The organism is Terrabacter sp. 01T434 (genome assembly GCF_056398545.1).
The window spans coordinates 55190-112860 of the sequence record NZ_JBFTPP010000001.1; the positions used below are offsets into that span (position 1 = coordinate 55190).

The window sequence follows — 57671 nt, forward strand, 5'->3', positions numbered from 1 at the left end:
TGCGCGACCACGACGTGTTCTCGTCGAGCAGCGCCGCGAAGAGCTCGCGGTGGAGGTCGTCCATCGCGTCGTCGTCCTTCTCGAGCGCGATGGCCGCGGCGACGTCCTTGCTCGCGATGATCGACCCGCACTTGGCGACGATCGCCTCGGCGACCTGGCCCATCTGGAGGATGTGGGAGCGCAGCTCCGGCGGCACCGCGGACTCGGGCGTGCGCAGCCGGGCCACCTTGGCGACGTGCCGGGCGAGGTCGCCCATCCGCTCCAGGTCCGAGCTCATGTGCATCGCCGTGACGACGATGCGCAGGTCGGTCGCGACAGGCTGCTGGCGCGCGAGCAGGTCGATCGACAGCTCGTCGAGCTCGATGCGGATGTCGTCGAGCTTGCGGTCGGCCTCGATGACCGACTCCGCGAGATGGACGTCGGCGTCGAGCAGAGCGGTCGTGGCGCGGGAGATGGCCGATCCTGCCAGCCGGGTCAGCTCGACGAGCTGGTCCGAGATCGTGTCGAGGTCCTCGTGGAACTGGTCGCGCATGGTCTTCCTGTCAGTTGCCGGTCGTGCGTCGTCGTCCGTGCTCGTGCCGCCTCGCCGCGTGCCGCCCGTGTCACGGTCGATGGCACGAGGGCCAGCCTGCCACTCCGCGACGCGCGCGGAACGGCATACGAGCGGGGTGTCACGTCCCCGCTGGTGCAGAGGCTCGCAGGGCTGCGTGAATGCGTGGGTACGCCGAGGTGAACAGTGGGTTCGCGATCCGCGTGACCGGAGCGCGTGTGGTCAGAGCCTCGCGGACGGATGCGTACGCTGAGTGTCGTGGATCCGACAACCGCGGCAACGCTCGGTGGCATCGCCGGCCTCGCCCTCGGCGGCGTGGCGATGGTCGCCGTGCGACTGTCGGACCGATCGACGGCGGCGGAGCAGGCCGTTCCCGCCGACCCGCCGCTGCCCCCCGGCGTCGGCGAGGTCATTGCGGTCCTGCGCTCGAGCGGCATCCTCGTCGACTCCTCGGACCGGGTCGTCAACAACTCACCCGCGGCCGTCGCGCAGGGACTCGTGCGCGGCCAGGAGCTCGTGCACCCCGAGCTGCTCCACCTGGCCCGTGCCGTGCGCCGCGACGGGATCATCCGCGAGGCCGAGCTGACCCTGCAGAAGGGCCTCGGGGACGGCCGCCTCGTCGTGGCCGCCCGCGTCGCGCCCCTCGGCGCCGACCACGTGCTGCTGCTCGTCGAGGACCGATCCAAGGCGGCCCGCGTCGAGGAGATCCGGCGTGACTTCCTCGCCAACGTCAGCCACGAGCTGAAGACCCCCGTCGGCGGCATCTCGCTGCTCGCCGAGGCCGTGCTCGACGCGCACGACGACCCCGAGGCGGTCGCGCGCTTCGCCAAGCGGATCAGCGTCGAGTCCGACCGGCTGACCCGTCTGGTCAAGGAGATCGTCGAGCTGTCCCGCCTCCAGGGCGCCGACGTCGTCAAGGACCCGACGCTCATCGACGTCGGCGCGTGCGCCCGCGACGCCGCCGACCGCAGCCGCCTCATCGCCGACGAGCACCGCATCGAGCTCGTCACGGCGATCGACGAGGGCTGCGAGTTGTGGGGCGACGCCGACCTCGTGACGACCGCCATCAGCAACCTCATCGGCAATGCCATCGCCTACTCCGACAGCGGCACGCGCGTCGGCGTCATGGTGCGCCGCGGCCGCGCCGGCGTCATCGACGTCTCCGTCACCGACCAGGGTCTCGGCATCGCGCCCGACGAGCAGCAACGCATCTTCGAGCGCTTCTACCGCGTCGACACGGCGCGCTCGCGTGCGACCGGTGGCACCGGCCTCGGCCTCGCGATCGTCAAGCACGTGGCCGACAACCACGGTGGCAACGTGTCGGTCTGGTCCGAGCCCGGGCGCGGGTCGACCTTCACCATCGAGCTGCCCGCCGCCCACGCCCCCAGAGCGATCGAGCCCGCCGAGCCCCACGTGCCGAGCACGTATGCCGCCCTGCCGCGCGACGCCGGCGCCGCCCCCTCCGTGAGCGCCTGAGCGCCTGAGCCCGACCGACCCCAGCTGAGCAACCCGCCAGCCCCACGCTGGCCGACCCCGAGAGGCCCCGTCTTGAGCCGCATTCTCATCGTCGAGGACGAGGTGTCGTTCTCCGACCCGCTGTCCTACCTGCTGAAGAAGGAGGGCTACGACGTCGCCGTGGCCGAGACCGGGCCGGACGGTCTGGCCGAGTTCGACAAGAACGGCGCCGACCTCGTCCTGCTCGACCTCATGCTGCCGGGTCTCTCCGGCATCGACGTGTGCCGCGCGCTGCGTCAGCGCTCGTCGGTGCCGGTCATCATGCTGACCGCCAAGGACAGTGAGATCGACAAGGTCGTCGGCCTCGAGATCGGCGCCGACGACTACGTCACCAAGCCCTACTCGAGCCGCGAGCTGCTCGCTCGCGTCAAGGCCGTGCTGCGCCGTCTCGCCGAGCCGGAGGACCTGCTCCCGTCGACGCTCGAGTCGGGACCGGTGCGGATGGATGTCGAGCGCCACACCGTCAGCGTGCAGGGCCGGTCGGTGTCCCTGCCGCTCAAGGAGTTCGAGCTGCTCGAGATACTGCTCCGCAACTCCGGTCGCGTCCTGACCCGCATGCAGCTCATCGACCGCGTGTGGGGCAGCGACTACGTGGGGGACACGAAGACGCTCGACGTCCACGTCAAACGCCTTCGAGCCAAGATCGAACCCGACCCGGCGAACCCGGTCCACATCGCCACCGTGCGCGGCCTCGGCTACAAGTTCGAGGCCAGCTGAGCCGAACGGCCTCGACGCCGACGACGTGGGGCGCGCTCACGGCATACGTCATCGGCGGCCACCACACCCACGAACGAACGATGACCGGCCCTCCCCGCGGGGTGGACCGGTCATCGTGGCGTCGCGGGTCAGCTGCCGGTGGGCGCCGGGGTGACCGTGGAGTAGTAGTTCTGCGGGGTCAGCACCGGAGCCTTGACGACGGCAGTACCGCCGGTGCTCGACGTGACGACCAGCGGCTGGAGACCCCCGGGCTTGGTCGTGACGGCGCTCAGCTGCAGGCCCTTCGTGGCGAGGTTGACCTGCTCGTGCGGACGCAGCTGCACCTCGGAACCGGAGGGTGGCGTCGTCGCGTTGGGGTCGGGCTGCGCGGCGATCTGGACCGTCATGTCCTGCTCGCCGAGGTTGGTCGCCGACCCGGAGACGACGACGGTGCCGGTGCCGTCACCGACGAGCACGAGGTCACGCAGCGCGAGGTGGCCCACGTCGGCCTGGACGCCGTCGGCGGGGAGGTAGGCGACGTTCGTCTGGACGGGGGAGTTGACCTGGCACCCGGTCGTGGCGAGGGCGAGGGCCACTCCGGCGAGAACCGTCGACACTCTGCGGGTGGACGGGCGACGCGCGGGGGCCGGGGCGTGGATTCGACGGTTCACGGGCGACAGCCTACCGGCGGGCGCGCCGAGGGGCCGGGGTACCCGCCGCGGCGGCGTGGACGGCGTTGTGGCGGGCTCCGGTCGGGCTCGGACGAGGCTGCTGTCACGCCGACCGGTGCGGCTGCTGATGCATGCCAGTACGGGTTCTGTCAAGACGTCAACTGTCGGCTTCTGCTCCTCGACTATGGCTCTGACCTGCGACGATGCGGGTTCCTGAGATCGCGATGTGCCTTGATGCGTGATATTCTGGAGGTCGCGAAAGGGGAAAACAGCAGATGGTTTTCAAGGTCGGCGAGACGGTCGTGTACCCCCACCACGGGGCTGCACTGATCGAAGAGATCAACACACGAACGATCAAGGGAGAGGACAAGCTCTACCTGAAGCTCAAGGTCGCTCAGGGTGACCTGACGATCGAGGTCCCCGCCGAGAACTGCGACCTCGTGGGTGTCCGCGACGTCGTGGGCCAGGAGGGTCTGGACCGGGTGTTCGAGGTCCTGCGCACCCCGCACACCGAGGAGCCGACCAACTGGTCGCGCCGCTACAAGGCGAACCTCGAGAAGCTCGCGTCGGGCGACGTCATCAAGGTCGCCGAGGTCGTTCGTGACCTGTGGCGTCGTGATCAGGACCGTGGTCTGTCGGCCGGCGAGAAGCGCATGCTCGCCAAGGCCCGCCAGATCCTCGTCTCCGAGCTCGCGCTCGCGGAGAAGACCAACGAGGAGAAGGCTGAGACCATCCTCGACGAGGTCCTCGCTTCCTGATTCGAGCGAGATCCTGAACAACGAGACCGGAGCCGGTCGCGTCGGCGTCATCGTCGTCGCGGGCGGCTCCGGTTCGCGTCTGGGGGCCGGTGTCCCCAAGGCGTTCGTGCCCCTCGCCGGGGTGCCCCTGCTGGGGCACGCCCTGCGGGGGGTTCTCTCGTGCGCCGCAGTGTCCGAGGTCGTCGTCGTGGCTCCCGCCGCCCACCGGGGTGACGCCGAGGCCCTGGCCGAGGGCGTATGCCGTGAGCTCAAGTCGGCCGCGCCCGTGACCGTCGTCGTGGGCGGGGCCGAGCGAGGCGACTCCGTCGCAGCCGGTCTCGGCGTGCTCGGCGACGACGTCGAGATCGTCCTCGTCCACGACGCGGCCCGGTGCCTGACGCCCGTCGACGTCTTCGACCGCGTCGTGGCTGCCGTGGCGGCCGGAGCCGTGGCGGTCGTGCCGGGCGCTGCCGTCGTCGACACCATCAAGCAGGTCGACGAGGACGGCTTCGTCGTGAGCACGCCCGAGCGTGCGGCCCTGCGCGCGGTGCAGACGCCCCAGGGCTTCCGGCGCGACGTGCTGGAGCGGGCGCACGCCGTCTCGAGCGAGGCGACCGACGACGCGGGTCTCGTCGAGCGTCTCGGCGAGCGGGTCCTCGTCGTCGAGGGCGATCCGCGGGCCCTCAAGGTGACCACCCCGGACGACCTCGACGCCGCCGCCCGTCTCCTCACCGCCACCTGACCCACACCGCACCCTCGCCCCCACCCCCGTTCGATGTATTCGCGCGGGCTCTGGACCGCGCGAATACATCGAACCGGCAGCGCCTATTGTCGGCAGCGTGACCGATGCGACGACCCCCGCCCAGTCCCGACCCCTGGCCCTGATCACCGGTGGCGGCACCGGCATCGGGGCGGCCATCGCGAGGCGCCTGGCGCGCGACGGGTTCGACGTGGTCGTCGCCGGTCGCCGCCGCGAGAAGCTCGACGAGGTCGTCGCCGACATCGAGGAGTCCGGCGGCTCGGCCCGGGCGCTCGTCATGGACGTCACCGACCCGGAGTCGGTGCGGACGGGCGTCGGTTCACTGGCGCGGTGCGACGTCGTCGTCAACAACGCGGGTGGCGCAATCGGCGTGACGCGGGTCGAGGACGGGGACCCTGCGGAGTGGGAGCGGATGTACGCGACGAACGTCGTCGGCACGCTGCGGGTCACACAGGCCGCGCTGCCGCTGCTGCGTCGGTCGGCGCGCGCGACGATCGTCGACATCAGCTCCATCGCCGGTGAGCGGGTCTACGAGGGCGGCGGCGGCTACGTCGCGGCCAAGCACGGCACGTCCGTCGTCTCCGAGACCCTGCGGCTCGAGCTCAACGGCGAGAACATCCGGGTCGTCGACATCCGGCCCGGCATGGTGCACACCGAAGAGTTCTCGCTGACGCGACTGCACGGCGACCGGGCCGCCGCCGACAAGGTCTACGACGGGGTCGACCGTCCGCTCGTGGCCGACGACGTCGCGGAGTGCGTCGGCTTCGTCGTCGGTCTGCCGCAGCACGTCAACATCGACACCATGGTCATCAAGCCCGTGGCCCAGGCCGCCCCGCACAAGCTCCACCGGGGCCCGATCGACTGGAGGGACGCCCGGTGACGGCCTTCCCCCTGGTCGGCGTCGGGGTGGACGTCCACGCCTACGCAGCGGACGGGTCGGACCGCGAGCTCTGGGTGGCGGGGCTGTTCTGGCCGGGGGAGCGCGGTCTCGACGGGCACTCCGACGCGGACGTCGCCGCCCACGCCGCCTGCGACGCGATCTTCTCGGCCGCGGGCATCGGTGACCTCGGTGCGCACTTCGGCACGTCGCGTCCCGAGCTCGAGGGAGCCTCGGGAGTCACGCTGCTCGCCGAGGCGGCTCGGCTCGTGCGCGAGGCCGGCTTCGAGATCGGCAACATCGCCGTCCAGGTGATCGGCAACCGACCGAAGGTCGGCACGCGACGCGCCGAGGCCGAGGCTGCCCTGTCCGAGGCCGCGGGCGCCCCGGTGTCGGTGAGCGGCACGACGACGGACGGCCTCGGACTGACCGGTCGTGGTGAGGGCGTCGCCGCCATCGCGACGTCGCTCGTCTTCCCCGCCGGGAGCTGATGACCACCCGGAAGTCGAGTGCTCAGTTTCCTGCCGTCGGGAAGTGGGCACTCGACGGGAGGGGTGGGGCATCCGGGCCGAGGCCCGCGGTGGCAGGGTGGACCCGGGACCGCCGGACCACGGCCACCGATCACGAGGAGTAGTCATGCCGCAGACCGTCAAGGGTGTCATCAGCCGCAGCAAGGGGGCCGACGTCGAGGTCGTCGACATCGTCGTGCCCGACCCCGGACCCGGCGAGGCCGTCGTCAAGATCGAGACGTGCGGCGTGTGCCACACCGATCTGCACTACCGCGAGGGCGGCATCAACGACGACTACCCGTTCCTGCTCGGGCACGAGGCGGCCGGCTACGTCGAGGCCGTGGGCGAGGGGGTCACCGACGTGGCTCCCGGCGACTTCGTCATCCTCAACTGGCGCGCCGTCTGCGGCCAGTGCCGCGCGTGCGCCAAAGGCAAGCCGTGGTACTGCTTCAACACCCACAACGCGACGCAGAAGATGACGCTGACCGACGGCACCGAGCTGACACCGGCGCTCGGGATCGGCGCCTTCATCGAGAAGACCCTCGTCGCCGCCGGCCAGTGCACCAAGGTCCCCGAGGCCGACGCCGCCGCGGTCGGCCTCCTCGGCTGCGGCGTCATGGCCGGCTTCGGCGCGGCCGTCAACACCGGCGGCGTGACCCGTGGCGACTCGGTCGCCGTCATCGGCTGCGGCGGCGTCGGCAACGCCGCGATCGCCGGCGCCCAGGTGGCGGGGGCGACGACGATCATCGCCGTCGACGTCAGCGACGCCAAGCTCGAGCAGGCGAAGCACTTCGGCGCGACGCACACGGTCAACAGCAAGGACACCGACGCGGTCGAGGCGATCCGCGGCCTGACCGGCGGCAACGGAGCCGACGTCGTCGTCGAGGCGGTCGGGCGCCCCGAGACCTACGAGCAGGCGTTCTACGCCCGCGACCTCGCCGGCACGGTCGTCCTCGTCGGCGTCCCCACGCCCGACCAGCAGGTGACGCTGCCGATGATCGACATCTTCGGCCGTGGCGGCGCGCTCAAGTCGAGCTGGTACGGCGACTGCCTCCCGAGCCGCGACTTCCCGATGCTCGTCGAGCTCTACAAGCAGGGCCGCTTCGACCTCGACGCCTTCGTCAGCGAGCGGATCGGCCTCGGTGACATCGAGGCCGCGTTCGAGAAGATGCACGCGGGCGAGGTGCTGCGATCGGTGGTCGAGCTGTGAGCGGCGACGAGGCCGACGTGTCCCAGGCCTCCGGCGGCGGCGTCCGCATCGAGCACACCACCACCGAGGGCACGTTCAGCCTCGACGGCGGGACCTGGGAGGTCGAGAACAACGTCTGGGTCGTCGGGGACGACAAGGAGTGCGTCGTCATCGACGCCCCGCACGACGCTGCGCCGATCCTCGACCTCGTCGGCGACCGGCGCCTCACGCACGTGCTGCTGACGCACGCGCACGACGACCACGTCACCGTCGTGCCCGAGCTCCTCGAGGCCCACCCGGACGCAGTCGTGGCGCTGCACCCGGACGACCGGGTGCTGTGGGACCGGACCCACCCCGACCTGGCCCCGACGCGCGACCTCGCCGACGGCGACGTCGTGCCGGTGGGCGACGTCGAGCTGACGGTGCTGCACACCCCCGGGCACGCGCCGGGCGCCTGCTGCTTCTACGCCGCCGACCTCGGCGTCGTCTTCACCGGCGACACGCTCTTCTCGGGCGGCCCGGGAGCGACGGGCCGGTCGTTCTCCGACTTCCCGACCATCGTCGAGTCCATCACGGAACAGCTGCTCTCGCTGCCGCCGGAGACCGTGGTCCTCACCGGCCACGGCGACTCGACGACGATCGGCGACGAGTCCCCGGACGTCGAGGAGTGGGTCCGCCGCGGCCACTGAGCGCCCAGCGAGGGTGCAGCGCGAGCCGGGCACCCGGCATACCTGATCGAAAGAGCAGTTCGTCGGCCGACGAACTGCTCTTTCGATCGGTGTCCGGGGTGGGGCCGTTCGGCGCTGGTCGGGTGCGTGGCGACGCGCCGATAGACTTCGGCGGGTGAGCCTACGACTGTTCGACACCGCAACCCGGGAGCTGCGCGACTTCACGCCGCGCGAGACGGGCAAGGTCGGCATGTACATCTGTGGCCTCACGACGCAGGGCGCGCCGCACATCGGCCACATCCGTTTCGCCGTCGCGTTCGACGTGCTGCGCCGCTGGCTAGAGACCGGCCACGGCTACGACGTCACCCTCGTGCGCAACGTCACCGACATCGACGACAAGGTGCTGCGCAAGGCCGCCGAGGCGGGTGAGCCGTGGTTCGCCCTGACCTACCGCAACGAGCGCCTCACGTCGCAGGCGCTGGACGCGCTCGGTGTCGAGCCGGCGACCTACGAGCCCCGCGCGACCGGGCACGTGCCCGACATGGTCTCGCTCATGGAGACGCTCGTCGAGAAGGGGCACGCGTATGCCGCCCCTGACGGCAGCGGCGACGTGTACTTCGACGTGCGCTCGTGGCCGGAGTACGGCTCGCTGACCGGCCAGTCGCTCGACGACATGGCGAACGCCGACGACGCCGACCCCCGCGGCAAGCGGGACCCGCGTGACTTCGCGCTGTGGAAGGGCCGCAAGGCCGACGAGCCCGAGAGCGCCTCGTGGCCGACGCCGTTCGGTCCGGGCCGCCCGGGGTGGCACCTCGAGTGCTCGGCGATGGCGCGTCGCTGGCTCGGCGACGAGTTCGACATCCACGGCGGCGGCATCGACCTGCGCTTCCCGCACCACGAGAACGAGCAGGCGCAGTCACGCGCGGCGGGTCTCGGTTTCGCCCGCTACTGGCTCCACAACGCCTGGGTCACGGTCAAGGGCCAGAAGATGGGCAAGTCCCTCGGCAATGCCCTCGAGGTGCGCCACCTCCTCGAGGTGACGCGGCCGATCGTGCTGCGCTACTACCTCACCGCCGCCCACTACCGCTCGACGATCGAGTACCACGAGGGCTCGCTCGACGAGGCCGCCGGCGCCGTCGAGCGCATCGAGGGCTTCCTCGAGCGGGCAGCCCGCCGCGGGGCGATCGAGCCCGTGGCCGCGGCGGACCTGCCGGCGGCGTTCGTCGCGTCGATGGACGACGACCTCGGCGTCAGCGGCGCGCTCGCCGTCGTGCACGACACGGTGCGGGCCGGCAACAGCGCGCTCGACGAGGACGACGACGAGGCAGCCCTCGAGGCCGCCGGCGCCGTCATCGCCATGACGGACGTGCTCGGCGTCAACCCGCTCGCGGCCCACTGGGGTTCGGGCGGCAGCCGCGAGGACGCCGCCGTCGAGCTCGCGCTCGAGGCGCTCGTGCGGGCCCAGCTCGACGCGCGTCAGGTCGCCCGTCAGGAGCGCGACTTCGAGCGCGCCGACGAGATCCGAGACACCCTGACGGCCGTCGGCATCGAGATCACCGACACCCCGTCCGGGGCCCAGTGGTCGCTCGCCCGTCCCCCGCGCGGCGACGCGGGCACCCCCACCGACACCACCGACCTCACCACCGACGTCACCACCGCGGCCCCCGGGGCCGAGAAGGCACAGGGCTGACATGCCAGGCAACTCCCAGAGGCGCGGCGCCATCCGCAAGAGCAGCAAGGGCGCGACCGTCGGCTCGGGCGGCCAGCGTCGCCGCGGGCTCGAGGGCAAGGGCCCGACGCCCAAGGCGGCGGACCGCGAGTACCACCCCGCCCACAAGCGCGCCAAGGTCGTGGCGAAGCGCTCCGGTGCGTCCGGTCCGGGTGGCCGCGGCCAGGCCCGGTCCAAGAGCCGCAGCAAGGCCTCGAGCGAGATGGTCTACGGCCGCAACTCGGTCGTCGAGGCCCTGCGTGCCGACGTTCCCGTGGCCACGATGTACGTCGCGACCCGCATCGACACCGACGACCGCGTGCGCGAGGCGCTCAAGCTCGCCACGGAACGCGGCCTCGCCATCCTCGAGACGCCACGTGGCGAGCTCGACCGCCTCACCGACGGCGGCGTGCACCAGGGGTTGGCGCTGCAGGTGCCGCCCTACGACTACGCCCACCCGAACGACCTCATCGACCCCGAGATGCCCGGCATCCCGCTCGTCGTCGCCCTCGACGGCATCACCGACCCGCGCAACCTCGGCGCCATCGTGCGCTCCGTCGCGGCGTTCGGCGGCCACGGCGTCGTCGTGCCCGAGCGCCGCTCGGTCGGCATGACCGCGTCGGCCTGGAAGACGTCGGCCGGTGCCGCGGCCCGCATCCCCGTGGCACGCGCGAGCAACCTGACGCGCACGCTCGAGGAGTTCAAGAAGGCGGGCTTCTTCATCCTCGGCCTCGACATGGACGGCGACGTCGAGCTGCCCGACCTCGCGCTCGCCACGGAGCCGCTGGTCATCGTCACCGGCTCCGAGGGCAAGGGCCTCTCGCGCCTCGTGCGCGAGACGTGCGACCAGATCGTCTCGATCCCGATGAGCTCGGCCGTCGAGTCGCTCAACGCCGGCCTCGCCACGGGCGTCACCCTCTACGAGATCGCCCGCCAGCGCCGCCGCTGACGTATGCCGTCCGGCCGGCACCGGCCGCGCGGCCACCGTGCGAGGCGAACGGCAGGGGGCTCGGGAACTTCGGACGGACCTCCCACGCTGGTCAAAGTGGCGCTCGATAGAGTGCTGACGAACGACTACGCCCTGTAGTAACACCGGGGCGTCACGCAAGCGCTGCCGACGAGCAGCCGGACCGAAGGACGTATTCGTGGCGAAGAGCACCCGTGCCGAGACGGCCGCCCGAGCGGCGCAGCTGCGCGCCGAGGCCGCGCGCAAGGACCGTCAGCGCACGCAGGTCATCGCCGCGTCGGTGGCGGTCGTCGTCGTCATCATCGCCGTCGTCCTCGGGGTCGTCATCTCCAACCGACCCAAGGACGCGCCCACCGCAACGGCGGGCAGCGGGGGAGCGGCGGCCCTCGCCACGCTCGAGAAGCTCCCGGCATCCCTCTTCGACAAGGCGCCGGCGCCCTCGCCCGCGCAGGCTCCGGCCAAGCTCCAGGGCGGCACGCCCCTCACGCAGGACGGCAAGCCCAAGGTGCTCTACATCGGCGCCGAGTACTGCCCGTTCTGCGCCATGGAGCGCTGGGCGCTCATCGGCGCGCTGTCGCGCTTCGGCACCTTCTCCGGGATCACGGAGACGAGGAGCTCGAGCACCGACGTGCACCCCGACACCCCGACGTTCTCGTTCAAGGACGCGAAGTACACCAGCGACGTCGTGGCCTTCCAGGCCGTCGAGACCCAGGACCGCGACGGCAAGCCGCTGCAGACCCTCGAGGGCGACAACCTCGCGCTCTTCCAGAAGTTCAACCCCGGTGGCGGCATCCCGTGGATCACCTACGGCGGGACCACCGCCACGGACGGTGCGACCGTCGACGCCAACGCCTTCGAGGGCAAGACCTACGACCAGATCATCGCCGGCATCCAGGACCCGACCTCCGACATCGGCAAGACGGTCACCCCGGCCATCAACATGATCACGGCCCAGATCTGCGACCAGACCAAGGGCAAGCCGGCCAACGTCTGCACGAGCCAGGGCGTCCAGTCCGCCTCCGTGCTGCTCAAGCGGTGACCTCGTGAGCTCGTTGCGCGACGACCTTGCTGCCGGCCACACGGCCGCGGCCGCCGGACGTGCGCGCCCGGTGTGGCTGGCGCCGGTGTCGTTGGTCCTCGCCCTCGCGGGTCTCGCCGTGTCGGCATACCTCACCTTCGAGCACTTCACCGCCAACGCGACGCTCGCGTGCAGCATCAACGGGATCGTCGACTGCGCCAAGGTGACCACGAGCGCCTGGAGCACGTTCCTGGGTGTGCCGGTGGCCCTGCTCGGACTCGTCTTCTTCGTCGTCGCGCTGGGGCTCACCCTGCCCCGCGTGTGGCGTCGGCCGGAGCGCTGGCTCGACGCGGTCCGCCTCGGATGGCTGACCGTCGGGATCGGGATGGTGCTCTACCTGGTCTGGGCCGAGCTCTACCGCGTCCACGCGATCTGCCTGTGGTGCACGGCGGTCCACGTCGTGACGTTCCTGCTGTGGATCGTCGTCCTCTTCGGCCAGATCCTCTCGGCACCCGCCGAGGAGCCCCTCGCGGACTGAGCCGTCTGGCCTCAGTCGAAGCGGCTGATGACCGGCATCTCCTCGGTGTCGACACCGAGCACCGACTTCTCCTCGGGCTTGGCCGGCAGGACGGTCGCGACGTAGTCGCGTAGCGCGTCCTTTATGGGCGTGTCGTGTCCGGCACGCTCGCTCATGTACCACCGGTGCTCGAGCACCTCGTGGAAGATCTCGGCCGGCTCGAGTCGGCCGGTGAGGTCGCGCGGCACCGCACGGGTCACGGGCTCGTAGACCTTGGCCAGCCAGTCGTGCGCGACGATCTCCTCGTCGTCGCCCTGACGGTCGGTCGCGGCGGCATATGCGTCGAGGTCGTTGAGCAGGCGGCGGGCCTGGTTCTCGCCGACGTCGAGACCAGTGAGGCGCAGCAGGCGTCGGGAGTGGTGGCCGGCGTCGACGACCTTGGGGGTGATGACGATCTCGGTGCCGCCGATGTCGGTCGTGATCGAGAGCTCGTCGACGTCGAAGCCGAGCTCGTTGAGCCGGCGGATGCGCTCGTCGACGCGCCAGCGGTCGCCGAGCTCGAACCGCTCGGTGCCGGTGAGGGCGTCCCACAGCGTGTGGTAGCGCTCGATGATCGAGGCGGAGACCTCGAACGGGTCGGCGTGCTCCTCGAGGAAGCCGCCGGCAGCGAGGTCCATCAGCTCGCCGGCGATGTTGACCCGGGCGATGTCGAGGTCGTGCTCGCGCTGGCCGTCGGACAGCCTGGTGTGCAGCTCACCGGTCTCGGCGTCGACGAGGTAGGCCGCGAAGGCCCCTGCGTCGCGGCGGAAGAGGGTGTTGGACAGCGACACGTCGCCCCACCAGAAGCCTTCGAGGTGCAGGCGCACGAGGAGCACGGCGAGGGCGTCCATGAGGCGCACGGCGGTGTCGGGCCGGAGGTTCTGGCTGTAGAGGGCGCGGTAGGGCAGCGAGAACTGGAGGTGACGCGTGATGAGGCAGGCGTCGAGCGGCTCCCCGTCGGCAGCGGTGCGACCGTGCACGACCCCGAACGGCTCGACGCTGGGCACGTCGAGGCGGCGCAGGCTGCGCAGCATGGCGTACTCCCGGTCGGCGATGTCGTCCTTGATCTCCTTGACGGCGAGCACGCGCGGCCCGAGCTTGACGAAGCGCACGACGTGGCGCGAGATGCCGCGGGGGAGCGCAGCGAGGTGGGCCTCGGGCCACTCCTCGAGCGGTGTCGACCACGGCAGGTCGAGCAGGGCGGACTCCGGCCGGGCGGTGGTGATCTCGAGCGTCACGCGATCATCGTGGCACGCCCGCCGACAACCGTCGATCGACGCCCAGCGCACGAGCCGTGAGCAGAGCTGTCCCGAGGTGGGCCGGGTATGCCGCTGGGCCGACACCCGGGAGGGGGTGCCGGCCCAGCGGCATACGAAAAGCGTTGCGCGCGAGGCGCTTTCGGTCAGTCGCCGACGCGCAGACCCGATTCCGAGTTGAAGACGTGCACGTGGCCCGGCTTCGGCTTGAGGTAGATCTTCTCGCCCTTCTCCGGGGGGCGGCGACCGTCGACGCGCGCGATGAACGGCACGGCGCCGGCGTTCTCACCGGTGGCCTCGAGCAGCTTCTGCTCGGTGGAGCCGTAGATGTAGGCGTCGGCGCCGAGCTCCTCGACGACGTCGACCGTGACGGGGATGCCCGAGGCGTCGGACGACAGCTCGAGGTCCTCGGGACGGACGCCCAGCGTCACGTCCTTGCCGACGCCGGAGAGGTCCTCACGTGCGATCGGCACCGTGTGGCCGTGGAGGTCGACGCCCCCGTCGGTGACGGGGACGTTCATGAGGTTCATGGCGGGGGAGCCGATGAAGCCGGCGACGAAGACGTTGGCCGGGTGGTCGTACATGCGGCGCGGGCTGTCGCACTGCTGGAGGATGCCGTCCTTGAGCACCGCGACCCGGTCACCCATCGTCATGGCCTCGACCTGGTCGTGCGTGACGTAGACCGTCGTGACGCCGAGGCGACGCTGGAGCGAGGCGATCTGCGTGCGCGTCTGGACGCGGAGCTTGGCGTCGAGGTTCGACAGCGGCTCGTCCATGAGGAAGACCTGGGGCGAGCGCACGATGGCGCGGCCCATGGCCACACGCTGACGCTGGCCACCGGAGAGGGCCTTCGGCTTGCGGTCGAGGTACGGCGTGAGGTCGAGGATCTTGGCGGCCTCCTCGACGCGCTTGCGGATCTCGCCCTTGTCGACGCCGGCGATCTTGAGCGCGAAGCCCATGTTGTCGGCGACCGTCATGTGCGGGTAGAGCGCGTAGTTCTGGAACACCATCGCGACGTCGCGGTCCTTGGGGGACAGGTTCGTCACGTCGCGGTCCCCGATGAGGATGCGTCCGCCGTTGACCTCCTCGAGGCCGGCGAGCATGCGCAGGGAGGTGGACTTGCCACACCCGGAGGGACCGACGAGGACGAGGAACTCCCCGTCCGCGATCTCGATGTTGAGCTTGTCGACGGAGGGGACCGGGTTGCCCGGGTACTGCCTCGTCGCGTTGTCGAACGTCACTGTTGCCATGGCTTCATTGCCTTCCTTCACCGGCAGGAACGTGCCGGACGATCCGTTGTAAAGGTGCCTGCCCGGCTGAGCAGGCATCGTCATCATGTCCCATGCGCAGCGGCTTGACCAGCCCCGGCCCAGCACGGGGCGCCCCAGCGGACCCGACTGGGCCGACGCCGTCGGCGCGGCGTCGTGTCCAGAACGTTGCAAAAACTTGCTGCAAGCAAGTGGCCGCTCTCTGCAACTTCTTGCTACATTCCGGGTCACCGGTGGCGGCGTGTGCCACCTGGCTTCAAAGGAGAATCCATGCACAAGCGTGCGCTCGGCGCTGCTGCTGTCACGGGTGTTGCCGCCCTGGCCCTCAGCGCCTGCGGTGGGTCCAGCCCCACCACCCCGTCCAACACTGGTGCCGCCGGCACGAGCAAGGCGACGACCACCGGTGTTCCCGAGACGCCGAGCGGCACCGCTGCTCCCGTCCGTGACGCGAACGTCGACCTCGTCATCTGGACCGACGCCGACCGTTCGAAGGCCGTGCAGAAGTACGCCGACCAGTTCGCCGCCGAGAACGGCGTCACGGTGAAGGTCCAGATCTCGACCGACACCCGCGCCCAGTTCAAGGACGCGACCAAGGTCGGCAAGGGCCCCGATGTCATCGTCGGCGCCCACGACTGGCTGGGCGAGCTCGTCCAGAACTCGACGGTCGCCCCCGTCAACCTCTCGCCCGACGTGGCGGCGAAGTTCCTGCCGAGCGCCATCGCGGCGACCAAGTTCAACGGCCAGTCCTACGGCGTGCCCTACGCCGTCGAGAACATCGGCCTCATGTACAACAAGGACCTCGTCCCGAATGCGCCCAAGACCATGGACGAACTCGTGGCCGACGGTCAGAAGCTGATCAAGGAGGGCAAGGCCAAGCAGGTCCTCAGCCAGTTCGTCTCCAAGGTCGGCAACGCGTACTTCGCCTACCCGTACCTCTCGGCCTTCCCCGAGGGCGGCATCTTCGGCACGAAGCCCAACGGCGACTACGACCCCAACAAGCTGATCGTCAACAGCGCCGGGTCCGTCAAGGGTGGCGAGGTCCTCGCCAAGCTCGGCCAGGAGAAGGTCCTCTCGACCAACGTCGACGACACGAACCAGGACGCGCTCTTCGACACGAAGGCCGCACCGTTCATGATCTCCGGCCCGTGGAGCGTCGCGAAGGCCAAGGAAGCCGGCATCAACTACGGCATCGCCCCGCTGCCCAGCCTCACCGGTGGCGGCGCCATGCAGCCGTTCCTCGGCGTGCAGATGTTCTACGTCTCCAGCAAGGCCAAGAACGCCACCCTCGCGCAGGAGTTCGTCACGAACTACATCCCGCGCAAGGACGTCCAGCTGGCGCTCTTCGAGGTCGGCAAGCGTCCGCCGGCCCTCAAGGAGGCGTACGACCAGGTGGCCGCGAGCGACCCCGACGTCAAGGCGTGGTACGAGGCCGGAACCGGCGGCAAGCCGATGCCGAACATCCCGGCGATGAACTCGGTCTGGGGCCCCTTCGGCCAGGCCACCGCGGACATCATCTCCGGCAAGGCGGGCGCCCAGGAGCGTCTCGACGCCGCTGCCAAGGAGATCGCCGCCAACATCGCCAAGGGCTGAGCTCCCTCGGTTCGACAGGGGTTTCGGGGTCCGCCGCCGTGGCGGACCCCGAAACCCCGGCAGGAACCGGCCCGGGCACGGGCCACCCGGGAGCTCCTCAGGGGCTCCCCTTCGTGCATCTACGGCAACGGCGCCGGCCCGGCGCAAAAGGACGTGTCACATGACCAAGCCACTCGCGCTCGCGATCAAGTGGGTTCTCATCGTCGCGACGATGGTCGGCATCCTGTGGATCGCCACCAAGCTCGCCCAGGCAGGCAACACGATGGCCGTCGTCATCGCCGGACTCGTCGGGATGGGGATCCTCGCCGTCTATGCCACGCGCCGGGCCGTGCCCCTGAAGTACCTCGTGCCGGGTCTGATCTTCATGGCCCTCTTCCAGCTGTGGCCGGTGCTCTACACCGCGAGCCTGTCGACGACCAACTACGGTGACGGGCACCTCTACAGCAAGCAGGAGTCGGTCACCGACATCATCGCCCAGTCGGTCCGCGAGGTCCCTGACACCCCGCGCTACAAGATGTCGGTCGCCATCGCAGAGGGCGGTGACCCCGCCACGGCCGACCTCGTCCTGCTTCTGACCAAGCCCGACGGCTCGATGTACGTCGGTGACAAGAAGGGCCTCCAGTCGCTGCCCGCGACCGGTGTCGAGAAGACACCGATCGGCAAGATCATCAAGGCGCCGGGCTACACGATCCTCACCGCCCGACAGGCCAACGCCCGCAGCAAGGACCTCTCGACGATCGCGGTCCCGACCGGAGACGGTGGTGGCATCAAGCCGGTCGGCCTCTCCGAGGCGTACGAGGGCAGGCCGACCGTCACCTACGACGCAGCCGCCGACAAGCTCACCGACAAGGCCACGACACCACCAACGGTGTACGCGCCGAAGGACGCCCGTTGGGTCAACGTCGCCGACCCGACCCAGTCGTATCCCCAGGGCTGGAAGGAGAGCGTCGGGTTGGCGAACTACACGCGCATCTTCACCGACCCCACGATCCGCAGCGGCTTCTTCGGCATCTTCGTCTGGAACGTCGTCTTCGCCATCGTGTCGGTGCTCTCGACGTTCCTGCTCGGCATGCTCATCGCGCTGCTCTTCAACGATCCGAGGCTGCGCGGCAAGGCGGTCTACCGGTCCCTGCTGATCCTGCCGTATGCGTTGCCCGGCTTCGTGACGGCGCTGGTCTGGAAGGGCATGTTCAACCAGGACTACGGCATCATCAACCAGACGCTGGGCCTGAGCGTCGACTGGCTCGGAACCTCCGCCGGAGCCAAGGCCGCGATCCTCATCACGAACCTCTGGCTCGGCTTCCCCTACATGTTCATCGTCTGCACCGGCGCTCTCCAGTCCATCCCGCAGGACGTGCGTGAGGCGGCGACCATCGACGGCGCCAATGCCTTCCGGACGCTGCGCTCGATCATCATGCCGCTGCTCCTCGTCGCGGTCGGGCCACTGCTGCTCGCATCCTTTGCCTTCAACTTCAACAACTTCGGGCTCATCTACCTGCTCACCAAGGGTGGCCCGTTCAACGGCGCCGACACGAGCATCGGGTCCAGCGACCTGCTCATCACGTATGCGTTCCGCCTGGCCTTCTCCGGCAGCGCGCCCAACTACGGCTTCGCCGCAGCAGTGTCCGTCATCATCTTCTTGCTCGTGGCGCTGATGAGCATCCCGGGCTTCCGTCGTACCAAGGCCCTCGAGGAGGTCAACTGATGTCGACCCTCAACACTCCCGTCCCCGCCGATCCGCGGCTGGACGCCCACGCCGAGCTGGAGCCTCCGGACGCCACGACGCCGGCCTCCCCGAAGCGCGGTGGCTTCGGTGGTTCCGTGTGGTGGCGTCATGCCCTGGGCATCCTCGCCCTGATGTGGGCGCTCTTTCCGATCCTCTTCATCTACTCGGCCGCGACGAACCCCAGTGGCACGCTCAACACCGCGAGCCTGTGGCCCTCCGGGTTCTCGACGAAGAACTTCACCGACCTCTTCAACGACAGCTCGCGGCCGTTCTGGACCTGGTACAAGAACTCCATGGTCATCTCGCTCGTCGGGGCGCTGATGGCGGTCTTCATCGGTGCGTGCGCGGCGTTCGCGTTCTCGCGACTGCGGTTCAAGGGCCGCCGTCCCGGCATGATGTTCCTGCTGCTGACGACGTTCTTCCCGGCGCTGCTCGCCATCGTCGCGACGTACATCATCTTCGCCGGCATCGGTGACGTGATCCCTGCCTTCGGCCTCAACACCACCGCCGGGCTGATCCTCGCCTATCTCGGTGGCGCGCTCGGGGCCAATGTGTGGCTGCTCAAGGGCTACTTCGACACCGTCCCCAAGGAGCTCGACGAGGCGGCGATCGTCGACGGCGCGAGCCATGCCCGCATCTTCTTCACGATGACCCTGCGCCTCGTCATGCCGATCCTCGTGACGGTCTTCATGCTCGTCTTCGTCGGGCTCTACGGCGAGTTCATGCTGGCCAGCGTCTTCCTCACCGACGTCGACCAGCAGACGCTGGGCGTGGGCCTCTACGGCATGACGCTCGGAAACGACGCGAACACCCTCTTCGGGCGGTTCACGGCCGGCGCGCTGCTCGGCTCGATCCCCGTCATGCTGCTCTACCTGGCCTTCCAGCGTCAGCTCGTCGGCGGCCTCACCACGGGATCCGTGAAGTGAGCCCTGCCCCGACCCGCCAGCAGACGTGGCTGAGCCAGCCGCACCACGACGGGTCGGGGCGGTACGTCTCCAACCAGGCCCCTCGCCTCGGCGACCAGGTCGACGTGCTCGTCCGGGTGCCGCTCGAGGCCGGGGTCGAGGCGGTGCACGTGCGCACCGCACCGGACGGCGAGGCCACGTTCACGGTTGCCCGCCAGGTGCGTACGACCTCGGTCGACGCGTGGTGGCGTGCGACGCTGACGTGCCACAACCCCGTCACGAACTACCGTTTCCTGCTCACCGGCGGGCCGACGAAGTACCAGTGGCTCAACGGGACCGGCGTCCACGAGCGGGACGTGCCGGATGCCAGTGACTTCCGCCTCGTCGCGCACGCGAGCCCGCCGCCGGAGTGGGCGCTGGGTTCGGTCGTCTACCAGATCTTTCCCGACCGCTTCGCCCGCTCGGCGCAGGCCGACAAGCACGCGACGCCCGACTGGGCGATCCCGGCGGCGTGGTCCGACCCGGTCGACGTCAGCCCCAAGGGGGTGGCGCACCAGCTCTACGGCGGTGACCTCGACGGCATCACCGAGCACCTCGACCACCTCGAGTCCCTCGGCATCGACGTCGTCTACCTGACGCCCTTCTTCCCGGCCCGCTCCAACCACCGCTACGACGCGTCGTCCTTCGAGCAGATCGACCCGCTGCTCGGGGGCGCTCCTGCGCTGCGCCGGCTCACCAAGGCCGCGCACGAGCGTGGCATGAAGGTGTTGGGCGACTTCACGACGAACCACACGGGCAACGCCCACGAGTGGTTCCTCAAGGCCGCCGGCCCGGGCGGGAAGAACGCGCCCGAACGGGACTACTACATCTGGGAGGACGGCACCTACGTCGCCTGGCTCGGCGTCCCGTCCCTGCCCAAGCTCAACCACCTCAACGCCGCGCTGCGCCACCGCATCTTCGAGGACCCGCGAGGGGTCGTCCGCAAGTGGCTGGGCCGCTCGGGCGGGCTCGACGGGTGGCGCGTCGACGTCGCCAACATGACGGGCCGCTGGCGCGACACCGACGTCAACCACGACGTCGCCCGCCAGATGCGCGACGTGATGGGCAGGGTGGCCCCGGACGCGCTGCTCGTGGGGGAGCACTTCCACGACTACACGCCCGACATGCCCGGTGACGGCTGGCACGGCGTCATGAACTACGCCGGTTTCTGCAAGCCGGCGTGGACCTGGCTGCGCCAGGAGCCCAAGGACCCGCGCTTCCTCGGTGCCCCGGTCCCGCTGCCGCTGCTCGACGCCCGTGCGGTCGTCGACACGATGCGCGACTTCACCTCACGCCTGGCCTGGCAGTCGCTCGTCCACTCCTTCAACCTCGTCGGGTCGCACGACGTGCCGCGCATCCGGACGCTCGTCGGACCCGAGTCCGTCGAGGCCGCCGCCGGCCTGCTCCTGACGTTCCCGTCGATGCCGATGATGACCTACGGCGACGAGATCGGGATGGAGGGCACGTTCGGCGAGGACGGTCGACGTCCGATGCCGTGGGACGAGCACGTCTGGGACGCAGGCACTCTCGCGGTCTACCGCGGCCTCATCAAGGCTCGCCAGCGCTCGGTCGCCCTGCGGCGCGGTGGGCTGCGCTGGGTGCACGCCGAGGGTGACGCGATGGTCTACCTGCGCGAGACCCTCGACGAGGTGGCACTCGTCCACGTCGCCAGGGCCGCGCACGAGCCGGTCGTCCTCGAGCCCCGGCACCTCTCGGGGATCGAGTCCGGCTCGTCGCTCTACGGACGTGCTCCCAAGATCGGCAAGCGGGCTGTCACACTGAGCGCCTCGGGGCCCGGGGTGACCATCTGGACGTGGCGACCCACCGACGGCGGTTCCAGGCACGTGCGACGAAGGGGGAGGTGACGTGAAGGCACGACTGCGCGACATCGCGGACCAGGCGAACGTGTCCGAGGCCACGGTGTCCCGGGTGCTCAACGGCAAGCCGGGGGTCGCCGAGTCGACCCGCCAGGCGGTGCTGACGGCGCTCGACGTCCTCGGCTACGACCGCCCGAGTCGCCTGCGCCGCAAGAGCGCCGGTCTCGTCGGCCTCATCGTGCCCGAGCTGACCAACCCGATCTTCCCGGCCTTCGCGCAGATCATCGAGAACTCCCTCGCGCAGAACGGCTACACGCCGGTGCTTTGCACCCAGGTCGCCGGGGGAGTGCACGAGGACGACTACGTCCAGATGCTGCTCGAGCGGGGTGTGGCCGGCATCATCTTCATCTCCGGGCTGCACGCGGACACCACGACGCTCCCGGACCGCTACATCGCACTGCGCGAGCGCAACCTCCCGCTCGTCCTCGTCAACGGCTACATCGAGGGCGTCGACGCGCCCTTCATCAGCAACGACGACGTCGCCTCGATGGGCCTCGCGCTCGACCACCTCGTGAGCCTGGGGCACCGTGAGATCGGCCTGGCCGTCGGGCCTGACCGCTACGTGCCGGTCATCCGCAAGATCGCAGGCTTCCGCCACTCCATGCAGGAGCTGACCGGCCGGTCCGACGTCGACGACCTCATCGAGCGTTCGCTCTTCTCCGTCGAGGGCGGCGCGACCGCGGCCGGCCGCCTGCTCGACCGCGGCGCGACGGCCGTCGTGTGCGGCTCGGACCTCATGGCCCTCGGCGCGATCCGCGAGGCCCGCAAGCGTGGGCTCAGCGTGCCGCGCGACTTCTCCGTCGTGGGCTACGACGACTCGACCCTCATCGCCTTCACGGACCCGCCGCTCACGACGGTGCGCCAGAGCGTCAACGCCATGAGTGCTGCGACGGTGCGCGCGCTGCTCGACGAGATCGCTGGGCAGCCTTCTCCCCGTGCGGAGTACGTCTTCCGCCCCGAGCTCGTCGTCCGCGGTTCGACAGGCGCCGTCCGGCGCCACTGACCACGCGGGCGCCACGGGCGGCATACGCTCTCGGTCGTCCCATCCGGGCACGCGCCGGCGACTCCGGCCGCCAGCAACCCTCCACAACTCTGCCCGGGCGGAGTTGTGGGGGGGGATCCGGGGTCGGGGGCTGCGCCAGGTCCGCCGGGGCGGAGTTGTGGAGGGGATCCGGGGTCGGAGACTGCCCCAGGTCCGCCGGGGCGGAGTTGTAGTGGGGGATCCGGGGTCGGAGACTGCCCCAGGTCCGCCGGGGTGGAGTTGTGGAGAGGGATCCGGGGTCGGAGACTGCCCCAGGTCCGCCGGGGTGGAGTTGTGGAGAGGGATCCGGGGTCGGAGACTGCCCCAGGTCCACCGGGGTGGAGTTGTTGAGGGGGATTCGGGGTCGGAGACTGCCCCAGGTCCGCCGGGGCGGAGTTGTTGTTGTCGCCAGGTGGGGCGTATGCCGGGTGGCGCGTTCGCTGCGGTCAGCGCGCGACGCGGGTGGCTGAGCAGAGCTGCCAGAGGCGCTGGAGGAGCGCGGCGGCTGCGGGCTCGTCGTCGACGCGGTAACGGGCGGCTGTCGATCCGGTGCCGACCTTCACGGTGAGGTCGTCGGGGCGGCGCATGCGTGTGAAGGCGTCCTCGTCGGTGACGTCGTCGCCGAGGTAGATGCGCGCGCCGGCGTCGACGTGGCGACCCAGCGCGGTGACGGCAGAGCCCTTGTCGGCGTGCGAGACCGAGAGCTCGAGCACCGACTTGCCCTTGAGCACCTTGACCCCCGGATGGTCGAGAGCCACGCGTCGGGCATCGGCGATCGCCGCGTCGCCCGTCTCTCGCGGCAGACCGCGCACGTGGACGACGACGGCCGCCGACTTGTGCTCGATGCCGGCGTCAGGATGGTGCTCCTTGACGAGGGCCTCGATGTCGGAGCGCAGCTCGGCCAGGGTCGCCTCGTCGTCGGGTGTCACGGCGGCGGCCTCCATGGCCTCGCGCACGGCCGGGCTCGACGACTCGGCGCCGTGGCTGCCGATGAGGACGATCGGCTCGTCCTCGCGGATCTCGGTGAGGGTGCGCAACGTCGCGAGGTCACGGCCCGACACGACGGCGACGTGGACGCCGGGCAGGCCCGCGAGCGAGCGCAGCGTGTCGATGGTGCCGGGGACCGGCGTCGCCTTCATCGGGTCGGCGTCGAAGGGGGCGAGCACCCCGTCGTAGTCGGTGGCCACGAGCAGGGTGGCGGCCTCGGCGGCGCGCTCGAGCGCCTCGCCGATGGGTGCGACGGCGCTCACGAGCGCGATCCGCTCGAGGTGGCCCGCGCCTCGTTCGGGGCCGGCATGAGCGGCGTCGTCACCGCGTGCGGTGTGGGCGGGTTCTGGGGCTCGGCCTGCGGGAGGTCGGGCGCCGCGGCGAGGGCCGCGAGGTAGCGGGCCGCCCATCGTTGGACGTCGTGGTCGGACACCCGGCGGCGCAGGGCCTTCATGATGCGCTGCTTGTCCTTGGCCGGGGTGTTGATGGCGCGCAGGATCGTCTGCTTGAGGCCCTCGATGTCGTGCGGGTTGCAGGCGAAGGCCTGGTGCAGCTCGTGCCAGGCACCGGTGAACTCGGAGAGGACGAGCGCGCCACCGAGGTCGTGGCGGCACGTGACGTACTCCTTGGCCACGAGGTTCATGCCGTCGCGCAGCGGCGTGACGAGCATGACGTCGGCGGCCTGGAAGAGCGCGGCCATCTCCTCACGGGGGTAGGAGTGGTGCAGGTAGTGCACGGCAGGCGCCCCGATCTTGCCGAGCTCGCCGTTGATGCGACCGACGGTCTGCTCGATCTCGCCGCGCAGGATCCGGTAGGCGTCGACGCGCTCGCGGCTGGGGGTGGCGACCTGCACGAGGGTGACCTCGGGCGGACCGATGCGTCGCTCGGAGAGGAGCTCCTCGTAGGCCTTGAGTCGGTGCCGGATGCCCTTGGTGTAGTCGAGGCGGTCGACGCCGAGCATGAGGACCTCGGGGTCGCCGAGGCTCTGGCGGATCTCACGGGCCCGCGCCATGACATCGGGCCGCTTCGCGAGCTCCTCGAGACCGCGGAAGTCCACCGAGATCGGGATGGCGGCGGCGCGGACCTGGCGGTTAGCGCCCTCGACGGTGACGCGGTCGCGCTTCGTCCGCGCACCGAGCAGCTGTCGGCAGGCGCGGACGAAGTTGCGGGCGTCGGCCTGGCGCTGGAAGCCGAGGAAGTCGGCGCCGAGCAGACCGTCGAGCAGCTGGGCGCGCCACGGCAGCTGCGCGAAGAGCTCGACGGGCGGGAAGGGGATGTGGTTGAACCACCCGATCCGCACGTCGGGCCTGAGCTTGCGCAGCAGGGTCGGCACGAGCTGCAGCTGGTAGTCCTGCACCCAGACGGTCGCACCCTCGGCGGCGACCTCGGCCACCGCCTCGGCGAAGCGCTGGTTGACAGTCTGGTAGCTCGACCACCATTCGCGATGGAAGGTCGCCGGCACGATGACGTCGTGGTAGATCGGCCAGAGGGTGTCGTTCGAGAAGCCCTCGTAGTAGTCGCGCACCTCGGCTGCCGACAGCGCGACCGGGTGCAGGTGGATGCCGTCCTCGTCGAAGGGCTCCGGGGCGTCGCCGGCGTCCCCGGCCCAGCCGACCCAGGCGCCGGGCTGGGCCCGCATCACCGACTCCATGGCCGTGACGAGGCCGCCCGGGCTGCGCCGCCACTCGACCTCACCGTCGTCGGTGATCACCTTGTCGACGGGCAGCCGGTTCGCGGCGATGACGAGGTCGTAGGTCGGCCGAGGGTTCGGCACGGAATCAACTCCTGCGGCTGGACGGAGGGACGGGTCTCACTCTAACGAGGGAAGAGTGGCGCCCGGTGCGGTCCCGTTCTAGGGTCGGAGACAAGGCATCTCTGGTGGCTCGGCTGGGCCGCCAGCGGGCACCGCGCCGAGGCGAAGGAGTCGTCGTGAAGGTTTCTGACGTGCTGCGCAGCAAGGGCAGCGAGGTCATCACCATCAAGCCCGACGAGACGATCTCCGGCCTGCTCGCGCTCCTGGCCGAGCACCGTATCGGGGCGGTCGTCGTGAGCACCGACGGGTCGAGCGTCGAGGGCATCGTGAGCGAGCGCGACATCGTGCGTCACCTCCACAGCACCGGCACGAGTGTGCTCGAGTCTCCGGTGTCGCAGATCATGACGAGCGATGTCACCACGGGGTCGGCCGACGACAACATCGCCGACCTGGCCGGCACGATGACCGAGCTGCGGGTGCGCCACGTGCCGATCGTCGACCGCGACGGCAAGCTGGCGGCCATCGTCAGCATCGGCGACATCGTCAAGCACCGGCTGTCCGAGCTGCAGTCCGAGCGCGACCAGCTGCGCGACTACATCACCCACTGAACGGACGGCTCGACGGCCGCACCGACCCAACCGGTCGAACCGGGTGAATCGGACTCATCGGGACACTCCGCGGCACGAGGCGGCAACGTTCCGGCGGCGGCCCGCTCGTCGCATACCGTAGGGGCATGACTGCGTACGACCGGACCGAGCGGGTGCCCACCCCTCGGCCCGGCGCGCGCACCGGGCCCCGCACCGGCGGACCCGCGGGGGCGCGGTCCGGAGGCCCCGGTTTCGAGCAGCGGCTCGGCCCCTACCGCCTCATCGAGGAGATCGGCGAGGGGGGCATGGGGGTCGTGCACCTCGCCCTCGACCCGCGTGGTCGCGCCGTCGCGATCAAGGTGCTGCGCGCCCACGTCGCCCATGACGCCGACGCGCGCCAGCGGCTCTCCCGCGAGGTCGACACCCTCTCGCGCATCCGCGACGCCCGCGTCGCGAGCGTCATCGACGCCGACGTCATGGCCCCGCGGCCCTACATCGTGACCCGCTACGTCCCCGGCCCGGCGCTCGACGAGGTCGTCGAGGAGCGCGGCCCGCTGGCACCGGCCGACCTGCTGCGCCTCGCCCGGGGCATCGCCGAGGCGATCCGCTCGATCCACGCGTGCGGTGTCGTCCACCGTGACATCAAGCCGGGCAACGTCCTCATCGAGGACGGCGAACCCGTGCTCATCGACTTCGGCATCGCCCACCTGCAGGACGACGTGCGCCACACCGTCGGCGGGCTGGTCATGGGAACACCGGGCTACCTCTCGCCCGAGCTCGTCGAGGGCGCCGCGATCACCGACGCCACCGACTGGTGGGGCTGGGCCGCCACGATCACGTATGCCGCGTCGGGACGACCGCCCTTCGGCCGCGCCCGGATGGACGCCGTCCTCACCCGCGTCCGGGCCGGCGACGTCGACCTCGACGGGGTCGACCCGCGCCTCGTGCCCCTCCTTCGCGCGTCGCTCTCACCGGACCCGAGGTTGCGTCCGCACGCCGACGAGGTGATCGCCGCCCTCGAGCTCTACGCCGCAGGACGGGCCGCGACGGTCCCGACGCCGAGCGGCGGCCTCTGGGACGACGGCCGGTCGGGCGGCCCGGGTGGCTCGGGTGCGGTCCCGGGCGACACCCAGGTCGTCCAGGGCGGCAGCACGGCGGTCATGCCGCCCCTCCCGCCCCCGGCCGGGCCGCCCGTCGCGCTCCCGACGGCGCACCGCGGGGCCGACACGGCGGCGCGGTGGGCCCCGCCCCCGACCGGCCCGCGTGCCCCGGCACCCGACCTCACGGCATACGACCACGGGGACGTCGATGACGGCCCGGGGGGCGGCTACTGGCCCGAGGAGGAGTGGGACGAGGAGGAGCCCGCCCCGCGCGAGGGCGACCCGCGCATCGGCCTGCCGATGCGCACCGGGCTGCTGGCCGCGGTCAGCGCCGCGTGGATCGGTGCCCTCATGGCGTGGCCGGGCATCGCGCTCGTCGCGCTCGTGGCCCTGTCCGCGCTCGCCCGCGCCACCGACCGCTCCGTCACCGCCCTGGTGCTGCGGCGCTACGACTTCGGGCGGCGGCGCAGCGACGTGCCGTTCGCCGTCGTCTCGAGTCCGTGGCACCTCGTCGTCGGCACCATCGCGACCGTGGTGGGGCTGCTGCTGCCCGTCGCCGTGGCGCTGGCCGGTGTGTTCGCCACCGCCCTGCTCCTCGCCGGCACGCAAGGCACGGAGCTCGGCCCCGGCGCACCGATCACCCTCGCCGTCGGCGGCGTCCTGGGCCTGCTCATGCTGTGGTGGGGTCCAGGTGGCGCCTCGCTGCGGCGTGGGTCGCGCTCGATGGTGCGACGCCTCGTGCCCGTCGGCCTGGCGTCTCAGATCGTGGGAGGGCTCTTCGTCGTCCTGGGTCTCGTCGCTGCGCTGGTGGCGTTGCGACACGGCGCGAGCCTCACGTGGAAACCCTTCTCCGGCAGTCCTTTCGGGCCGTGACGACCGGAACGCTGCGAGCCTGAGGCGTTCCGGAGCTGCCTGTGGGGCTCGCCAGAGACCTCTGTGCCACTCCTGTGTCCCGTAGCGCACCAGCGTCGGCAGCGGCTCCGAAAAAGATCACGGAAGTGTCTCGGCTTGGGTTGTGCGAGGTGACATCGTCACGTACCGTCAGTGCTCGGCGGAACCCGGCCTCGGCCGGAACGGGAACTTCACCACTTGGTTCCCGGCTCGCTTCGTCGCGTCCGGCTCCACACGTACGCTCCCACAACTTCACATGGACACCCATCAAATCCGTTCCCTGAGCGCGCCGAGCCTCGCCAGCCAGGGATGTAGCCCACACCCGTGGGCCGGGCGAGGACGGGGGACCCAGTGTGGCCAGTGAGTGCATGTGTGTCGAAGCACGTGTCAATGAGGACGAGAACTGGCCTGGGGGTGAAGTCGCTTCTGCGACAGGGCACCTGACGCCCCAACCCGACAGCTAACCCCGCAGGCGCGCGTCAGGAAGGAATCACCACCATGCAGTACCTGTCCAAGCATGCTGCTGCCAAGAAGATCTCGGTCAAGCAGCGCATCGCGGGAGTCGGCATCGCCGGAGCGGCCACCATCATCGGCGGCCTGGCCACGGCCGGATCGGCCAAGGCATCCTCGGTCTGGGACGCCGTCGCTGCGTGTGAGTCCAGCGGCAACTGGGCCATCAACACGGGCAACGGCTTCTACGGAGGCCTCCAGTTCACGCCGAGCACGTGGAGCGGCTTCGGCGGCACGGCCTACGCCCCGCGCGCCGACCTCGCCACGCGGGACCAGCAGATCGCGGTCGCCCAGCGCGTCCTCGCCACCCAGGGCCCCGGCGCCTGGCCGGTGTGCTCGGTCCGCGCCGGTCTGACGCGTGCCAACGGCGGCGCGACCTCGAGCCAGATCACGGTCTCGCGTTCCACCACGCGCGCGCCGCTGACGACGACGAAGAAGGTCACGACGTCGACCGTCAAGAAGTCGGTCAGCAAGAAGAAGACGTACGCCGCCGCGCCGGTCGCGAGGAACACGGCCAAGGGCGCCCAGATCACCGTGCACAGCGGTGACACCCTCGGCAAGCTCGCCCAGCGCTACCACGTGGCCGGTGGCTGGCAGGCCCTCTGGAAGGCGAACGGAGCGCGCGTCACCAACCCGAACCTGATCTTCGTGGGTCAGACGCTGCGTCTTCCGTGAGTTTTTGATACAACTGAGCCGGACGGCCCCGCGCCACCAACCCCTGGGTTGCGCGGGGCCGTTCTCTCGTTCCCGGACGGCGAGCCCGTCGCCGGCGCGAAGCGCGTCCGAGGCCCGTCGGTTTGCATGTATGCCGCTGGGCTCGGTTACGCTTTCGCCCGTCCGCGGCGCTCGCGCCCGGGCGTGCTGGCGTGGCGCAATTGGTAGCGCACCTGTCTTGTAAACAGGCGGTTAGGGGTTCGAGTCCCCTCGCCAGCTCCGTGCTCAGATCGAGCAACAGGGCCCCTACCTGCGGTTTCGCGGGCATGGAGGTGGCTTGGGGCTGATCTCGGAGTTGCCCTCTGCGAGTCGGTGTCCATCAGCACCTCGAAACCGAGTCTGTCGCGGGAGACGGCAGATGGGGCGGTGACGTCGCGTCCTTAGTAGAGCCCCAACTCTGTCGCCCGGCGGATGGCGGCGCGGCGGCTGTTGACGCCGAGCTTCTGGTAGATGTGCGCTACGTGCGTCTTGGTGGTGTGCAGCGAGATGAACTCGGCCTCGGCGATCTCGGCGTTGGTGAGGGTGGTTGCGAGGTACTGCAGGATCACGCGTTCGCGGTCGGTGAGGCGCGCACTCGACCCGAGACCGTGGTTCTCGCGCGGCCTCGAAAGGCGCGAGAGCACCTGAGTGAGTGCAGCGTGGTGGCCGGTCCCGTGCCGCAGGTGGGCCCGGAGCAAGTCCACCATCCGGTTGCCCCCAGCGATGAACGGCCCGTAGAGCTGGTCGGGTTCAGCCGCGGCCAGCGCGTGTTCGAGTGAGGCGTGGGCGTCGGCCTGACCCAGCATCGCCCGGGCTTCTGCCTCGATGCAGCGCGACAGGCAGGTGATGTGCACCAACGTGGTGCTGATGGGCACCCGGTCCAGTTCCGCCAGCGCCGCCGCAGGATCCCCCGCGAGCAGCAGGACCTTGGCCCGGTGGGCTTGGGCGAGTCCGTACTCGGGCCCCGCCAGGGCGGACGAGGCGAGCGCGGCTGCCTCGCGCGGCTTGCCCTCGGCGATGAGGGCCAGTCCCTCCAGCCCGTCGAGCATCGACGGCCACCATGGCGGGACCGTCCCGGACCCGGACATCGCCCTGATGGCGGTGATGCTGGCTCGAGCCGCTCTGGCGTCACCAAGCGCCAGGCATGTCGTGACGTGGAAGTTCAGCGTGAGCCCGCGCAGCTCCCTGTCGAACGGCAGCACCATCGACAGGCTTCGCTCGAGCTGTGACCGGGCTTGGGTCAGGTCACCCCTCCAGTAGTCGAGCCAGCCGAGGTAGGCGACGGCCGGTGCCAGCGTCACGAGGCCGGCCCAGCCTCGTTCGGAGGCCCGCTCCAGCACGTCGACGGCGACGTCGTGGACCTCGGTGAGCCGGCCTTCGGCAATCGCAGGAATGCACGACTCCGCCAGAGCGGTCAGTTCAAGGGCGACCAGCCCGTGGTCGTGCGCGGTCGCGGCCGAGGCCCGCAGCATGTGAAGAGCGAGCTCGAGGTGGCTCTGCAGACGGGCTTCGCCCATGCCGACTACAACCTGCAGGGATGCCGTGATCGTAGGGTCGGGGACACGCTCTGCCCGCGCCAGCTGCTCGAGCAGGGCCTCACCCGTCTCGACGGCGACCCCGAGCCCCTTGTCGTAGCCGGTCAGCACGAGCTCGACGACGGCGGTGCGTTCATCGAGGCGCGCGCTGGCCTCGTCCCGCACAGTGGAGGCCACCTCGTGGGCCGCGGCGACCTCGGCGCGCGCGGCGTCGAACCGCCCTCGACGCACAAGCACCAGCGCCCTGGCCAGGTGTGCGTCGCCGTGGGCGGTCAGGCCGTGTGGATGGTGTTCGATCGCACCCATCACTGCGTCGACCCGACCCTCGAGGAAGAGCTGCAGCCAGTGCTCCGAGAAGATCCGAGCAGCCATCTCGTCGCTGGCGGCTGCCGCGTGCTCGATCGCCGTCGGTACGTCGACGGAGACCCACCACGCGGCAGCGGCGGCGTGCAGCTCGGCAGCGCGCGCGGGCCGATCGCTCGACACACGCCGTTGGACGTGCGAGGCGAAAAGGGGATGCCAGCTGAACCAGGGCTCGTCAGTCGCGGCGGTGCCCCGGGAGAGGAAGATGCCGTCCGAAAGGCACTGCTCGAGCAGCGTCTCCGCGGTCGTCGTTCCCCGGATGCTGTCCAGGAGCGACGGGCAGACCTGTTCGTCCAGGCAGCTGTCGAGGACGAAGTCGCGCAGCTCCACCGGCAGGGAGGCGAGCACCTCGGTCGCGAGGTAGTCGGCGAGCGCCCAGTCGCGCCGCAGCTGCGACGGCAGGTTGCCAACGCGGTCGCTCTGGCGGGCCGCCAAGATCGCCATCCGTACCCCGGCGGGCCAGCCCACCGTCGCGTCGTGGATGGAGTCGACGGCCTCCTGGCCCAGATCCAGTCCGGACGCCTTGACCGTCAGAGCCGTCTCGTGCGGACTGAACGCGAGCTGGTCATGCGCGAGATAGGAGAGACGACCGTCGAGCCGGAGGCGCTGCAGTCGCAGGGGCGGCACGACCCGCGCGCCGATGGCGATGCGCATGTCGCCGGGTGCCCAGCGGAGCAGGTGGTCGACCACGTCCACCGACGCCCTCGATCCGGCGAGGTGGTGTACGTCGTCCAGGACGAGGAGGAGGGGCTCGGCGGTGTCGTAGAGGGCTTCGAGCAGCGCGTCGACGAGGGTGAGCGGTTCGGCGCGCAGCGAGGAGGTGCGCACGGGGGCGATCGCGGTGGTGAGGTCGTCGATCCCGGCGAGGCCGGCGGCCGACATCAGGTCCGACACCAAGCGCACCGGGTCGCGGTCCGAGTCGTCGATGGTCAGCCACAGCGCCGCACCGTGGAGTTGGTGTCGGGCAGCAGCCGCTGCCAACAACGTCGACTTGCCGAACCCCGCCATCCCCGCCAGGACGGTCACCGGCCGAACGTCCAGTACCTGCATGAGGTGTGGACGGTCGATGAGCCCTGCGGAAGTCACGGGCGGGGTCATACGCGCGTGACGTGGACCGACCACGAGTCCCCTTCCTCTCGAGCGGACGTCCCAGTTCGTGCAGGGGCCGGTCCGCCGCCGGGAGAGTCACCCGCAACCCGTCCACGGCGAGACCCTTCCCGCGCCGGGCGTCTAGCCAGGCGCAGCCCTGATCTGCGCCGGCGTACCGATGAGAAGCTGAAACAGCAAGCTGTGGTCATCGCGCCGTCCCCTGGGTCGGTTCGGCACCTCAGGCACCGGTCGCCTCACTGTGCCCGGCGCGGTCGGGTGCCGGCATCCCCCACGGGGGGTGATGGCTCTGACGGGCGGGACTCGCGTTACGGCGTATCACTCCCGCGGGGTGATGCCGGGCGGTGTGCGCCCGGGGAGATTGAGGGCTGTCGGCGTCCCAGGTGCGCCACCGAGACCAGGAGGCCCCGAGATGACCGCAGCCAGCGAGGTGGCCCGTGACCGGCCGGGCCTCCGGGTGGGGTCGACCAGTGAGTTCAGCCTGTTCTTCCGCGTCATTCCAGGCCACGCCGAGGAACTGCGCAAGGCACTGGACGCGCTGATGGACTCCCCGGGCTATCGCCCGGGGGACTACGAGATGGCGATCGCCAACATCCACGAGGCCAGATTCGTGATGTTCGACGATGACACGCGGCTGCTTTTCGCGACAAGCTTCGACGGCTCATGGGACGCCTACATGGAGGACTTCGCGTCTGCTGGACCGCTGAAGCTGTTCGACGCGATCTTCCGCCACACAGAGGGCTACAACGGGCTGCCGGACGTGGCGGCGGTCAAGTCCTTCATCCTGGGCGCCCAGGAGACCGCCGGGGCGTACGCCCGCAACTACCCGGGCACCGTCAAGGAACTCCGGAGGGCGCACCGACTCAGGGTCGCGTTCGAGCAGGTCCTGGATGACCCCGATGCCGAGGCCGCGCTGAGCGACCCGACGCTCAAGCCGTTGCTCGACGAGGCAGCGGACGCGTGAGCCGCTCAGAAGTCGGATAGGGGACTTCGTGTCAGACCACATCTCAGGCCCACGTGCGCTCGCGGACCCAATCGCAGACATCACCGACGTCTACGCGTTTCCGAGTCCTGAGCGCCCAGGCCGCCTCGTGCTGGTCATGAACACGCTGCCGTTCGCGCCCGTGGACGGGCGGTTCTCCGACGGGCTGATCTACCGTTTCCGCCTTCGCCCGGTCGACCTCAACCCCGCCGAGCGCCGCGTCGGAGTGGCCGTGTCGCCTGAGTGGGTCCTGGACTGCGTGTTCGACGACCGTGCCGGGGCCGGCGCTCAGATCGGTCGCCTCGCCCTGCCCGACGGTGGGGTGAGCTCCTTCGAGACACTCGGACACTCCATGGACGACGGGTCCGGGGTGCGGGTCTTCGCCGGGCCTCGGTGGGACCCGTTCATCATGGACGCGCCAGCAGGCCTGCGGACGATTGCCGAGCAGCGACTCTCGTTCACCGACCCCGGGTCGATCTTCATGGACGGCAAGAACGTCCTGGCCCTTGTCATCGAGCTGGACTGCGACAGAGTGCTGGGACACGTCGGGCCGGTCGCCGTGGTCGCCGAGACACGAACCCGCGGCACGCTTTCAGTCCGCATCGAACGGGTCGGCCGGCCCGAGGTCAAGAACCTCCTCCTGGGGCCGAAGCAGTTCGATCAGGTCAACCGTGACTTGGAGATTCGAGACCTTTACAACATGGAGGACGCGTTTCAGCTGGGCAGCTCGTACACCGGTGCCTACCGGGCGCGGCTGCACGCGAACCTCGCCTTCTGGGACAGGCTGGACGGCGTCGCCCAGTGGCCGCTGGACGCCTCCGGTGCGCACCCGCTGACCGAGCTTGTCCTGGCTGACTACCTCGTGGTCGACCCGTCGCGTCCCTACGCGGAGCAAGGCTCCTTCCTCGAGATCGAGCGTGCCGTGATGGCGGGCCACGCGCCGCTCACCTGCGGCGGTCGGGCGCTCAACGACGACGTCATCGACACCCTTTACACCTTCTGGATCAACGGCGGCCAAGGCCCCGTGATCACGGATGGCGTGGACGCCGCGAGCCGCCCTGCCTCGGCGGTCTTTCCCTACCTTTCGACACCCAACCCAGACCCACCGACACCGTCCGAGCACCTATGAGCACGCAGGCGGACCGAGCCGTGCAGGAGCCGACATGAGCGTCGAGCCGAAGACCGTCCTCGAGCTCGACGACATCCAAGCCGGAGCGCTGCGCGAGCGCCCGTCGCCGTACGTGGGCCGCTACCTCCTGCTTCAGCTCCACGACGCCGGACAGGGGCGAGAACTGGTTCGGCGCCTGCACGCCCTGCTCGCCGCCGAGAAGGAGGCTCCGGAAGACGAGACACAGGCTTGGGCCACGGTCGCCTTCACCTGTGCCGGACTGGCCGCCCTGGGCGTGCCGCAGTCGATGCTGGACACCTTCCCGGCCGAGTTCCGCGAGGGTATGGCGCGTCGCGCGCAGGAACTGGGTGATCTGGGGCCGAGCGGCCCGGAGCACTGGGAGTGGCCACTCGGGACGGATGCTGTCCACGTGGCGGTCTCGGTGCTGGCCCGGGACGAGAGGCACCTGCAGATCGTGGCGGAGCTTGCGCGCCAACGCTACGCGGACCTCTCCTCCATCGAGGTGGTCTGGCGGCAGGACTGCTACCAGCTGCCCTCCGGCCGCACGTCCTTCGGGTTCAAGGACGGCATCGGCAACCCCGACGTCCAAGGAAGCGGACAGCCGGTGCGCAACCGGCATGAGAGGCCTATCAAGGCCGGAGAGTTCATCCTCGGCTACCCCGACGAGACGGGGGCGCTTCCGCCCATGCCGGCCCCAGAGGTCCTCGGCCGCAACGGGACGTTCCTGGTGTTCCGAAAGCTGCGGACCGATGTGGCGGCATACCGCCGCTACCTGAGGGAGGCCGCCCGAAGCCGCGAGGAGGAGCGTCTTCTCGCCGCGAAGATGGTCGGTCGTTGGCCGAGTGGTGCTCCGCTGGCACTGGCACCCGAAACGGACGACCCCGAGCTGGGCGCGGACCCGACACGCAACAACTCGTTCGGCTACCGCGAGGACCTGCGCGGCTTCAAGTGCCCTGCGGGCGCTCACGCACGCCGGGCGAACCCTCGCGACGCTCTCGAGGACGAGAACAGCGTCGACGTGCGGCTGCATCGGATGATCCGTCGAGGGACGAGCTACGGTCCCATGCTCGCGGAGGGAGTCCTCGACGACGACGGCCTCGACCGCGGGATCATCTTCGTCTTCGCGGGCTCCCACCTGAAGAGACAGTTCGAGTTCGTCAAGACCCAGTGGATCAACGACGGCGTGTTCATCGGCGCCTCTGACGAGAGCGACCCATTGGTCGGCGGCGCACACACGCCGACCGACTTCACGATCCCGCACGTGCCGATCCGGCGACGGCTGCGCCAACTGCCGTCGTTCGTCACGACCCGTGGTGGTGAGTACTGCTTCGCGCCCGGACTGCGGGCCTTGAAGTGGCTGGGCGAGCTGGACACCTGAGGAGGAGCCATGACCGACCATCAGAGCTCGAACCCGAGAGGGACCACGAACCGGTGGGCTGCCCTCGACTTCGGACCACCCTCCGGTGTCGAGGACAGCGAGCCCGCCGTGCTGGTCGACCACTTCGACGACGGCCGCGTGGCGGTGGTCACGCTCAACCGACCGCATGCTGACAACGCCATCTCCACGGAGATGGGAGTGCTCCTGACAGAGGCGCTCGAGACGATCGCAGTGACGAGCGCCGTCCGCGTCGTCGTCGTCACTGGCGCCGGAGACCGCGCCTTCTCGGTCGGCAGCGACCTGCGCCAGCGCAAGAACATGTCCAAGGAGCAGTGGTTGCGGCAGCGCCAGGACTTCGACCGCACGCTGTATACACTGCGCCAGCTGCGCAAGCCGGTCTTTGCCGCCGTCAACGGGATCGCCTACGGGGGCGGCTGCGAGATCGCGCAGAGCACGGACTTCATCATCGCCAGCACCAACGCCGTGTTCGGACAGCCCGAGGCGATGCTCGGACTCGCTGCCGGTGGTGGCTCGCCCGTCTTCCTGCCCCGCGCACTTCCGCCCGGGAAAGCACTGCAGATGCTCATGACCGGCGAGCCCATCGACGCCGCCGAGGCCCACCGTCTCGGCATGGTCACCGAACTTCACGAACCGAGCGGCCTCATGGACGCCGCGCTCCGCGTCGCTGCGAAGATTGCGAGCAACTCACCGACCGCGGTGCAGGCCGTGAAGCATGCCGTTCGAGCGGGACTGGGTGAGCCGATCGAGCAGGCGATCGCGATCATGATGGAGGCCCACTGGCGCTCCGCGGTCCATCCCGACCGCGTCGAGGGAATCGGGGCGTTCAACGACAATCGTGACCCGGTCTTCCGCGACGCGGACTACTGACTCCTCTCCCACACCGAGGCACGTCGACGACCCGCAGGAGGACCCCGTGACAACCGACATCGACATCGAGCAGGCCCGCCAACAGCTCGTCATGATCAACCCTCAGCCCTACAACGCGGAGGCCCCGCCCCAAGCGCTGGACTCCGAGATCACTCCCACCAGACAGCACTACGTGCGCAGCAACTTCCCCCTGCCCGCACACGACGGCACACTCAGCATCGGTGGCGCCGTCGAGAACCCGTTGTCACTGACTTTGGCAGAACTTCGTGCGCTGCCCGCCGTCGAGCACGCCGTCACGCTGGAGTGCGCCGGTAACGGGCGCCTCGACACTCGGCCGCTTCCCACCGGCGAGCCATGGGGCGGCAATGCCGTCTCCACCGCCGTGTGGCGGGGGGCCCGGCTCAGCGACGTGTTGGCCCGGGCCCGCCCCCGGGCCGAGGGCGTCGAGGTGCGCTTCACCGGCGCCGACAGCGGCACCTACCACCTGACCCCGGTGCTGCCCGAGACAGGCGACCACCTCGACTTCGTCCGGTCGCTCACCCTCACTCACGCGGCCGACCCCACCCACGACATCCTCATCGCCTACGACATGAACGGCGAGCCGCTCGGGCCAGACCACGGCAGCCCGTTCCGACTCGTCGTGCCGCACTGGTTCGCGGTGGCCTCAGTGAAGTGGCTGCGCAGCATCGACGTGCTCACCGAGCCCTTCCACGGTGAGTTCCAGACAGGCCACTACATCTACCAGTGGCCAGACCGTCCCCATGAGCCAGTCACCCACATGCGGGTCCGCGCCCGCATCACCGACCCTGCGCCCGCAGCCACCATCCCCGCCGGCACCTACACCATTCGCGGCCGGGCCTGGTCCGGAAACGGCCCCATCATCGCCGTCGGGGTCAGCCTCACCGGCGCCGGCGAGTGGCAGCCCGCACAGGTGGATCAGCCGAGCGGGCCCCACCAGTGGCAGAGCTGGACCTTCACCTGGGAGGCAACTCCGGGGCGGCACTCATTGCGCGCGCGAGCCACCGACGCCGCAGACAACGTCCAGCCCGACGTCCCTCCCTGGAATCGCCTCGGCTACGGCAACAACGCCGTCGAGGTTCACTACGTCGACGTCGTCTAGCCCAGTGCAGCGGCTGGGCCTCGGGAACCGGCATCGCCGGACGAAAGTCCACCACCGTTTCTACGATTCGCGTCAAGCTGCCGCCTGGGGGCCCGCGCCTGTTCCGCGTCGCGTGCGCCCCGCGGCATCGGAGGAGAAGTTTCATGACTCGCGACGACACGGCCGAACACCGCCGTCTGGCCGAGGCCACGGGCAGAGCCGACGACGACCTGTTCACAGCGAACCCGTGGTACGAGTGGGGGCCCTACCTCTCCGAGCGGGCCTGGGGCACGGTGCGCGAGGACTACAGCGGGGACGGTGACGCGTGGTCGTCGTTCCCGCACGACCATGCCAGGTCGCGGGCATACCGCTGGAACGAGGACGGCATGGCGGGGATCTCCGACATCCGCCACGAACTGTGCCTCGGCCTCGCCTTGTGGAACGGGCGCGACCCGATCCTCAAGGAGCGCATGTTCGGGCTCACGGGGCCGCAGGGCAACCACGGCGAGGATGCCAAGGAGTGCTGGTGGTATCTGGAGGGGCTGCCCAGCCACGCTCTGCTCCAGTGGCGCTACCACTACCCGCATGCGGAGTTCCCCTACCAGCGTCTCGTCGAGGAGAACGCGCGCCGCGGTCTCCGGGATCTCGAGTTCGAGCTCATCGACACCGGCGTCTTCGACGAGGGGCGCTACTGGTCCGTCGACGTGACCTATGCCAAGGCCTCGGCCACCGACCTCTACATGTCGATCGTGGCCACGAACCACGGGCCCGAGGAGGCGTCCCTGCACGTCCTTCCCACCCTCTGGTTCCGGAACACCTGGCGCTGGTCACAGCGCACCGACCTGCCCAGCCTCTCGCTCGACGCGGACTCGATCGTGGTCGAGCATCCTCGGCTCGGTGGTTACCGGCTGCAGGCCGCGCCGGCGGCCGACGGCACGAGTCCGCGAGCGCTCTTCTGCGACAACGAAACCAATTTGGCGCGACTGTACGGAGCTCCCGGCGTCACCGCGTTCCCGAAGGACGGGATCAACGACCACGTCGTCGGCGGGGCCGACACCGTGAACCCGAGCCAGCGGGGCACCAAGGCAGCCTTCTGGTACCGACTGACGGTTCCAGCTGGGGAGACGCGACAGGTTCGCCTCCGGCTCCACCGGCCGCCGGCCGCGTCGCCCTGGGAGGAGCAGGCATGCGACCGGGTGCTCGCTGCCCGGCGCAGCGACGCCGACGAGTTCTACGCCGCACTCGGGCCCGACCTCGACGAGGAGCGAAGGCGCGTACTCCGGCAGGCGGCCGCCGGTCTGGTGTGGAGCAAGCAGATGTACCCCTACCGGGTGAGCCGGTGGCTCGACGGCGACCCGGCCGGCCCGCCCCCACCGGAGTCGCACCGGCACATCCGCAATGCCGGCTGGCGCCAACTCGACGCCTTCGACGTGCTCGCGATGCCGGACCCGTGGGAGTACCCGTGGTTCGCCGCATGGGACCTGGCCTTCCACGCGATCGCCTGGGCGCATCTCGACCCGGCGTTCGCCAAGTACCAGCTGACCGTGCTCCTGCGTGAGTGGTTCCAGCACCCCAACGGCGCGCTCCCGGCCTACGAGTGGAACTTCGACGACGTCAACCCGCCCGTGCACGCGCTCGCGGCCCTGCGCGTCTTCGTCATCGACGGGTCCACCGACACGGCGTTCCTGGAGCGGGTCTTCCAGAAGTTGCTGCTCAACTTCACGTGGTGGCTCAACCGCCAGGACCCGGACGGCAACAACCTCTTCGGCGGCGGCTTCCTCGGCCTGGACAACATCAGCCCGGTGGACCGGTCCCACCTCCCCGACGGCGTCCGGATCGAGCAGGCAGACGGTACCGCCTGGATGGCGGCCTACTCGCTGGCGATGTCGATCCTGGCCCTGCTGCTCGCGGCCGAGAAGCCCGTCTACGACGACATGGTCGTCAAGTTCCTCGAGCAGTTCGTCATGATCTCCGAGGCGCTCGCGAGGTCCGGGCTCTACGACGCAGACGACGGGTTCTTCTACGACCGTCTCATCGACGCCGACGGCAACAGCACCCCGATCAAGGTGCAGACCCTCGTCGGTGTCATCCCCATCTTGGCCACCGTCGGCGTGCCCCTCGACCAGGTGCAGCGGCTCGCCACCGTGCGCAAGGCCGCGGCTCGCCGCCTCGATGCATCCGAAAGCGACCAGGGACGGGTCTTCCCGATCCGCGAGTCCGGGGGAGTGCACCGTGCCGTCGTCTCCCTGGTGACCCCGGACCAGGCCCGCCGCACCCTGACCCATCTCCTCGACGAGGACGCCTTCCTGTCGCCACACGGGCTGCGCTCCCTGTCCCGCAGGCACCGCGAGACGTACGTCGTCCCCGGGCTTCCCGGCGCCGCCATCGACTACGAACCGGCCGAGTCCACCACCCCGATGTACGGCGGGAACTCGAACTGGCGAGGCCCGGTGTGGATGCCGACGAACTACCTGGTGGTGCGATCGTTGTTGCTCTACGACGAACTGCTGGGCTCCGAGTTCACCGTCGAGCACCCCACCGGCTCCGGCCGCCAACAGACGCTCCGCGAGGTCGCTGCCGACCTCGCCGACCGCCTCATCGGCATCTGGCTGCCCGACGCGTCCGGACGGCGCCCGGTCTTCGGCGGTCAGCCACTCCTCGCCGACGACCCTGTGTGGAGGAACAACCTGCTCTTCCACGAGTACTTCCACGGCGACAACGGCGCCGGACTCGGCGCCAGCCACCAGACCGGATGGACGGCGCTGGTGGTCGACCTGCTCCTCGACGCGCCCAGCCGAGCCCGGAAGGTGTTCAGCCGCCCGTTCCCCCACGACGAGTAACCAGCGGACGTTCAGCTGAGCAACCCCGGACGTCGGCGTGAGTCGTTCACGACGACGAGGCGGTGGGGTCGATCATCGTTGGTGGTCTGCCGTTCGAAACCAATGTCGAGATGGCGATCGAGGTACTCGTGGCGTGATCAGCCGACGACGCGGATGCCCTCGGGGAGCTTGCCCAGGCGCTTGGCCATCTCGGGTGGCGGGGCAGCGTCGCTGATGACGCCGGTGATGGCGTCCCAGCCGCAGAGCAGCACGGGCGCCGAGGTCGTGAACTTGCTGGCGTCGACCAGGAGCACGATGCGCTCGGCGATGCCCATGAGGGCGAGCTTGGTGGGTCGCTCGTTGTCCGTCGACACGTAGATGCCGTGCTTGCCGACGGCGGCGGCGCCGAGCAGGAGGGTGTCGACGCGCAGTCCCTTCGTGGCCTCGACCGTGCGCGGACCGACGAACGCCTGGCTGCTCGGCAGCAGCTCACCACCGAGACCGACGACTCGGCCGAGCCCGCGGGTCAGGGCGAGCTGCATGACGGGCACCGAGTGCGTCACCACCGTGCCGAGGAAGTCCGCGGGGAGCGCCTGCATGGCGGCATACGTGGTCGTGCCTGCGTCGATGGCCACCGTCGCCCGGCTGTCGAGGGCCGCCACGGCGGTCTCGCCGATCGCCTGCTTGCCCTCGGCGTGCTCCTCGGCGCGACCGGTGAACTCCGGCGAGTGCAGCGCCGGTCGCAGCGCGCTCACTCCACCGTGCACGATGCGCACCCGGCCGTCGTGGGCCAGCTTGCGCAGGTCGCGTCGCACGGTCATGTCGGAGACCCCGAGGGTGCGGGTCAGCTCGGTGACGGACACGAACCCGGCGCCCTCCACCGCCTCGAGGATGCTCTGCCGGCGCTCGGGAGCCGTGTCGTAGCGCAGCGCCGAAACCTCGCTGAGGGCATCCCCGACCGTTTCTCTCATGCGCCCAGCATACGGGAATTCGTGGACTTCTCACCGCGAAACTGTTGACTTTCCAACATCGACTGTTAGCGTATCAACATCCCCACCGAAGCGGCCCGAAGGAGTGCTGGAGCGCATGACCTCACGTGACATCGAGGCGGTCTTCGTCGGAGTGGCCACGCTGGACGCCATAGCGTTGGTCCCCGGTTTCCCGGGCGCCGACGAACGCATCGTCGCTGACGAGGTGTCGTATGCCGGTGGGGGCCCCGCCGCGACCGCTGCCGTAACCGCCGCTCGGCTCGGGGTGCGCAGTGCCTTCGTCGGCACGGTGGGGGACGACGCCAACGGTCGCGCCGTGATCAGCGGCCTCGAGGGCGAGGGTGTCGATGTCACGGGCGTTTCCGTCGCCGCGGGGGAGTCCACCGCGGCGAGTGTCGTCATCGTCGACCGCAGCCGCGGCACCCGGGCGATCTGCAACCGACCGGCGCCGCGCATCGACGTCTCGGCTGGCGCCGACCTCATCGCCTCCGCCCCCCTCGTCCACGTCGACCACGCAGGGTGGGAGCCGGTGCATCGTGCCGGTCTCGTCCGCGACGGCGCGCGGCTGTGCGTCGACGCCGGCAACCCCATCCCCGGCTTCGACGCCCGAGGGGTCGGCCTCTACGTGCCGACCGTCGAGGCGCTGCGCCGCATCCACGGTGAGGCCCGCTCGGTCGACGAGCTACTCGAGGCGAGCATCGCCCTCGGCTGCCGCACCGTCGTCGCCACGGACGGGTCGAAGGGATCCTACGGCCGCACGTCGTCCGGGCAGGGCGCACACGCGCCCGCCCTCGCCGTCCGGGTGCTGAGCACCCTCGGCGCCGGGGACGTCTTCCACGGCGCGCTCGTCGCAGCCGTGGTGCGGGGCCTGCCGCTCGCCGAGCAGCTGGTTTTCGCCAACGTCACGGCTGCACTGTCCTGCCGCGGCCTCGACGGACGCTCGCGCATCCCCCGTCCGGCCGAGGTCCTCGCGACCATGGCTCGCGACCCGGCGCGCGACACCGGCGCCGACCAGGCGATCGGGTCGACGGCAGGCGCGGCCGCGCCCGCGCCGTCCGACACCCACTGAATCTCCGACCACCCCTCGACCCGCCGTGGGTCGACCACCTCACCCAGGAGCAGGCATGACCGACATCACCGACGAGACACCGACGAGCAGGCGCTTCGGGCTGGCGGACGTGGCACGGCCCAGTGGTGGCTTCGCCATGCTCGCCGTCGACCAACGCGAGGCGATGCGAGCCATGTTCGCGGAGCACCAGAGCGCCCCGGTGACGGACGCCCAGCTGACCGACTTCAAGCTCGCCGCGACGCGGGTGCTCTCGCCGTTCGCCTCCGCGGTGCTCGTCGACAAGCAGTTCGCCTTCGACGCCGTCGTCGACGCCGGTGCCGTCGCGCCGACCTGCGGCCTCATCGCGGCTGCAGACCACTTCATCGCGGGCAACGGCGAGTTCGTCACCGCGGTCGAGATCGACCGCGCCGTCGACCCGGCCGCGGTGCGCGAGCAGGGCGCCGTGGCCATGAAGCTGCTCGTCATCCACCGCCCCGACGAGGCCGCCTCCGGCCGTATCGAGATGGTCGAGGAGTTCGTCGACCGCTGCCGGGCGGCGGGCCTCGTCAGCATCATCGAGCCGGTCGCCAAGGCGCCCCGCTCCGGTGGGAACTGGGACGCGGAAGCCTGCATCATCGAGGCCGCGCGCGAGCTCGGCTCCCTCGGCGCGGACCTCTACAAGGCGGAGGTGCCGTTCAAGGGACAGGGCAGCGAGGAGGAGATCCGCCGCGCCTGCGCCCAGATCACCGAAGCGGTCTCCTCCCCGTGGGTCGTCCTGTCGTCCGGGGTGCCGGCCGACCTCTTCCCGCGGTCCGTCGAGCTCGCCTGCCGCGAGGGCGCCTCGGGCTTCCTGGCCGGCCGTGCCGTGTGGGCCTCTGTCATCGGCAGTGACGACGTCGAGCGTGACCTCCACGAGGTCTCGATCCCGCGCCTGCAGCGGCTCGGCCAGATCGTCGACGAGGTCGTGCAGTCGTGAGCGCCGCCACTGCACCGCGCGTCGTCCTCGTGCCCACTGCGCGGCCCACCTTCGCCGTCGACGTGGCGCGCCGCCTGGCCGACGAGGCACGCGCCTTGCTCGTCGAGCTCGGCGCCGACGTGATCGGGCCGGAGGAGCTGGTCATGACGCCCGACGACGTCGCGGCCGCCAAGACCTTCGTCTCGCGTGACGCCGACCTCGTCATCAACGTCTGTGCGTCCTTCTCCGACGCCACCCCGGCCCTCGAGCTCTACGGCGAGCTCGACCAGCCCGTCCTGCTCTGGTCCTTCCGTGAGCCCGGCCCTGTCGGTGACCGACTCTGGCTCAACTCGATGTGCGGCGCCAACCTCTTCGGCCACGCCCTGGTCGTGCACGCACAGCGCACCCCGCGGCTGGTCTACGGCAACCCCGACGAGCCCGCCACGCGGCGCGCCCTCGAGGCGGCGCTCGCCGGTCAGCTGCCCGCGGTCGTGCCGGCACCCACCACGCGCGGGCCCCGAGCCGACGCCGACGGTGTGAAGGTGGCCCTCGGTTCGCTGCGCGGCCGCCGGCTCGGGCTCGTCGGCGACGCGCCCCCCGGTTTCACCCCGAGCCAGTACGACGGTGAGCTCCTCCAGCGCCTCTTCGGCATCGAGATCGACGAGATCCCCGTCGAGTCGATGTTCGAGTGCGTCGACGCGGTGAGCGACGACGAGGCCGAGGCCGAGCACGCCGCTGCCGTCGACGCCCAACCGTCGCTGGCTGCGGTCGACGGCGGTCAGGCGCTCACTTCGGCCCGGATCACCACCGCCATGCGCGGCTGGCGCGACCGGGAGTCCTTGTCGGGCATGGCAATCCGCTGCTGGCCGGAGTTCCCGACCCAGCTCGGCGCCTGCCCGTGCTCCTCGCTCTCCCGCGTCGCGGACGAGGGCACGCCGACCGCGTGTGAGCGCGACGTCTACGGCGCCGTCACGATGCTCCTGATGGAGGCGCTCGGTTCGGGCACCACCTACCTCGTCGACACCGTCGACCTGGACGGCGAGCGCAACGTCGTGCGCCTCTGGCACTGCGGTGCCGCGGCCACCTCTCTGGCCGAGAATCCCTCGGACGCAACGCAGTTCACCCACTGCAACCGCAAGATCGGCGTGGCGGGCAACTTCCCGCTGCGCACGGGGCCCGTCGTCATGGCCCGCCTCACGGAGGACCCGGCACGGCCGGGCAGCCTCCGGCTCCTGCTCGCCTCCGGCGAGTCCGTGCCCGAGCCCAACCGTTTCCAGGGCAACACCGCCGCCGTCCGCCTCGACGGCGACGCGACGCAGTTCGTCACCGGTCTCGTCACCGGTGGCTTCCCGCACCACACCGTCCTCGCGTGGTCCGACGTGCGCCCGCAGCTGCGTGCTGCCGCCGACCTGCTGGGGATCGCGGTCGTCGACTGGTAGTTCCGCAGGATCTGAAGGAGAGACAACGATGTCTGACCAGCACAGCACCATCAGCCGACGCCGACTCCTGCACGGACTCGGTGCTGTCGGCCTCGGAGGCGCGCTCAGCGCCTGTGTGGGACCCACGATCACCTCGCGAGGCAGCGGCTCCGCCGCGGGCGGCGCGGCGGCGCAGGTGCTCCCTGCCGTCAAAGCCTCACCCGCCACGGGCAAGGTGTCCTTCGCCCACTGGCGAGCCGAGGACAAGGCGGTCTTCGACACCCTGATCGCCACGTTCGTCAAGGCCAACCCGCAGGCCACCGTCGTCCAGGACATCTCGCCCTCGAACGACTACCAGAGCACCGCCCTGCAGAAGATCAAGGGCGGCACGATCGGCACCGCCTTCGTCGCCTTCCGCGGCGCGCAGTTCGTCAACATGAACAAGGCCGGGCTGTATGCCGGTCTGGGCGCCCAGCCCTTCGTCGACGGCTACTACGCAGAACTCATCAAGGCGGGACAGGCGACGAGTCGGGCCCAGATGGGCCTGCCCTACCAGCTCGTCTTCAACATGCCGATCTTCAACGAGGACGCCTTCGAGTCCGCCGGCGTGAGCTCGGCGCCCACCGACTGGGACGGCTTCCTCTCGCTCTGCGACAAGCTGAAGTCCAAGGGCCTCACCCCGATCGCCTGGCCGGGGGGTGAGCCGGCCAACTCCGGCCAGCTCATCAACTCGATGGTCATGAACAACATGCCGACCGACACGGCCTTTGCCGACATCGAGGCCGGCACACGGAAGGTCACCGACGACTGGTTCCTCGCGACCCTCAAGCAGTACCAGCAGCTCGCCCCCTACTTCGAGGCCAACTCGACGGGCACGAGCTCGGAGCCGCTGCAGCAGCTCTTCGCGAGCGGCAAGGCCGGCATGCTCGCGACGGGCTCCTTCCACATCGGTGCCGTGCGCAAGCTCGGGGCGAAGTTCCCCGTGGGACTCATCGCCCCGATCACTGTCGCTGCCGACAAGGCGAAGTACGAAGGCATCTACAACGCGACCTTCATCCTCGGGGTCAACACGGCAGGCAGCGGCCAGGACGCCGCCCTCAAGTGGCTGCAGTTCCTTTCCGACCCTGTCAACGCGGGCGTCTACGCCAACGGGACGTCGCAGCACGTGACCGTCAAGAACGTCGACTACACGAACGCCGACCTGAAGCACAACGCGCCGTGGCTCGCCAAGAAGACGCTCCTCGCGCCGCGGTTCCAGTTCAACAACCTCGACATCCGTGCTGCCGTCGAGGCTGCCTGCGTCGCGGTCGTGGGCGGCACCTCTCCGGACCAGGCGGCCGAGAAGGCCCAGGCCGTCGTCGACCAGAAGCGGAAGTGACCCATGTCGACGACCCTGACGCCAGCGAGCCCACCCGAGGCGCCGACCCTCCCGATGCCGGAGAAGCCGGCCGGCCGCAACCCGATGGCGGCGCACCCCGCGCTGTGGCTCTTCCCCGTGCCGGCTCTGGTGCTGTACGTGACCTTCTTCGTCATCCCGACGATCCAGGGAGTGATCTACTCCGTCACCGACTGGGATGGCTTCAGCCCGACCGCGCAGTTCGTCGGCCTCGACAACTTCGTCACGATCCTCACCAGTGACGACCTCTTCCGCAACGCCCTGAGCAACAACATCAAGTTCATGCTGGTCGTCGTCGTGTTCCAGACGATCTTCTCGCTGGTGCTCGCCGTCTTCCTCTCGAAGAACTCGAAGTCCTCGGTGGCCCTGCGCTCGGTCTTCTTCTTCCCGACGATCCTGTCCAGCGTCTCGGTCGCCTTCATCTGGAAGTTCGTCTACGACCCGAACTTCGGGCTCATCAACTCGGTCCTCGAGGCCGTCGGGCTCGGCCGCTTCCAGAGTGCCTTCCTCGGCAACGACAACCAGGCGATCTATTGGGTCGCGCTGACGCAGGTCTGGTTCCACGTCGGCCAGATGATGATCATCTTCATCGCCGGCCTGCAGCAGATTCCGCAGGAGCTCTACGAGTCGGCCGAGACCGACGGCGCGAGCCGGTGGCAGCAGTTCCGCCACATCACCCTGCCGATGGTCGCACCCGCCACCGCCATCGTCATGGCTTACACGACCGTCCAGTCGTTCAAGGCCTTCGACCTCATCCTCGGTCTCGGCGGCAACCCGCCCAAGAGCTCCCTCGACATCCTGTCGACCCGCATCTACTCGGGCTTCGCCAACTCCCAGTTCGGCTACGCCGCAGCGGAGTCGCTCGTCTTCATGGCGTTGATCGCCGCCATCACCTGGATCCAGCGTCGGGCCGTCAAGGCCAGCAACCCGGACGCGTGAGGAGAGCCCCATGAGCTACCAACTGACCCGCCGCGCCGTCCTCGCCGTGTATGCCGTGCTCGTGATCGTGCCGCTCGTCGTCGTGATCTTCGGCAGCTTCAAGACCAGCCAGGACCTCTTCGCCTCGCCCTTTGCGCCGCCCACCACCTGGCGGGGCGGCAACTACCAGAAGGTCGTCGGCGAGTCCGGACTCGGCGTGGCCTTCCGCAACAGCGTCATCGTCACCGGCCTTTCGGTGCCGCTGACCCTCTTCGTCGCGAGCCTCGCGTCGTACGGGATCGCCCGGACGACGGGCTGGAAGAGCGCCCTGCTCTTCGGCTTCATCGTCCTCGGCATGGCCGTGCCGGCCCAGGCGAACATGATCCCGCAGTACGTCCAGTTCGAGACGTTCGGCCTGACCAACTCGCTGCTCGGCCTCGTCCTCATCAACATCGTGACGACGCTGCCGATCGCCGTCTTCATCATGACGGGCTTCCTCAAGACGCTGCCCAAGGAGCTCTTCGAGGCGGCTGCCGTCGACGGGTCCGGACCGTGGCGCACCTACCGCTCCGTCGTGCTGCCCGTGTCGGTGCCGTCACTGCCGGCGACCGCGATCTTCCTCTTCGTCATCCACTGGAACGACCTGCTCTACCCGCTCCTCTTCATCAGCGACGCGGCCAAGCGCACGATCCCTGTGGCGCTGCTGTCCTTCCAGGGTGAGTTCCTCACCGACTATCCGCTGCTCTTCACCGGCGTCGTCGTGGCATCCGCGCCCATCGTCATCGCCTATGTCTTCCTCCAGCGCTACTTCGTCGCCGGCATCACCGCCGGCGCCGTGAAGGGATGACCGTGCACCCGTCATCGTCCACCCCGCCCACCGCCTCAGGGACCCTGCTGCTGCGCCGGGTGCGAGCCGCGCAAGCCGACGCGACCGGCCGGAGCGTGACGCTCTCGGTCGACGCCCTGCCCGGGGTCAAGCTCGGGGTCATGCCCGGCTGGCTCACGGGGGAGCCCCTCGAGGCCCAGGGCATCGAGACGCAGATGCCCAACCTGCCCGACATCGAGCTGCCCCCGACCGACGCCACCGCCTTCGAGCTTCGGGTCAGCGCGCCGCAGCCCTCGTGCCTGCGACTGACCCTCGCCCCGGCAGGCGCGGCCGTGCTGGGCGACGACGGCACCGGCCTCGGCATCGTCGTCGACCCGTCACCCGCACCCGAGACGCTCGAGGTCGAGCAGACCGACACCCATGTCGTCGTGACGACCACGGACCTGCGTCTCGAGGTGGGCCGTGCCCCCTTCACCCTGCGCCTCGTCGAGCGGGCCACTGGTGCGACCCTCCTGCGCACGGCCGACCGCCTCCGGCAGGTAGCCGGTCTGCTGACGGCCCCCTCGGTCGTGGTCGACGACGGGGGGACGACGCTCAACCTCGAGCTCGACCCCGACGAGGACGTGCTCGGCTTCGGCGAGCAGTTCGGGCGGCTCGTCAAGAACGGCCAGCGACTGCGCCTGCGCAGCGAGGACGCCTGTGGCACCGGGACCGGACTGGCCTACAAGCCGGTCCCCGTGTGGCACTCGTCGCAGGGCTACACCGGCTTCGTCAACACGGGCGCGGTGGTCACAGCCGACGTCGGCCACTCGATGCCGTCCGTGCTCTCCCTCGGGCTCGACGACTCCGCGATCGACCTCTATGTCTTCGCCGGCGCCGACCCGAGAACCCGCCTCACGGCATACACGGCCCTGACGGGACGTGCGAAGGCGCCGCAGCCGTGGGCGTTCGGCTACTGGATGGGGCGATGCCGCTACCACACGAGCGAGGAGATGCTCGAGGTCGGGCGCTCCGCCCGCGCGTACGGCGTGCCGATGGACGTGCTCCACCTCGACCCCGACTGGCTCGTCGTCGACCGGCTCAACACGGACTTCATCTGGAACACGAGCCGCTTCGGCGAGCGCAAGCAGTTCGTCGACGACCTCGCCGAGCTCGGCCTGCGGCTGTCGGTCTGGGAGCTGCCCTATCTGGACCCGGCCTCGCCGATCTTCGAGGAGGCCGAGCGGGAGGGCTATCTCGTCCGCCGCACCGACGGCAGCCTGGCCGCCATCCAGAAGACGCCGACCCCGGACGGCCGGATGCGCGCGCTCATCGACTTCACCAACCCGGCGGCCAAGCGGTGGTGGCAGCAGATGCACCAGGACTTCCTCGACGACGGCGTGGCCGTCTTCAAGACCGACTTCGGCGAGGCGTTGCCCGATGACGTGGCGTTCTTCGACGGCACCCCGGCCAACCAGGCCCACAACCTCTACCCCCTGCGCTACAACGGTGCGGTCTCCGAGGCGATCGCCGAGTTCACCGACCGGCCCCCGCTCGTGTGGGGACGCAGTGGATGGGCGGGCTCGCACCGCTACCCCGGCCAGTGGGCCGGCGACGCGGAGTCGACGGTCGTCGGCATGCAGGCCACGGTGCGGGGCGGCCTGTCCTACGCCATGAGTGCGCCGGGCTTCTGGAGCCACGACATCGGCGGGTTCTTCGGACCCGAGCTCACGCCGGCGCTCTACGTGCGCTGGACCCAGCTCGGCGCGCTGTCACCGCTCATGCGGGCGCACGGCCTGCGTCCCCGTGAGCCGTGGGCCTTCGGCGACGAGGCTCTCGAGATCTGCCGCGAGTGGGTGCGTCTGCGCTACTCGCTGCTGCCCTACCTGTGGCAGGTGGCGCTCGAATCGGCGGCGCAGGGCTGGCCGGTGCTGCGCCCCCTGGGCCTGCACCACGCCGCCGACCGAGTGGCCCGCAGTGTCGACGACAGCTTCCTCCTCGGGAGCGACCTGCTCGTCGTGCCGGTCTTCGACGACGGCGCCGCACCGGTGCGACGCACGTTCTACGTGCCCGAGGGCGAGTGGTTCGACCTGCACGACGACACCCGGTATGCCGGTCCCGGCTTCCACACCGTCGACGTCCCGCTGGAGCGCATGCCGGTCCTCGTGCGCGGCGGTGCCGTCATCCCCCGGGTCGAGGTCGACGAGGGCGTCCGCTCCGTGCAGGACCTCCACGGTCGCCCGTGGACCCTGCACGCCTACGGCGTAGCCGAGGCTGCCGGGACGACCCTCGTCGGTTTCGACTCTCAGCCGGCGGTCATCGCGGACGAGGTGCTCCGCCATGGCGCCTGAGGTCGGGTTCGACGTGCGACCGCCCTCCGGTGCCGCGGCCGACCGCTGGATCGACTTGGGCGAGAAGCTCGCCCGGCTGCGCGGCCTCGCGCGGGCCCTGGACCTCGACACGCTCGTCCTGCGCGAGCCGGCCGCCCTCACCTGGCTGCTCGGGGCACGCGTCAACGTGCCGCAGACCCTTGACTCCGCGTGTCTCGACGTCGTCGTGCACCTAGGTGACGACGTCGACGGCGTCGACGGCGCGAGCGTGCGGCCTGGCTTGACCGTCGTCACGAACGCCATCGAGGCCCCTCGACTGCGCGACAGCGAGCTGGCCGGCCTCGACACCGTGTGTGATCTCCGCTGGGAGGTCGTGCCCTGGTGGGAGTCGCGCGACGGCAAGCTGCCCACAGGCCATCGGGTCGGCAGCGACCGTCCGCGCGCCGACGGCACCGGGGTGGGCGCGGACCTCGCTGCATTGCGGCGACAGCTGACGCAGCGCCAGCAGGACCTGCTCGCCGCCGTGTGCCGCGACACGGCCGCCGCAGCGACCGCCGCCGCGCTCACGCTGTCCCCGGCCATGACCGGCTATGCCGCTGCCGGTGAGCTCGCTCGTCAGCTGCTCGAGCGAGAGCTCGACCCGATCGTCCTCCTCGTCGGGGGCGCAGACCACCTCGACACCCACCGCCACCCGCTGCCGCTGGCCGAGACGGTCGGCGAGCGGGCGATGCTCGTCGCCTGCGGCCGACGGCACGGGCTCGTCGCGAGCGTCACCCGCATCGTCTCGTTCACGCCGTTCGACGACGAGCAGCGCGACACCTACGCCCGGCTGCTGCGGGTGGAGCAGGCCTTCCTCGATGCCACACGGGTCGGGGCTCGGCTCGGCGACGTCGTGTCGGACGGCTGTGCGGCATACGCCCGACAGGGGTTCGCTCCCGAGGAGTGGCACCGGCACCACCAGGGCGGCCTGAGCGGCTTCCAGCCACGGGAGTTCCCGGCGCACCCATCGAGCGACGTCGTGCTCGGTGACGGCGCCGTCGTCGCCTGGAATCCCAGCGCCGCCGGCTGGAAGGTCGAGGACACGACGCTCGTGCTGCCGGACGGCCCACGAACCTTGGTCACGGACGAGCTCTGGCCCAGCCTCGAGGTCGGGGGTCGCAGCCGCCCCGACGTGCTCGTGCCCTGACTCACTCCCAGCCGACAAAGCCGATTCGCTTGCTCCACAAGCAGACCCACCAAGGAGACGCAGTGACCACCATGCCCAGCCAGCTCATCGACGGCGCCTGGGAGGACGGAGACTCCGCCCTCGAGGTCACCAACCCTGTCGACGGGTCGGTGGTCGGCCACGTCGCATGGTCAGGCCCGAAGGCCGCGCAGCGCGCCGCCGACGCTGCCGCGCGCGCCTTCGGCGCGTGGTCCGACCTGCCGGCCCGGCGCCGGTCCGACATCCTGCTCGACGCCTCCAGGCTCATCGCCGAGCGCGCCGACACCCTGGGCGCCCTGCTCGCCCGTGAAGCCGGCAAGCGCCTGCCGGAGGCGGTCGGCGAGCTGGCCTTCAGCGCCGAGTACTTCCGGTGGTTCGCCGAGCAGGCGCGGCGTCCCAACGGCGAGGTCATTCCGCACGAGGCGGGCGACCGACGGCACGTCACCGTGCGCCGACCCGTCGGCGTCGTCGCGTCCCTGACGCCGTGGAACTTCCCGTGCTCGATCCAGGCCCGGAAGCTCGCGCCCGCGCTGGCGGCTGGCTGCACCGTCGTGGCCCGTGTCTCCGAGAAGGCGCCCCTCGCGGCGACCGAGATGATCCGCGCGCTCGACGACGCCGGGGTTCCCCCGGGTGTCGTCAACCTCGTGCACGGACCTGCGCGCGAGATCACTCAGACCCTGCTCGACCACGACGCCGTCCGGGCCGTGACCTTCACGGGGTCGACCCTCGTCGGTCGCGAGATCATGGCGAGCGCAGCCCGTCGGGTCGTGCGACCGCTGCTCGAGCTCGGCGGTGACGCGGCCTTCGTCGTGCTCGACGACGCCGATCTCGACGCCGCCGTCGAGGGGGCGATGCTCGCCAAGTTCCGCAACACCGGTCAGTCGTGCATCGCCGCCAACCGCTTTGTCGTGCACGAGGACGTGCACGACGAGTTCGTCGAGCGGCTCGTGGCCAGGATCGACGCCATGAGCATCGGCGACGGCCTGGCCGACCACTGCCCCGACCTCGGTCCGGTCATCGACGCCGCGAGGGTCGAGGCCGTGAACTCCCTTGTCGACGAGGCGATCTCACAGGGGGCGCGGAGACTCACCCGCGAGCGGGAGCTGCCGCAGGGCGGCACCTTCGTCGCGCCCACCCTGCTCGCCGAGGTGCCCGACTCGGCCGCCATCGCCACCGAGGAGGTCTTCGGACCCGCGGCCGCGGTCTTCCGTTTCCGCGACCTCGACGAGGCGATCGCACCCGCCAACCGCACCGAGATGGGGCTCGCGGCCTATGTGTGGTCGGGCGACCTGTCACGGTGCTGGCGCACGGCGGAGCGACTCGAGGCCGGCATCGTCGGCGTCAACAACGCCCTGCCGTCGGTCGCCTTCGCCCCCATGGGCGGGGTCAAGCAGTCCGGGCTCGGCCGTGAGGGGGCGTCCGTGGGCCTCGAGGAGTTCGAGGACGTGCGCTACCTGTCGGTCGGTCTCTGACCCGAAGACGAGATGCAGGGAGACCGAGGACATGACGACCGAGCTCGTGCTGCTACCACTGGGAGTGGTGGCCGGCGCCCTGACCCAACGCGTCACGGGGGTCGGCTTCGCCCTCGTGTGCGCACCCCTGCTCGTGCTCGTCGCCGGGCCCTTCGAGGGGGTCGTCCTGTCGAACCTCCTCGGACTGGTCGTGAGCTGCGTCGTCTTCGTGACCCTGTGGCGTGACACCGAGTGGCGCAAGGCCCTGCTGCTCGTCGTGCCGGCCCTCGCCACGATTCCCTTGGGCGCGTGGGTCGCTCGCAACGTGCCGCCCGCGCCCCTCATGGTCATCATCGGTCTCACCGTGATCGTCGCGCTGTCGGCGGTCGTGCTGAGCGACCGCGCGAGGGTGCTCCGCGGCACGGGCGGCGCCGTGGTCGCGGGTGGGGCGAGCGGCTTCATGAACGTGACCGCCGGCGTCGGCGGGCCTGCCATCGTGCTGTATGCCGTGAGCACCGCCTGGGAGCACCGCAAGTTCGTCGCGACGTTCCAGTTCTACTCGATCTTCGTCAACCTCGCCTCGCTCACCGCCAAGGGCGGGCTGCCCCACGTCTCGCCGGCTGCGCTCATCGTCTCGTTCGGCGCCCTCGCCGTGGGGCTCGTCGGCGGGGAGCTGCTCTCGCGGCGGGTCGACCACGAGGTCGCCCGACGGCTCGCCATCGGTCTCGCCCTGGCCGGTGCCGTCTTCACCGTCGTCAAGGGACTCCTCGCCTGGTGACCGCCGCCCCGGGCAACACCGTGCGCGTCGTCGACGCGGCGCTCGGCCACGCCGGCCGGCAGGCTGCCGACCTGTCCGCCTGCGGCATCGCCAACCAGCGCGAGACGGTCGTCGTCTGCGCGAGCTCATGCAACTGCACCGGGGTGTGGACCGACGCCGTCCCTGTCAGCGGAGCGATTCGCGTGGGGAGCGGTCATAGCGGCCACGTTTCACCCCGTCATCGACTGCCTCGACATCGTCGGGGACGCCATGCCGTGTTCAGCCCACGCTGGGCCCGGTGGTCGGCTCGACCCGGAACACAGGCATGCCTGGTGCCGCGTCAGCGAGCTGGGCGTCGGTGGACCGCTTTGTCAGACCCTCGACGAACCTTCCGACTTCCCAGCCCCAGCGCTGAAGGTAGGCGCGCAGCACGGGGACCCGGTCCTCGACGGGGAGCTCGATGAGCCGGACCTGCTCGACCCGACGCCCCACGCGGAGCTCGGCGCCGACCGCGGCGCGGACGTTGCGGACCCACTGGGTGTTGCCCCGGGGGGCGACGAGGTAGCGCTCGCCGTCCAGCGCGAGCAGGTTCACGGGGACGCTGCGCGGCGTGCCGGAGGTGCGCCCGGCCACGGTGAGGACGCGTGACCCGAGCAGGCTGATCCCGCGCTCGGTGAGCCACCGGACCGCCTTCATGAAGGCGATGTCACCCCATCCGGTGGGGGCGATGTAGCGCGCAGGGCTGCCGGTCACGGTGTCCTCCAGGGTGGTGGGCCGGCTGAGAGGGGTGCTCTCGACTCCGGGCTCGAGCGGTGGGTCACACGGTCGCGGGTTCTGCGCCGGCTGTGGTCATTCCGATGGTGAGAGGGGAGGGCCTGAAGCCCTTGACGACGAGGTAGACGCCGAGGGAGAACTCCCAGACAGCGATCGGGATCGCGAGGAGCAGGGCTGGGGCGGAGACGGCGCTGAAGGCGCCGAACAGGACCCCGATGACGGAGGCCAGCAGCAGCGGGGCTCCGATGAGCCCGATGGTGGGAAGGGCCCGCGGCACGAGGCGGGACCGATACAGCAGGGAGCCGAGCAGCATCGCGTTCAGAGCGGGCATCAGGGACTGCGAGAAGAGGAACGCCCATCCGTACATGCTGGTCAAGGCGTGGGCAGTGACCAGTCCAGCGGCTCCGACTCCGGCCTGCCGCAGGGACACCACCGTCATCAGGGCGACGACGCCGGCGATGATGCCCGCGCCCTCGAGGGTCCGCGTGCCGACGAAGCCCAGTGCGATCCCTTGGTGCTGGCGCTTGACCACGGGATACAGGATGACCGCGGTGCCGACGCCCGCGAGGGCGACGATGACCTCCAGGAGCCCACCGACGAGGGCGGGGGTGTCCGGCCCGGAGCCGAGTAGGTAGGTCGGGTCCTTGACCCCGCTGTAGAGGGCGAGGGTCGGGATCGAGACGAAGCTGATCAGGTAGAGCACACCCGCGGCGAGCGCGGTCTTGCGCACTGAGGTCATCGGGGCTCGCGCCGGGGTGCCCGCTGGAGCGGGGGAGACGGGGTCGATCGTTGCTGTTGACATGGTGGCTTCTTTGATCGAGGTGGAACTGCGACGCGTCTCCGGAGGCGGCGCGGGAGAGGGGAGCCCCGATCCTGACGCGTCAGGATCGAGGCGCCCGTGAGGGACGTGATCGTGCCGTCGCCGCGAACGGTGAGGCGTCGGCCCTGGATGAGCAACCAGAAGATGAGCACCGCTTCGCCGACGAAGGTGACGCGCGCGACCTCGAGGGAGTAGCCGGCGACGATCACGGTGCCGAAACCGTCGACGAGGTAGCCGATCCCGGCGATGAGGAGCAGGACCGCGATGACCCTGGCGATGAAGCCGGACCGGTGGGCCAGGTAGCCGATCAGCAGCAGGTGGACGCCGAACAGGATGAGGCCGGCGTGCCAGATGTCATCGAAGGAGTCGATGGACCGCTGGACCTGGTCAGGGGTGTCGAGCTGGGGCCGTATGCCGGCCAGCTGGCTCACCGCGACGACGAACACGCCCGCGTAGGCGAGTCTGAACCAGGCGGCGAGGCGGGAGACGTCCGGGTTCACCGGGGTGAACAGCCGCAGCAACGCGGCGGCCACGACGACGTCGAGCGCGGCGACCGCGAGCAGGCTGGCGACGCCCCATCGGAAGAGCGCCGCGGAGTTCGCGATGGCGGTTGTCGTGGTGGTCGCGTCGCCCGGCGTGATGAGTCGTTGCAGGACGACGAAGTTGCCGAAGACTGCCAGGACGGTGAGCAGGGCCAGTCCGATCCCGGCGACCAGGCTGGCCGTGCGCAGGGCCCGGGCGGGGTCGGCCGCGTCGGCCGTCCGTTGCGGCGGCGGGATCGGCTCGCCCTGCAGAGGCGGCGGCACGGTGCGTGTTCGCGGTGACATGGCTTCCTGCTTTCCCTGTGTCGGGTTCAGACCCCGGAGTCGGCTACTTGACTTCCGAGCGCTGCAGCGTCCAGAGGCCCACGAGCAGGGGCGCGACCAGCCAGACGGCTGTCGTGACCGCGAGCTGGAGCCACTGCTGGCCGACCAGTGGACCGTGGAACAGCAGGTTCTGGGTGACGTTGGGGTCGACCCAGGGGTAGAGGTCGTGGAACCACGCCTGGTTGGCGGCGAGCAGCTCCAACAGTGGTGGGGCCACGAACGCGTAGACGAAGTAGGCCACGATGGCGGCCGTGGAGTTGCGGATCAGCACCCCGAGCATGAAGCCGATGAGGACGACGAGCGTGTTGCCCAGCACGATGGCGGCCAGAGTGGCGACGCCTTGGTCCCAGACGGCGTCGCGGCCGGCGAGGGCCGCGGCCAGGAGGTTGCCGAGCGCTCCGATGACGAAGGCGACGAGCATCGAGGCGACGGCGATCGAGATGGCGACGATGGCCTTGGCGAAGACGATACGGCCCCGGTGCGGGACGAGCGTGAAGGTGGTCAGGCCGCTGCGTTGGGTCCATTCGGCGGTGACCGACAGGATCGCGATGACCGGCAGGATCACGGCCATGGGGAAGCCGACGGCGAGGGTGAAGGTGCTGTAGGTCAGCTGGTCGCGGGCCGCCCAGAGGACGACCCCAGCCGTGGCCAGGAACGAGGCGATGCCGATGCTGGCGAGCAGCCAGAACCCGGACCGGGTGTCGAAGGACTTGCGCAGCTCGACGGAGACGATCCGTGCGAGGGGGATGCGCGCCGGCGCCACAGTGCGCGCCGAGCGGGGTGCGACGTCCTGGCGGGGGTCCGTCTCGACGGAGGGGGAACCTGCGAGGACTGGCTCGAGCGGGATGGCGGTCATGCGACTGCTCCTTCGCGTTGCGTGTCGGCGGTCAGCTCGAGGAACAGGTCCTCGAGTCCGGCGCCCTCGGCGGGACGGAGCTCGAGCAGCGTCACGCCGGCCGTGTGGGCGATCCGGCCGACGACGTCGGGCTCGGCCTCCACCCGAAGGGCGTCGCCGTGCCCGGTTGCACCGCTGTGGCTGGACAGGACGCCGGCGGCGCTGAGCGCGCCGGCGAGGGTGTCCACGCTGGTCGTTCTGACGAGGGTCCCGGCGGATTGCAGCAGCTCGGCCTTGGTGCCCTTGGCGACGATGCGACCGTTGCCGATGACGACGAGGTCGTCGGCGATGACCTCGATCTCGTGCAGCAGGTGTGAGGAGAGCAGCACAGTGGCACCCCGGTCTGCATAGTCGCGCAGCAGGTCCCGCATCCAGCGGATGCCGGCCGGGTCGAGCCCGTTGGCGGGTTCGTCCAGGATCAGCACCTCCGGTTGCCCGAGCAGTGCTGCGGCGATGCCCAGTCGCTGCCGCATCCCGAGGGAGTAGTTCCGCACCCGGCGTCCGGCCTCGGTGGGGGTGAGGCTGACCAGGTCGAGCATCTCCTCGACGCGGTCAGCGGGCACGCCCATCGTCCGCTGGGCCAACGTCAGGATCTCTCGTCCGGTACGTCCGGCATGTTGCGCGGAGGCGTCCAGCAGCACGCCGACCTCCAGGCCGGGGTTGGGCAGGTCGGCGAAAAGACGACCCACCACCGTCGCAGTACCCGAGGTGGCCGGGGTCAAGCCGACGACGATCCGCAACGTCGTCGACTTGCCGGCTCCGTTCGGGCCGAGGAAGCCGGTGACCCGGCCAGGCGCGGCGGTGAACGTCACGTCGTCGACGGCGGTGAAGGGGCCGTACCTCTTGGTGACGGACTCGACCCGGATCATCGCGGGAGCCCCATGGTGATCGCGATCTGCCCGCGCGCCGTGCCGTCGGTGAGGTGGCGCATCGCGTCCGCCGCGTCCGCCAGAGGGTAGGTCCGGTCGATGCGCGGGGTCACCACCCCGGCCCGGATGAAGTCGGTGAGTCGCTCCAGGTCGCTGCAGCGTTGCTTCGCGAGAAGCATGGTGAGGCGCTGCCGGACGAGCCCGGACAGGGCCAGTGCGCCCAGCTGCCGGTTCATCCCGCCGGTGAGGTGG

Annotated in this window: 50 protein-coding genes, 1 tRNA gene and 1 riboswitch (2 of these 52 running past the window's edge); of the genes, 37 read left to right on the plus strand and 14 right to left on the minus strand. The window is 70.3% G+C overall.

Annotated features, from left to right (window positions below; translation table 11 throughout):
• Window positions 1-532: the 5' portion of a phosphate signaling complex protein PhoU gene (gene phoU / locus AC1DIW_RS00290; RefSeq protein ID WP_442281377.1), read on the minus strand. The gene continues 197 nt to the left of window position 1, outside the view; only the first 532 of its 729 coding nucleotides appear in the window; it begins with the start codon at window positions 530-532; its stop codon lies off the left edge, out of view.
• 276 nt (window positions 533-808) lie between these two features.
• On the opposite strand from phoU, the gene AC1DIW_RS00295 reads away from it, so the two are divergent.
• Both AC1DIW_RS00295 and AC1DIW_RS00300 read left to right on the plus strand, forming a co-directional pair.
• Window positions 809-2026 (plus strand): sensor histidine kinase, encoded by a 1218-nt coding sequence (locus AC1DIW_RS00295; RefSeq protein ID WP_478106062.1) that lies wholly within the window; start codon window positions 809-811, stop codon window positions 2024-2026.
• A 72-nt stretch (window positions 2027-2098) separates the two neighbouring features.
• The gene (locus AC1DIW_RS00300; protein ID WP_478106063.1) at window positions 2099-2782 is read left to right on the plus strand and encodes a response regulator transcription factor; all 684 of its coding nucleotides are present in this window, start codon (window positions 2099-2101) and stop codon (window positions 2780-2782) included.
• Window positions 2783-2910: 128 nt separating this feature from the next.
• Here AC1DIW_RS00300 and AC1DIW_RS00305 read toward each other — a convergent pair whose 3' ends face one another.
• Window positions 2911-3432, minus strand: a complete 522-nt coding sequence (locus AC1DIW_RS00305) for a hypothetical protein (protein WP_478106064.1) — start codon at window positions 3430-3432, stop codon at window positions 2911-2913.
• A 275-nt stretch (window positions 3433-3707) separates the two neighbouring features.
• On the opposite strand from AC1DIW_RS00305, the gene AC1DIW_RS00310 reads away from it, so the two are divergent.
• The 10 genes from AC1DIW_RS00310 (at window position 3708) to AC1DIW_RS00355 (ending at window position 12403) form a co-directional block, all read left to right on the plus strand.
• On the plus strand, window positions 3708-4190 hold the full coding sequence (locus AC1DIW_RS00310) for a CarD family transcriptional regulator (RefSeq protein ID WP_142176769.1): 483 nt from the start codon (window positions 3708-3710) through the stop codon (window positions 4188-4190).
• Window positions 4191-4239: 49 nt separating this feature from the next.
• Window positions 4240-4911, plus strand: coding sequence for a 2-C-methyl-D-erythritol 4-phosphate cytidylyltransferase (gene ispD / locus AC1DIW_RS00315; protein WP_478106698.1), 672 nt, complete (start codon window positions 4240-4242; stop codon window positions 4909-4911).
• 97 nt (window positions 4912-5008) lie between these two features.
• Window positions 5009-5809, plus strand: coding sequence for an SDR family oxidoreductase (locus AC1DIW_RS00320; RefSeq protein ID WP_478106065.1), 801 nt, complete (start codon window positions 5009-5011; stop codon window positions 5807-5809).
• Window positions 5806-6297 carry a 2-C-methyl-D-erythritol 2,4-cyclodiphosphate synthase gene (gene ispF / locus AC1DIW_RS00325; protein ID WP_478106066.1) on the plus strand — a complete coding sequence of 164 codons (492 nt, stop codon included), beginning with the start codon at window positions 5806-5808 and terminating at the stop codon, window positions 6295-6297. Before AC1DIW_RS00320 ends, ispF begins: the two co-directional genes overlap by 4 nt.
• Window positions 6298-6442: 145 nt before the next feature.
• Window positions 6443-7525 carry an S-(hydroxymethyl)mycothiol dehydrogenase gene (locus AC1DIW_RS00330; protein WP_478106067.1) on the plus strand — a complete coding sequence of 361 codons (1083 nt, stop codon included), beginning with the start codon at window positions 6443-6445 and terminating at the stop codon, window positions 7523-7525.
• 17 nt (window positions 7526-7542) lie between these two features.
• Window positions 7543-8193, plus strand: coding sequence for an MBL fold metallo-hydrolase (locus AC1DIW_RS00335; RefSeq protein WP_478106068.1), 651 nt, complete (start codon window positions 7543-7545; stop codon window positions 8191-8193).
• A 154-nt stretch (window positions 8194-8347) separates the two neighbouring features.
• On the plus strand, window positions 8348-9862 hold the full coding sequence (gene cysS / locus AC1DIW_RS00340) for a cysteine--tRNA ligase (protein ID WP_478106069.1): 1515 nt from the start codon (window positions 8348-8350) through the stop codon (window positions 9860-9862).
• Between the two features lies 1 nt (window position 9863).
• Window positions 9864-10829 carry a 23S rRNA (guanosine(2251)-2'-O)-methyltransferase RlmB gene (gene rlmB, locus AC1DIW_RS00345; protein WP_442280150.1) on the plus strand — a complete coding sequence of 322 codons (966 nt, stop codon included), beginning with the start codon at window positions 9864-9866 and terminating at the stop codon, window positions 10827-10829.
• Between the two features lie 196 nt (window positions 10830-11025).
• Entirely contained in the window at window positions 11026-11886 is an 861-nt protein-coding gene (locus AC1DIW_RS00350; RefSeq protein ID WP_478106070.1) for a DUF929 family protein, read from the plus strand.
• A 4-nt stretch (window positions 11887-11890) separates the two neighbouring features.
• Entirely contained in the window at window positions 11891-12403 is a 513-nt protein-coding gene (locus AC1DIW_RS00355) for a vitamin K epoxide reductase family protein (protein ID WP_442280152.1), read from the plus strand.
• 11 nt (window positions 12404-12414) lie between these two features.
• On the opposite strand, the gene AC1DIW_RS00360 is transcribed toward AC1DIW_RS00355, so the two are convergent.
• Together AC1DIW_RS00360 and AC1DIW_RS00365 are read right to left on the minus strand one after the other, a co-directional pair.
• Complete coding sequence (locus AC1DIW_RS00360) at window positions 12415-13659, minus strand: DUF4032 domain-containing protein (RefSeq protein WP_442280153.1); 1245 nt, start codon at window positions 13657-13659, stop codon at window positions 12415-12417.
• Between the two features lie 164 nt (window positions 13660-13823).
• Window positions 13824-14927, minus strand: coding sequence for an ABC transporter ATP-binding protein (locus tag AC1DIW_RS00365; RefSeq protein WP_442280154.1), 1104 nt, complete (start codon window positions 14925-14927; stop codon window positions 13824-13826).
• A 288-nt stretch (window positions 14928-15215) separates the two neighbouring features.
• On the opposite strand from AC1DIW_RS00365, the gene AC1DIW_RS00370 reads away from it, so the two are divergent.
• The 5 genes from AC1DIW_RS00370 to AC1DIW_RS00390 all read left to right on the plus strand — a co-directional run bounded on the left by AC1DIW_RS00370 (window position 15216) and on the right by AC1DIW_RS00390 (window position 22085).
• Window positions 15216-16535, plus strand: coding sequence for a sugar ABC transporter substrate-binding protein (locus AC1DIW_RS00370; RefSeq protein ID WP_442280155.1), 1320 nt, complete (start codon window positions 15216-15218; stop codon window positions 16533-16535).
• A gap of 160 nt (window positions 16536-16695) precedes the next feature.
• Window positions 16696-18240 carry an ABC transporter permease subunit gene (locus AC1DIW_RS00375; protein ID WP_478106071.1) on the plus strand — a complete coding sequence of 515 codons (1545 nt, stop codon included), beginning with the start codon at window positions 16696-16698 and terminating at the stop codon, window positions 18238-18240.
• Window positions 18240-19187 carry a sugar ABC transporter permease gene (locus AC1DIW_RS00380; protein ID WP_442280157.1) on the plus strand — a complete coding sequence of 316 codons (948 nt, stop codon included), beginning with the start codon at window positions 18240-18242 and terminating at the stop codon, window positions 19185-19187. Before AC1DIW_RS00375 ends, AC1DIW_RS00380 begins: the two co-directional genes overlap by 1 nt.
• Window positions 19184-21070, plus strand: a complete 1887-nt coding sequence (locus tag AC1DIW_RS00385) for a glycoside hydrolase family 13 protein (protein WP_478106072.1) — start codon at window positions 19184-19186, stop codon at window positions 21068-21070. Before AC1DIW_RS00380 ends, AC1DIW_RS00385 begins: the two co-directional genes overlap by 4 nt.
• A 1-nt stretch (window position 21071) precedes the next feature.
• Window positions 21072-22085 (plus strand): LacI family DNA-binding transcriptional regulator, encoded by a 1014-nt coding sequence (locus AC1DIW_RS00390; RefSeq protein ID WP_442280159.1) that lies wholly within the window; start codon window positions 21072-21074, stop codon window positions 22083-22085.
• Between the two features lie 464 nt (window positions 22086-22549).
• Here AC1DIW_RS00390 and otsB read toward each other — a convergent pair whose 3' ends face one another.
• Window positions 22550-23353, minus strand: a complete 804-nt coding sequence (otsB, locus tag AC1DIW_RS00395; RefSeq protein ID WP_478106073.1) for a trehalose-phosphatase — start codon at window positions 23351-23353, stop codon at window positions 22550-22552.
• A complete protein-coding gene (locus tag AC1DIW_RS00400; protein ID WP_478106074.1) occupies window positions 23350-24864 on the minus strand; it encodes an alpha,alpha-trehalose-phosphate synthase (UDP-forming) in 1515 nt (504 codons plus the stop codon). The genes otsB and AC1DIW_RS00400 overlap by 4 nt, the downstream gene beginning before the upstream one ends.
• 155 nt (window positions 24865-25019) lie before the next feature.
• On the opposite strand from AC1DIW_RS00400, the gene AC1DIW_RS00405 reads away from it, so the two are divergent.
• The 4 genes from AC1DIW_RS00405 (at window position 25020) to AC1DIW_RS00420 (ending at window position 28864) form a co-directional block, all read left to right on the plus strand.
• Window positions 25020-25451, plus strand: coding sequence for a CBS domain-containing protein (locus AC1DIW_RS00405; RefSeq protein WP_478106075.1), 432 nt, complete (start codon window positions 25020-25022; stop codon window positions 25449-25451).
• A gap of 125 nt (window positions 25452-25576) precedes the next feature.
• Window positions 25577-27403, plus strand: a complete 1827-nt coding sequence (locus AC1DIW_RS00410) for a serine/threonine-protein kinase (RefSeq protein WP_478106076.1) — start codon at window positions 25577-25579, stop codon at window positions 27401-27403.
• A 321-nt stretch (window positions 27404-27724) separates the two neighbouring features.
• A riboswitch (cyclic di-AMP (ydaO/yuaA leader) is annotated at window positions 27725-27913 on the plus strand.
• 6 nt (window positions 27914-27919) lie between these two features.
• A complete protein-coding gene (locus AC1DIW_RS00415; RefSeq protein ID WP_478106077.1) occupies window positions 27920-28606 on the plus strand; it encodes a transglycosylase family protein in 687 nt (228 codons plus the stop codon).
• A gap of 185 nt (window positions 28607-28791) precedes the next feature.
• Window positions 28792-28864 (plus strand) — tRNA-Thr (locus AC1DIW_RS00420).
• A 161-nt stretch (window positions 28865-29025) separates the two neighbouring features.
• On the opposite strand, the gene AC1DIW_RS00425 is transcribed toward AC1DIW_RS00420, so the two are convergent.
• Window positions 29026-31548 (minus strand): winged helix-turn-helix domain-containing protein, encoded by a 2523-nt coding sequence (locus AC1DIW_RS00425; RefSeq protein WP_478106078.1) that lies wholly within the window; start codon window positions 31546-31548, stop codon window positions 29026-29028.
• Between the two features lie 493 nt (window positions 31549-32041).
• On the opposite strand from AC1DIW_RS00425, the gene AC1DIW_RS00430 reads away from it, so the two are divergent.
• The 6 genes from AC1DIW_RS00430 (at window position 32042) to AC1DIW_RS00455 (ending at window position 39945) form a co-directional block, all read left to right on the plus strand.
• A complete protein-coding gene (locus tag AC1DIW_RS00430; protein ID WP_442280166.1) occupies window positions 32042-32593 on the plus strand; it encodes a hypothetical protein in 552 nt (183 codons plus the stop codon).
• Window positions 32594-32621: 28 nt separating this feature from the next.
• Entirely contained in the window at window positions 32622-33740 is a 1119-nt protein-coding gene (locus tag AC1DIW_RS00435; RefSeq protein ID WP_478106079.1) for a DUF4331 family protein, read from the plus strand.
• Window positions 33741-33774: 34 nt separating this feature from the next.
• Complete coding sequence (locus tag AC1DIW_RS00440) at window positions 33775-35118, plus strand: Dyp-type peroxidase (protein ID WP_478106080.1); 1344 nt, start codon at window positions 33775-33777, stop codon at window positions 35116-35118.
• A gap of 9 nt (window positions 35119-35127) precedes the next feature.
• Entirely contained in the window at window positions 35128-36006 is an 879-nt protein-coding gene (locus AC1DIW_RS00445; RefSeq protein ID WP_478106081.1) for an enoyl-CoA hydratase/isomerase family protein, read from the plus strand.
• Window positions 36007-36052: 46 nt separating this feature from the next.
• Entirely contained in the window at window positions 36053-37126 is a 1074-nt protein-coding gene (locus tag AC1DIW_RS00450; RefSeq protein WP_478106082.1) for a sulfite oxidase, read from the plus strand.
• Between the two features lie 143 nt (window positions 37127-37269).
• A complete protein-coding gene (locus tag AC1DIW_RS00455; protein WP_478106083.1) occupies window positions 37270-39945 on the plus strand; it encodes an MGH1-like glycoside hydrolase domain-containing protein in 2676 nt (891 codons plus the stop codon).
• 137 nt (window positions 39946-40082) lie between these two features.
• Here the strand turns inward: AC1DIW_RS00455 and AC1DIW_RS00460 are convergent, their stop codons facing one another.
• Window positions 40083-40895, minus strand: coding sequence for a DeoR/GlpR family DNA-binding transcription regulator (locus AC1DIW_RS00460; RefSeq protein ID WP_478106084.1), 813 nt, complete (start codon window positions 40893-40895; stop codon window positions 40083-40085).
• A gap of 115 nt (window positions 40896-41010) precedes the next feature.
• Between AC1DIW_RS00460 and AC1DIW_RS00465 the strand changes: the two genes are divergently transcribed.
• The 10 genes from AC1DIW_RS00465 (at window position 41011) to AC1DIW_RS00510 (ending at window position 53216) form a co-directional block, all read left to right on the plus strand.
• Window positions 41011-41982 carry a PfkB family carbohydrate kinase gene (locus tag AC1DIW_RS00465; protein WP_478106085.1) on the plus strand — a complete coding sequence of 324 codons (972 nt, stop codon included), beginning with the start codon at window positions 41011-41013 and terminating at the stop codon, window positions 41980-41982.
• A 55-nt stretch (window positions 41983-42037) separates the two neighbouring features.
• The gene (locus AC1DIW_RS00470) at window positions 42038-42937 is read left to right on the plus strand and encodes an aldolase (RefSeq protein WP_478106086.1); all 900 of its coding nucleotides are present in this window, start codon (window positions 42038-42040) and stop codon (window positions 42935-42937) included.
• Entirely contained in the window at window positions 42934-44355 is a 1422-nt protein-coding gene (locus AC1DIW_RS00475; protein ID WP_478106087.1) for a hypothetical protein, read from the plus strand. The genes AC1DIW_RS00470 and AC1DIW_RS00475 overlap by 4 nt, the downstream gene beginning before the upstream one ends.
• Before the next feature lie 28 nt (window positions 44356-44383).
• On the plus strand, window positions 44384-45712 hold the full coding sequence (locus AC1DIW_RS00480; protein WP_442280176.1) for an ABC transporter substrate-binding protein: 1329 nt from the start codon (window positions 44384-44386) through the stop codon (window positions 45710-45712).
• Between the two features lie 3 nt (window positions 45713-45715).
• Window positions 45716-46669, plus strand: coding sequence for a carbohydrate ABC transporter permease (locus AC1DIW_RS00485; RefSeq protein WP_478106088.1), 954 nt, complete (start codon window positions 45716-45718; stop codon window positions 46667-46669).
• A gap of 10 nt (window positions 46670-46679) precedes the next feature.
• Window positions 46680-47495 (plus strand): carbohydrate ABC transporter permease, encoded by an 816-nt coding sequence (locus tag AC1DIW_RS00490; protein ID WP_478106089.1) that lies wholly within the window; start codon window positions 46680-46682, stop codon window positions 47493-47495.
• 2 nt (window positions 47496-47497) lie between these two features.
• Window positions 47498-49804 (plus strand): glycoside hydrolase family 31 protein, encoded by a 2307-nt coding sequence (locus AC1DIW_RS00495; protein ID WP_478106090.1) that lies wholly within the window; start codon window positions 47498-47500, stop codon window positions 49802-49804.
• Window positions 49794-50969, plus strand: coding sequence for a M24 family metallopeptidase (locus AC1DIW_RS00500; protein WP_478106091.1), 1176 nt, complete (start codon window positions 49794-49796; stop codon window positions 50967-50969). Before AC1DIW_RS00495 ends, AC1DIW_RS00500 begins: the two co-directional genes overlap by 11 nt.
• 71 nt (window positions 50970-51040) lie before the next feature.
• On the plus strand, window positions 51041-52459 hold the full coding sequence (locus tag AC1DIW_RS00505) for an NAD-dependent succinate-semialdehyde dehydrogenase (RefSeq protein WP_478106699.1): 1419 nt from the start codon (window positions 51041-51043) through the stop codon (window positions 52457-52459).
• Between the two features lie 31 nt (window positions 52460-52490).
• Window positions 52491-53216, plus strand: coding sequence for a TSUP family transporter (locus AC1DIW_RS00510; protein WP_478106092.1), 726 nt, complete (start codon window positions 52491-52493; stop codon window positions 53214-53216).
• Window positions 53217-53474: 258 nt separating this feature from the next.
• Here AC1DIW_RS00510 and AC1DIW_RS00515 read toward each other — a convergent pair whose 3' ends face one another.
• The 6 genes from AC1DIW_RS00515 to AC1DIW_RS00540 all read right to left on the minus strand — a co-directional run.
• A complete protein-coding gene (locus AC1DIW_RS00515) occupies window positions 53475-53948 on the minus strand; it encodes a nitroreductase/quinone reductase family protein (RefSeq protein ID WP_478106093.1) in 474 nt (157 codons plus the stop codon).
• Window positions 53949-54012: 64 nt separating this feature from the next.
• Window positions 54013-54771 carry a DUF4386 domain-containing protein gene (locus tag AC1DIW_RS00520; RefSeq protein ID WP_478106094.1) on the minus strand — a complete coding sequence of 253 codons (759 nt, stop codon included), beginning with the start codon at window positions 54769-54771 and terminating at the stop codon, window positions 54013-54015.
• Complete coding sequence (locus AC1DIW_RS00525; RefSeq protein WP_478106095.1) at window positions 54705-55616, minus strand: DUF4386 domain-containing protein; 912 nt, start codon at window positions 55614-55616, stop codon at window positions 54705-54707. Before AC1DIW_RS00525 ends, AC1DIW_RS00520 begins: the two co-directional genes overlap by 67 nt.
• 43 nt (window positions 55617-55659) lie before the next feature.
• Window positions 55660-56511 (minus strand): ABC transporter permease, encoded by an 852-nt coding sequence (locus tag AC1DIW_RS00530; RefSeq protein ID WP_442280185.1) that lies wholly within the window; start codon window positions 56509-56511, stop codon window positions 55660-55662.
• On the minus strand, window positions 56508-57419 hold the full coding sequence (locus AC1DIW_RS00535; RefSeq protein WP_442280186.1) for an ABC transporter ATP-binding protein: 912 nt from the start codon (window positions 57417-57419) through the stop codon (window positions 56508-56510). The genes AC1DIW_RS00530 and AC1DIW_RS00535 overlap by 4 nt, the downstream gene beginning before the upstream one ends.
• On the minus strand, window positions 57416-57671 hold the end of the coding sequence (locus tag AC1DIW_RS00540; protein WP_478106096.1) for an NAD(P)-dependent alcohol dehydrogenase. 806 nt of this gene lie beyond the right edge of the window; 256 of the gene's 1062 nt are visible here — the last part of the coding sequence; its start codon lies beyond the right edge, outside the window; its stop codon occupies window positions 57416-57418. Before AC1DIW_RS00540 ends, AC1DIW_RS00535 begins: the two co-directional genes overlap by 4 nt.

Coding starts and splice junctions, on each gene's coding strand:
- AC1DIW_RS00445 (WP_478106081.1), top strand. CDS start 35,128: ATGACCGACCATCAGAGCTCGAACCCGAGAGGGACCACGAACCGGTGG.
- AC1DIW_RS00480 (WP_442280176.1), top strand. CDS start 44,384: ATGTCTGACCAGCACAGCACCATCAGCCGACGCCGACTCCTGCACGGA.
- AC1DIW_RS00510 (WP_478106092.1), top strand. CDS start 52,491: ATGACGACCGAGCTCGTGCTGCTACCACTGGGAGTGGTGGCCGGCGCC.
- AC1DIW_RS00380 (WP_442280157.1), top strand. CDS start 18,240: ATGTCGACCCTCAACACTCCCGTCCCCGCCGATCCGCGGCTGGACGCC.
- AC1DIW_RS00490 (WP_478106089.1), top strand. CDS start 46,680: ATGAGCTACCAACTGACCCGCCGCGCCGTCCTCGCCGTGTATGCCGTG.
- AC1DIW_RS00440 (WP_478106080.1), top strand. CDS start 33,775: ATGAGCGTCGAGCCGAAGACCGTCCTCGAGCTCGACGACATCCAAGCC.
- AC1DIW_RS00375 (WP_478106071.1), top strand. CDS start 16,696: ATGACCAAGCCACTCGCGCTCGCGATCAAGTGGGTTCTCATCGTCGCG.
- AC1DIW_RS00330 (WP_478106067.1), top strand. CDS start 6,443: ATGCCGCAGACCGTCAAGGGTGTCATCAGCCGCAGCAAGGGGGCCGAC.
- AC1DIW_RS00520 (WP_478106094.1), bottom strand. CDS start 54,771: ATGTCAACAGCAACGATCGACCCCGTCTCCCCCGCTCCAGCGGGCACC.
- AC1DIW_RS00410 (WP_478106076.1), top strand. CDS start 25,577: ATGACTGCGTACGACCGGACCGAGCGGGTGCCCACCCCTCGGCCCGGC.
- AC1DIW_RS00460 (WP_478106084.1), bottom strand. CDS start 40,895: ATGAGAGAAACGGTCGGGGATGCCCTCAGCGAGGTTTCGGCGCTGCGC.
- AC1DIW_RS00505 (WP_478106699.1), top strand. CDS start 51,041: ATGCCCAGCCAGCTCATCGACGGCGCCTGGGAGGACGGAGACTCCGCC.
- AC1DIW_RS00370 (WP_442280155.1), top strand. CDS start 15,216: ATGCACAAGCGTGCGCTCGGCGCTGCTGCTGTCACGGGTGTTGCCGCC.
- AC1DIW_RS00310 (WP_142176769.1), top strand. CDS start 3,708: ATGGTTTTCAAGGTCGGCGAGACGGTCGTGTACCCCCACCACGGGGCT.
- AC1DIW_RS00500 (WP_478106091.1), top strand. CDS start 49,794: ATGGCGCCTGAGGTCGGGTTCGACGTGCGACCGCCCTCCGGTGCCGCG.
- AC1DIW_RS00530 (WP_442280185.1), bottom strand. CDS start 56,511: ATGACCGCCATCCCGCTCGAGCCAGTCCTCGCAGGTTCCCCCTCCGTC.
- AC1DIW_RS00525 (WP_478106095.1), bottom strand. CDS start 55,616: ATGTCACCGCGAACACGCACCGTGCCGCCGCCTCTGCAGGGCGAGCCG.
- AC1DIW_RS00415 (WP_478106077.1), top strand. CDS start 27,920: ATGCAGTACCTGTCCAAGCATGCTGCTGCCAAGAAGATCTCGGTCAAG.
- AC1DIW_RS00535 (WP_442280186.1), bottom strand. CDS start 57,419: ATGATCCGGGTCGAGTCCGTCACCAAGAGGTACGGCCCCTTCACCGCC.
- rlmB (WP_442280150.1), top strand. CDS start 9,864: ATGCCAGGCAACTCCCAGAGGCGCGGCGCCATCCGCAAGAGCAGCAAG.
- AC1DIW_RS00455 (WP_478106083.1), top strand. CDS start 37,270: ATGACTCGCGACGACACGGCCGAACACCGCCGTCTGGCCGAGGCCACG.
- AC1DIW_RS00470 (WP_478106086.1), top strand. CDS start 42,038: ATGACCGACATCACCGACGAGACACCGACGAGCAGGCGCTTCGGGCTG.
- AC1DIW_RS00430 (WP_442280166.1), top strand. CDS start 32,042: ATGACCGCAGCCAGCGAGGTGGCCCGTGACCGGCCGGGCCTCCGGGTG.
- AC1DIW_RS00485 (WP_478106088.1), top strand. CDS start 45,716: ATGTCGACGACCCTGACGCCAGCGAGCCCACCCGAGGCGCCGACCCTC.
- AC1DIW_RS00365 (WP_442280154.1), bottom strand. CDS start 14,927: ATGGCAACAGTGACGTTCGACAACGCGACGAGGCAGTACCCGGGCAAC.
- AC1DIW_RS00465 (WP_478106085.1), top strand. CDS start 41,011: ATGACCTCACGTGACATCGAGGCGGTCTTCGTCGGAGTGGCCACGCTG.